The sequence below is a fragment of the Caldimonas sp. genome (assembly GCF_046291045.1).
Taxonomy (GTDB): Bacteria; Pseudomonadota; Gammaproteobacteria; order Burkholderiales; family Burkholderiaceae_C; genus Caldimonas.
Map to the genome: position 1 here is coordinate 57,672 of NZ_JBKBSL010000004.1, position 56,166 is coordinate 113,837.

Sequence of the window (56,166 nt, forward strand, 5' to 3'; positions counted from 1 at the left end):
CTGGTACCGTGCCGTCACGCATGTGATTCGAAGTACTGCGCCCGGCGCGCCCTGGTGCTTTTCGGTGCTGCAGGACTGCACCAGCGAGATCCTCGCGCGCGAGATGGCCGAGCGCTCGGCGGCCGAGCTGGACCACTGGTTCGATCTCTCCCCGGTGGGCATGATGCTCTTCGACGAAGACGGCCTGGTCGTGCGCAGCAATCCGGCGCTGGCCCAGCTCGTGGGCGAGCTGCCGGCTTCGCTGGCCGACGTGCACCACAGCCTGCGCGACCTGTTGGGCTGGTACACCGGCGGCCCCTTGGCGGGGCTGCACCCGGGCAGCCCGCCGCTGCTGCGCCACGGCTGGGTCGAACATCCCGACGGCGACGAGCGCTCGCTGCGCGCCGTGGTGCGCTGCCTCGAAACCCATCAAGGCCGGCGACGCTTCATGTCCGTCGTCGAGGATCGCACGGCCGAGGACGAACTGGACCGCGCGCAGTCGCAGCTCGGCGTCCTCGTCGAAACCGCCCATGCCGGGCTGGCGCTCTTCGACGACCAGCGCGGCCGCTTCCATCCCGCCGGGGCGGCGGCGGCCGGACAGGCGCTGCCGTCTAGCCAGCTCAAAGCCATCAGCCGCGAACTCGTTCGATCCGACTCCCTGGCCGAATTCGATCGCGTGCAGCGCGCGCTGCGCAGCGGCGAGCGTGCCGAGGCCCGCTACGCCATCGTCCATCCCGAGCTGGGTCTGCGCTGGCTGCTCACGCGCGTGGAGCCCCGGGTGCTCGGCTCGGGTAAACGCAGCACCTCGGTGATCACCCTGGATGTCACCGAGCAGCACCAGACCCAGCAGCGCAACGACCGGTTGCTGCGCGAGCTCACCACCATCCTCGACAGCACCTCGGCGGGCATCGCCTACCTGCGCGGCCAGACCCTGCTGCGCTACAACCGCCAATTCGAGCGCCTGCTGGGCTTGGAAGGCAGCACGCTGCTCGAGCCGCGCCTGAGCGAGCTGCTGCGCGATGCCGGCCAGGACCAGGATCTGGCTTATGAGGCCCTGAACACCCTGGCCTCGGCGGGGCAGTACGAGGCCGAAATCGAGATCCGCCTGCCCGGGCGCGAGCTCCGTTGGTGCGCCTTGTCGATGCGCCGCATGGACAGCCCAGGGCCGGAGATCGAGTCCATCGCCGTGCTGTCGGACATCACCCGGCTCAAAACCCAACAGATGGAGCTGCAGGCCGTGGTGCGCGACCGCGAGCTGATGTTCAGCCTGTCCGACGTGGGCATCGTGTTCCTGCGCCAGGGCCGGGTGCAGCGGGCCAACGAAGGCTTCAGCCTGCTCAGCGGCTATCCCCTGGAAGAACTCGAGCAGCGCTTCGAGTCCGAACTTTTCGACCCGCAGTGGGATCCGGACGGCCGCGAACACGCCGAGGCGCGTGCCCTGGCCGAGGTGGGTCATTGGGCCGGCGAGCGCGTGCTATGCCGCAAAGACGGCCGGCTGCAGTGGGTGCAGGTGAGCAAGCGCCTGGTCGAGCCCGGCCGGCCCGAGGGCGGGGTGATTGCCTCCTACGTCAACGTCGATGCCCGCCACCGAGCCGAGCAGGCCCTGGTGACCCAGGCTGAGCGCACGCGCGCCATCCTCGACTCGGTCTTCGTTGGCATCGTCACCGTGGGGCCCCACGGCATCGAGTGGATGAACCGCTCGGCACGCCGCATGTTCGGGGGCGAACTGGCCGACTTCGCCGGACAGCCGATGAGCGTCGTGGCCTCCGACGACCCCTCCCATCCCTTCCGCGACCGGGCGCTGCTGAACCGCTTGGACGAAGGCCAAGTGCACACTTTCGAATGCGAGGTCGCAGCACGCGACGGTCGCCGCTTTTGGGTCGTCGGCAATGCCGTCGTCACCGGCGCGCACGCCCTGGGCGGGCGCGAGCTCACCTTCGCGCTGCTGGACATCGACAGCCGTCGCCAGGCCGAACGCCGCATCGCCCAGGCCCGCGCCTCGCTGCAGCGCATCATCGAGTTGGCGCCCCTGGCCATCACGCTGCGCGACGCCCGCACGCTCAAGATCCTGCAGATCAACCAGACGGCCGCCGACATTGCCGGACGGCCCATCGACCAGCTGGTGGGCACCACCCCCGAGGACATCTACGACCCGCAAGAGGCCGCGCAATTCCGTGCCGACATGCAGGAGGCCCTGCGCAGCGAGGGGGTCACGCACAAGGAGTACCGCGTGCGTGTGAAGGGGCAGCCCACTGTGTGGGATGCACGCTTCATGCCCCTGGCCCAGCCGGGCGAACCCGCGGACCAGCTCCTGCTGGTGGCCACCAACGTGACCGAGCAGCGCGCCGCCGAGGAAGCCCGCCTGGAGGCGGCCATTGCCCAGCGCGAGCTGCTCGTCAAGGAGGTGCACCACCGCATCAAAAACAACCTGCAAGGCGTGGCCGGCCTGCTGCAGCAGATTGCCCAGCGCAAGCCCGAGATGGCCGGCCCGATCAGCGAGGTGGCCGGCCAGGTGCAGGCCATCGCCCATGTCTATGGCCTGCAAGTCGGCGCCAGCGGCCCGCTGCGCTTGCGCAAGGTGGTGCAGGCCATCACCGGCTCGGTACAGCGCACCTTCGATCGCACCATCGTCATGCTGGAGCAGGGTGAAGGAACCGGCGAGTGGGTGCTGCCTGAAGCCGAATCCATCCCGATCGCGCTCAGCCTGAACGAGCTGCTGACCAATGCCGTGAAGCACAGCCCCGGCGGCGAGGTCAGCTGCGTGCTCGACAGCGAGGCCGACGCGGTGAGCATCAGCGTGCGCAACCGCGGCCGGCTGCCCGAGGACTTCTCGCTGGACCAAGTGCCGGCAGGCGTCTCGGGACTGGGGCTGATCCGCGCCCTGCTGCCGCGGCGCAGTGCCCGCTTGTCACTGCAGCCCGACGGCGACGATGGCGTGTGCGCCACGGTCCGGCTCGTGCCGCCCGGCGCCACGCGCCAGCCGACGTGATTCCTTCCTGGCCGAAGTTGGACGACAATACACTTTCATCCCGGCCGGGGCCTCACCCCCGGGTGCGAAGCAGGTGGCGAGGCACAGCGTGACGAACAAGGGCAAGATCCTCGTGGTAGACGACGACCGTCTGGTCCTGGCGACCCTCACCCACGGGCTGTCGCAGGCCGGCTATGAGGTCATCGACGCCGACAACGGTGACGATGCCATCTTGCTGGCCCGCGAGCACCGGCCCGGGTTGGCCCTGCTCGACATCCGCATGGAGGGCAAAAGCGGATTCGACGTGGCCGAGTACCTGCGCACCTCGCTGCGCACCCCCTTCATGTTCCTGTCGGCTTTTTCCGACGACGCCACCCTCGAAAAGGTCAAGGCCCTGGGGGCCGTGGCCTACCTGGTCAAACCGCTGGACATCCGCCAGATCGTGCCGGCGGTGGAAGCCGCCTTCGCGCACCAGCAGTCGCGTCAGGCCGAACCGTTGCGCCCGGCCAACGATCCGGGCGGTCCCGGAGGCGACGAGGCGCTGGAGCAGGTCGTGGCCCTGGCGGTGGGCATCGCCATGCACCGCTTCTCGCTCGATCGGCGGCAGGCGCTGGAGCGGCTGCGCCGCCAGGCTTTGCACGACGGGCTGAGCCTGGACGAGCAGGCGCGCCGCTTCGTCTGCGCCCTGGAAACCCTCAGCGCCCCGGGCTGAGCGCGCCGCCCCGACGGGTCTCGCCCAGCGTGAAGTAAAAGCGCGCGCCGGCGCCGACCTCCGATTCCGCCCAGATCTGCCCGCCATGGCGGCGGATGATGCGCTGCACCGTGGCCAGTCCCACGCCGGTGCCGGGGTAGTCGTTGGCGCTGTGCAGGCGCTGGAACACGCCGAACAGCCGGTCGGCGAAGCGCATGTCGAAGCCCGCCCCGTTGTCCTTGACGTGATAGATCCAGCGGCCGTCCTGCTGCGTCGCCCCGAACTCGATGCGTGCATGCTCGGTGCGCGCCGAATACTTCCAGGCGTTGCCCAGCAGGTTCTCCAGCACCACACGCATCAGCGTGGGATCGCCCTGGATGCTCAGCCCGTCCTGGATGTGCACGTCCACGCGGCGCTGCGGCGCCTGGCGGCGCAGATCCTCGACGATGTAGTGCGCCAGCTGACTCAGGTTCACCGGCTGCGCCACCACAGGCTTGGCCGTCAGCTGCGACAGCGCCAGCAGCGCGTCGATCATGCCGTTCATGCGTGCGGCCGCGCCCAGCACCCGGTCGAGGTGGTCGTGGCCGATACGGTCGAGCGAGCGCGCGTAATCCTCCTTAAGGATTTTCGTGAAGCCCTCGATCACCCGGATGGGGGCACGCAGGTCGTGCGACACCGTGTAGCTGAACGACTCCAGTTCCCGCTCCACCGCCAGGCGCTCGGCCTGGGTGGCCTCGTCCGCCGTGGGCTGGGCTTCGGTGCACACCAGCAGCAGGGCCTTGCGCGGCGAGCCCCCGTGTTCGAAGGCGAAGGCTTCCACCCGCATCTCCCAGCGGCAACCCTCGGGCTGCGCCGGCTCGGCCTGCGGCGCCTGCCCCAGGGCCTGCAGCAAGGGGGCCAGCGGCCAGGTGCGGGCCTCGCGGGCGGCCTCCAGCACGTCGCGCCCGGCCAGCAGGGCAGCCGACTGGCCGATACAGCGCGCGGCCCGCTCGTTGCAATAGCGGATGCGGTAGCCGGCTTGCCCGTCCCCGACCGATTCGGCCAGCACCACCGCGCTGGGCACCGCGTCGAGCAGCTTCAGCCCAATCTGCCGGTCGAACTGCAGCTCCACCCGCGCCGACACATCGCGCGCCGTGCCTTGGTAACCCACGAAGCGCCCCTGGGCATCGAAGCGGGGCCGGCCGCTCAGCAGCCACAGACTGGTGCGTCCGTCGGCCTCGCGGCGGTGGGTGGGCAAATCCTGGAAAGGGCGCAGCCCGTCGAGCATGTGGCGGTGGGCCTGCCACAAGCCCGCGCCACTGCCGAAGTCCTCCCACAGCGGCCGACCCAAGCGATCATCGAAGCGCCAGTCGGTGGCCGGGGCCTGCGGGGGCGGGCGCAGGCGCGTCAGGCAGTGTTGGGCATCCGTTTCCCAGTACCAGAACGGCAGCAGTTCGAGCAGCTCGCGGGCCTGGGTGCGCGCCAGGGCCTCGGCCCGGCGGGCCGCCTCGTCGCGCCGTACGAACCACCACGACAGCCCGCCCAGCAGCCCCAACCCCAGGGTCACGACCAGCAACAGCACGTCGGAGCCCGCCACGGCCTGCCAGCCCTCGGCCCAGGAGGTGCGCATCCAGGCGACGCCCGTCACGCTGAAGGCCAGCCAAACCAGCGTCAGCCCGGCACCCAGTCCCGCAGCCACCAGCAGATGCCCCCCCGGGAACGCCGACGGCGGGCGTGTCGATGGCGGGGCAGGGCAGGGGGCGGGGGCGGCGGGCCTTTCGCTCATGCGGCGCATTGTAAGGACGAGTCTTTGCCAACTCTTTCTCGTTTCTCCCGGTCTCATCGCGCCTGGAACGCGCAGGAGCCCCCAAGATCATGCGCGGTCTGGCCATGCGGCCCGTTGCGGGCTCAAGTTGTCGCGGAGGGCGCCGAAGACCCGACGAGTGCCCCCGCATCGACGTGGTGGGCTGGATGCCTGTGACCCATGATGACGTCAGTCTCCTCCTTGTCTCCCACCGGGCCTGGCGCCGCCGGGCTCGCGCACGACCGGCCCGCACTCGAGCGGGCCGTGGTGGAGGCGGTGCTCGACGCCCCCAGCCTGGGTTCGGCCTTGACAGCCGTAGGACGCTGTCTGGCCGGGCCCTTGCACGCTCACGCCTGGACCGTCTGGCGGGTAGACGATTGGAACGGTCACACCGGTCTGATCTACCCCTGGGAGGAAGATGCCCGCGAAGCCCACCGCCATGTCGATCTCGGTGCCCTGCACACGGTGAGCCATGACGATGGGCGGGCAGGCACGGCGATTGCTCGCCACGCCCCTTGGTGGTCCGAAGGCGGCACCGGGGTGTGGGTGCCGGTGTGGGGCGACGAGGCCCCGGCCGGCCTGCTCGAACTGCAGGGCGCGCGCGTCGGCGATCCCACGGCCGATGGTGACTTGCTGACACTGGCCTGCCGCCAACTCGGGCTGCTGGCCCGGGGCGAAGCCGCTCGCCTGGGGCTGGAGCGCCATGTCGAACACACCCGACGGCTGGCCCTGGTGGCAGCCCATGCCACCACCGGCGTGATCCTGGCCGACGACCAGGGGCGTATCGAATGGGTCAACGAGGCCTTCTCGCGCATCACGGGCATGCCCTCGGGGCTGGCCGTGGGCCGCTCCTGCTGGGATCTGCTGCGGCTTGGGCACTCGCCCGAGGCCATGGTCGAGCGGCTGCGGCGCGCGGTGGCAGGTCGTCGCGGCTTCCGATTCCAGTTCCAGGCCGAGCGGCGCACGCCCGACGGCCGCGTCGAACCCTACTGGACTGAAGTGGAGGCGGCCCATGTGCTGGACGAGCAGCGCGCCGGCTTCATCTATCTGGGCATCCTCACCGACATCACCGAACGCCAGCGCCACACCGAGCAAATCGAACGGGAGCGTCGCTGGCTCGACGACCTGATCGAGCACCTGCCGGTGAGCCTGTTCGTGATGGACCCGGTGGACCTGCGCCTGATCCAGGTGAATCGGCAGGCCGAGCGCGAATTCGGTGTGCGGCGCGAGGAGATCATCGGCCGCCCGCCCGAGGAGGCCTACGGCCGCCAGCTCACGGCGATGCTGCGGCCCTCGGTGCAGCGGGCCCTGGCTGGCGGGGCCTGGATCGAGGACGACGTCGTCTGGTCCCCTCGTCATCGCGGCGAGCGCCATCTCAACGTGCGCTACCTTACGCTGCGGCGCGACGACGGGGCCGCCCATGCCCTGATGATCGTGGCCCGCGATGTGACCGCCAGCCGCCAGGCCGAACAGGCGCGGCTCGAATCCGAGGCCCGCTTCCGTGAGCTCGTGGAAACTCTGGACGATCACGTCTTCATTTCCACACCGGATCGAAGGCACCACGAATACCTCGGGCCGCGGCTGTATCAATTCTGGGGTGTCACGCCCCAAGAGATGGTGCACGATCCCAGCTGCGCTCTGGCGCGCGTTCCCGAGGAGGACCGCCCCCTGCTCGCACGGGGTCGCGAGATGGAGGAACAGCTGCTGCCCACCGATGTGGTGCACCGCGTGCTCCACCCGGAGCGTGGCCTGCGCTGGCTGCGCACCCGCACGCGCAGCCAGCGCCGCCCAGACGGCAGCATCCGCGTCTACGGCATCAGTACCGACATCACTTCCGAGCACGAACGTGAGGTCGAGTTGCAACGCGCCAGGGATCAAGCCGAGGCGGCCAGCCTGGCCAAGAGCCAGTTCATGGCCAACATGAGTCATGAGATCCGCACGCCGATGAACGGCATCTTGGGCATGACCGAGCTGCTGCTGGGCACCGCGCTGACGGACAAGCAGCGCCGCTTCGCCCAGGCGGTCTACCGCTCGGGCGAAAGCCTGCTGGAGATCATCAACGACATCCTCGATTTCTCGCGCATCGAGGCCGGCAAGTTGGAGCTGGACGGCACCGACTTCGTGCTGCGCTCGGTGGTGGAAGACACCCTGGAGCTGCTGGCCCCGCGCGCCCACGAAAAGCGTCTGGAGCTCAGCTTCCGTGAAGCGCCGGGAGTGCCGCCTCTGGTCCATGGCGACCCCCTGCGATTGCGCCAGGTGCTCACCAATCTGGTGGCCAACGCGATCAAGTTCACCGAGTCCGGCGAGGTGGTGGTCGATCTGCGGTGCCACGAGCTGGCCGATCCCCCGTCCGCCGGCACGCCCGACCAACGCCGCGTGATGCTGGAATTCATCGTCCGCGACACCGGCATCGGCATCGAGCCCGAGGTGCTCCCGCGCTTGTTCAGCGCCTTCACCCAAGCCAGCAGCGGCACCACCAAACGCTACGGAGGCACCGGTTTGGGGCTGGCGATTTCGCGCCAACTCGTCGAGCTGATGGGCGGGCGCATCGATGCGCACAGCGAGCCCGGACGCGGCTCCACATTCAGCTTCCAGGTGCCCGTCAGCGTCTCGCCCTTTTCGAACGCGGCGGCCGAACTCGACGCCCTGGACATGCCCGCGCTGCATGTGTTGGTCGTCGAAGACCACGAGACCAACCGCACCGTGCTCGAGAACATGCTCGGTTCCTGGGGGCTGAAGGTCGATGCGGCGGCCGACGGCCTGGCGGCACTCGAGCTCGTCGAGCGCGAGCATCGCGCCGGCCGGCACTTCGACCTTGCGCTGGTGGACATGCAAATGCCCCGCCTCGACGGCGTGCAATTCGCGCGCCTGCTGCGCCAGCACCCGGCCGGCACGGCCACCAAACTCATCTTGCTGTCATCGGTGTCCTCGCCCGACGACGTGCGGGTGGCGCACGAAGCGGGCTTCCAGCGCTACCTGAGCAAACCGGTACGCAAGGTCGAGCTGCGCCAAGCCATCCTTGGCGTGTCGGCCACTCCCGCCCGTGCCAACGCGCCCGAGCCGCGCTATCCGCACCGCGTGCTCGTCGTCGAGGACAACCCCGTCAACCAAGAGGTCATCCAGCAAATGCTGCGCCGCCTGGGCTGCCAAGTCCGGGTGGCGGCCTCCGGGCTGGAAGGCTTGCATGCCTTGTGCGAACATCGCTTCGACCTCGTGCTCATGGACATCCAGATGCCCGGCATGGACGGCGTGGACACCCTGCAATGGTTTCGAAAGGGCCCCGGTGGGCGATTTGCGTTCCTCACGCCGCCGCACACCCCGGTGGTGGCCGTCACCGCCAATGCCTTGGGCGGCGACCAGGAGCGATTCCTGGACCAGGGTTTCAACGACTACCTCTCCAAACCTTTCCGCCAGAATCAGCTCCTGGCCGTGCTGGCGCGCTGGCTGCCCGAGGCCGAGCCGCTGGCCGGCGTCGAACCCGATCACCCGCCCCCGCCCTCGTCTGCCACCGCTGCGGAGACTTCCATGCGAAACCCGGATCCCGACGTCTTCGACCCCCAGGCCGTGCAGCGCCTGCGCGAGCTCGATCCCAAGGGAGACAACCAGCTCTTGGACCGGCTGTTCCGCACCTTCGAGGCCTCGCTGCAGCGCCTCATCCCCCAAATGGTGGAAGCCCATGAAGTGCAGGATCTGGCGACAATCCGGCTGACGGCCCACACGCTGAAATCGTCCTGCGCCAGCGTGGGGGCCCTGAAACTGTCGGCCCAATGCGCCGACATCGAGGCGGTGATCCGTGGCGGTGGAGCGGAACCCTTGGACGACAAGATGGCCGCCGTTCGCGAGGAATCCGACCGTGTCCTCGCCAGCCTGAAGGCCTATCTGCGCGACGCCTGAACCGCACCATGAGCTATTCGCCGTTCGCCGACGACATCGACCTGGAGCAACCCAAGGTGCTCCTGGTCGACGACGACGAGGTCAACCTCCTGCTGACCTCGATCGCCCTGCGCGAGCGCGGCTTTGCCATCACCGAGGCCTCCAGCGGCGAAAAGGCTCTGCGCATGCTGGCCGACTGGTCGCCCGACGTCATCGTGCTCGACGCCATCATGCCTGGCATGGACGGTTTTGAGACCTGCCGGGAACTGCGAGCCACTCCGGGCTTCCATGCCATCCCGGTGCTCATGCTCACCGGGCTGGACGACGACGCCTCCATCACGCGCGCCTACGAGGCCGGTGCCACCGACTTCTTCGTCAAGTCGAACCAATGGAGCCTGCTGGCCGGTCGCCTGCGCTATCTGCTGCGCTCGGCCCGCACGCGCCAGGCCCTGGAGCGCAGCAAGGCCCAGCTCGCCCGTGCTCAAGACCTGGCCCGCATGGGCAGCTTCGACTGGCACGTGGACAAGGGCACCCTGAGCTTCTCGCTCGAAGGGCTGCGGGTGTTTGGCATGGGCCCGGGCGATGCGCTGAGCATGCGCGAGGTGCTGCACATGATCCCGGCCGACGAGCGCAAGGGCTTCATGGCCATCCTGCGCGAGGTGCTGCGCCACAACACCGTGCTGTGCACCGACGTGCCCGTCAACCTTGCCGACGGCCGCCAGCGCATCGTCCACGTCGAGGCCGAACCCGAGTTCGACGACCACGGCAACCTCAGCCTCTACAACGGCATCGTCCAGGACGTCACCGACCGCCGCATCGCCGAGGACAAGATCAAGCACCTGGCCAACTTCGACTCGCTCACCGGCCTGCCCAACCGCCGCCAGATCATCTGGCGGGCCGAACGTGCGATCGAGCATGCCAAGCAGTTGCACCACCAAGTCGGCTTCCTGCTGATCGACCTCGACCGCTTCAAGATCATCAACGACACCCTGGGCCATGCCGCGGGGGACGATCTGCTGGTGGAAGTGGCACGGCGGCTGCGCGCGTGCGTGCGCCATTCCGACCAGGTCATCGACGCCCCGCTGGACGCCCTGGGTTCGCGTGCCCACCGCACGCTGGAGGCGGTGGGCCGCCTGGGTGGCGACGAGTTCGTCGCCCTGCTGCCCGAGGTGGGCAGCCAGAGCGACGCCGAGCGCGTGGCCCATCGCATCCTCGAGGCCTTGCGTGAGCCGGTGCTGGTGGGCGGCCAGGAATGCTTCGTCACGGCCAGCGTGGGTGTGGCGCTGTTCCCGCGCGACGGGACTACGGTGGCCGACCTGCAGCGCAACTCCGACGTGGCCATGTACGCCGCCAAAAACCAGGGGCGCAACGCCTGCAGCGTCTACTCCCCGCAGCTTGCCGGCATGGGCCGGGCCAAGCTCGAACTCGAGTCGGCCTTGCACAAGGCCCTGGAGCGCGGTGAGCTGGTGCTGCATTACCAGCCCAAGGTCGATGTGGCCACCGGCACCCTGATCGGGGCCGAGGCCCTCATGCGCTGGCAGCGCGGCGACCAGCTCATCTCGCCGGCCGACTTCATCCCCCTGGCCGAGGAGACCGGCCTCATCGTGCCCATGAGTTACTGGGCACTGCAGGAAGCCATCCGCCAAGCGCGCCGATGGCAGCACTCGCTCGGCATGGACCTGCCCGTGGCGGTCAACCTGCCCAGCCGCATGTTTTTGCGCACCGACCTCGTCGAGAGCATCCAGACTTCGCTACAGGAGCTCCAGGCCAGCCCCTGCTGCCTGCAACTCGAGATCACCGAGACCGGGCTGATGAAGGATCTGCAAAACGTCATGCCCTGCCTGCGCCGACTCAACCAACTCGGCCTGGAGATCTCCATCGATGACTTCGGCACCGGCTATTCCTCGCTGGCCTACCTCACCACGCTGCCCATCGGCGAACTCAAGATCGACCGCTCTTTCGTGCGTGAGCTGGGCGTGCGCGCCGAAAGCGCTGCGGTGGTCACGGCCATCATTGCGCTGGCCCGCTCGCTGAACCTGCGGGTGATCGCCGAGGGCGTCGAGTCCATGCTACAAATGGAGGTGCTCAGCCGCCTGGGCTGCAGCACCATGCAGGGCTATCTCTTCAGCCGCCCCTTGCCGGCGGCCGAGCTCGAACAGTGGCTGCGCCAGACCGTGCTGCCGCGCCGGGCGGCCTGGATGCCGGCCCCCGAGGCCGCTGTGGCCGCCCCCGGCGCCGCCCGGCCCGGTTCCACCCGGGTGGCCTCCTGAGGCCCCGCTCCCATGAGCTCCTTGCCATCGTCTTCCGATCCGCGCACGGCCGGCAGTGTCACTCAGCCCGCCTCGCTGGGGGCTGCCCAGACCCCGGCCCAGATCGCCAAGGCTGCGCTGCGCCGGCTGGCGCTGGACCGGCTGGAGCCCACACCCGAGAACTACCAGCGTGCCTATCGCGCCGAGGCCGGCGAACCCCCGGGGCCGCCGGGCCTGCCGCCGGCCGTGCAGCGCTTGATCGAACGCCTGGCCCAGCGCCTGCCGGGGGGCGGCGTGCCGCTGGTGCAGGCCCTGTCCCAGGGGCGCATCGAGCAGGCCGAGCGCTGGCTGGCCGAGGCCGGGGAAGGCGACAGCGACGACGCCCAGGCCTGGGCCGGGCTGATCCAGCGCCTGGTCAGGGCGGTCGAACGCGGCGGACGGGTGTGGACCAGCGCGCGCAAAAAGGACAGCTTGCAGCGCGTGCTGGCTTCCAGCCGCGGGGATCCTCAGCGCCTGCGGCAGCGCTTGCACCAACTCGTGACTCACTGGGACAGCGACGGCGCGGGCGAGGCGCCGACCCTGGGCGACGACCCGGTCTTGGCCGAGGCCATGGCGCGTGGCACCGCACCACCCAGCCAGCCCATGCCGCTGAACGCACTGGCCGACACCGACGTGTCGACCGCTGCCGAGGGGCTGGCGCGTTGCTGGTCCGATGTCGTGGCCGAGCTGGCGCAAGCCATCGCCGCGGCCCTGCCCGACGACGACCCCCGCTGCGTGCGCCTGCGCGCCCGACTGGACGACCTGCTGGCCCCGCTGGCCGACCAGCCTGACGAGGAGCTGGCCGACGACTGGCGGGGCTGGGCCGGCGATGCCCGGCGCCTGCTACAACACCGGGCCCACCTCACCGACCAGCTGCGCGGCCTGTGCGATGAACTCAGCGCCAGCCTGGGCGAGCTGGCCGAAGACGGCAGTTGGGTCCAGGGCCAGGCCGGCCTCATGCGCGAGCGGCTGCGCGAGGGGCTCACCGCCCGCACCGTGCGTTCGGTCAGCCACCTGCTGCACGCCACCCGCAGCCGCCAAGGCGAAATCAAGGCCGAGCGCGCCCGCTCGCGCGACATGATCAAGCAGCTCATCAACAGCATGGTCCTGCGCATCGGCGAGCTCGGAGCGCACACTGGGCGCTTCCAGGACCGCATGGACCGTTACGTGCAGGTCATTGAGCAGGCCGACACCCTCGAGAGCCTGGCCGGTGTCGTCAAAGAGCTGGTAGAGGACACCCGCAATGTCCAGACGGCGGTGCATGACACCCACGAGCGCTTGCGCAGCGAACACGCCCAGGCCGAAGCCCTGCAGCAGCGTGTGCGCGAACTCGAGGCCGAATTACAGCGCCTGTCGACCGAAGTTTCCACCGACCCGCTCACCGAGATCGCCAACCGCCGCGGGCTGATCCAGGCCTTCGAGGTCGAGCATGCGCGCTTGCAGCGTCAGGGCGGCGAGCTGGCCGTGGGTCTGCTGGACATCGACAACTTCAAAAAGCTCAACGACACCCTGGGGCACCAAACCGGCGACGAGGCGCTCAAGTTCCTGGCTGGCCACATCAAGCAGGCACTGCGACCGATGGACACCGTGGCGCGCTACGGTGGCGAGGAATTCGTCGTCCTGCTGCCCCAAACCACCGCCGAGGAAGCCCGCGTCGTGCTCACCCGACTGCAGCGCACGCTGTCGGCCAACTTTTTTATGCACGACGAGCGTCAGGTCTTCGTCACCTTCTCGGCCGGCGTCACTGTGTTCCGCCCGGGCGAGCGCCTCGAAGAAACCCTGGACCGAGCCGATGAAGCGCTCTACGAGGCCAAGCGCACGGGCAAGAACCGCACCTGCGTGGCGTGAAAGCGCCAGCGGCCGGCGTCCCGCGCCGGCCGCGGCCTTCACTGGCGGAAGCGGTGAGATTCGAACTCACGAACGGTTGCCCGTTGCCGGTTTTCAAGACCGGTGCAATCGACCACTCTGCCACGCTTCCTATCTTCCGGATTGCCGGTTTTGGTCGGTGTTCACATCGCTACGCGATATGAACACCGCCCCAAGTCCCTACGGGACTTGAGCAAGACCGGTGCAATCGACCACTCTGCCACGCTTCCTATCTTCCGGATTGCCGGTTTTGGTCGGTGTTCACATCGCTACGCGATATGAACACCATTGATCCCGGTCAAGCGCTTGTCACCCCCTTGCGTTGACGATGACGGCAGGTATGAGAGTTTACCTGCCTGGCGGCGCCGGGACGAGGTGGCAGGGGCTTGAAACGGCGGCCAGTGGCCGTCACTTGACGGGGCAGCGGAGAAAAACACCGATGGTGCAGTTCAAAGACTACTATGAAGTGCTCGGCGTTCCGCGCGATGCCACCGCCGACCAGATCAAACAGGCCTATCGGCGCCTGGCGCGCAAGTTCCATCCTGACGTCAGTCGCGAGCAGGATGCGTCGGCGCGCATGAGCGAGATCAACGAGGCTTACGCGGTGTTGTCCGACCCGCAGCGGCGGGCTGCCTACGACGCCGTGGGCGCCGGCCATCGAGCCGGCGAGCCCTTCACCCCGCCGCCGGACTGGGATGCCGGCTTCGAGTTCAGCACCGAAGGCTTCGACGGGGCCGACTTGGGCGACTTCAGCGACTTCTTCGCCGAGCTGTTCGGCAGGATGGGCGCGCGCACCACCCCGCGTGGCGCCCGTCCCTCGGGCGGGCGGGGCGAGGACCACCACGCCCGCATCGTGCTCGATCTGGCCGACGCTTGGCGGGGCGCGCGGCGGGAGATCACCTTGCGCAGCCCGCAGCTCGACGCCGACGGTCGCGTGCGGCTGGCCACCCGCACCTTGCAGGTGCAAATTCCGCGCGGGGTGCGGCCCGGCCAGTTGATCCGCCTGGCTGGGCAGGGGGGCGCGGGCCGCGGGGGGGCACCGGCCGGCGACCTCTACCTCGAAGTGCAGTTCCGACCCGACCCGCACTTCCGACTCGATGGCAGCACCTTGGTCACCGAGTTGCCGGTGGCCCCCTGGGAAGCCGCCCTCGGCGCCGTGGTGCCCCTGTCCCTGCCCGGGGGCCACACCTTGCGCGTGCGGGTGCCGGCCGGGGCACAGAGCGGGCAGCGCCTGACCGTGCGCGGCCAGGGCTTGCCCTCGAACCCCCCCGGCGACTTGGAGCTGGTCGTGCGCGTCGTCCTGCCCAGTGCCCACCATCCCAAGGCACGGCAGCTCTACGAACAGATGGCGGCGGCGCTGCCCGATTTCGATGCGCGTCGGCAGGCCGCGGCCGATGACGGTCTTGGAGGACACCATCCATGAGCCCAGACATCCTTCCTGTCGCCCCCCCCGACGAGGCTTTGCTCGACCTCGAGGCCTTGTGCCGTTGTGCTCCGGTGAGCCGCGAATGGGTGCTCGAACGCGTGCGCTGTGGTTTGATCGCGCTAGCCGGCGGTGACGGCGCCTCGGCCTGGCGCTTCGACGCGGCCACGCTGCGTCGCGTGCGCTGCATGGTGCATCTGGAGCGCCATTTCGATGCCGTGCCCGAACTGGCCGCCCTGGTGGCGGACCTGCACGACGAGATCGACGCCCTGCGCCGCCGGTTGGCGCGCGCCGGGTTGTGAACGGCCTGACCGATCTGGAGGACTGCCATGGCGATGAAGACCCCCGACCCCCGGATTCAATGGAACGTCGGCTACTGGCTGCTGGCCTTGCTGCTCTTGCTGTCCTTGCAAAGCCTGTGGCAAAGCCAACGCATGGTCGAGCCCGTGCCCTATAGCGAATTCGAGCGTGCGTTGGCCGAAGGGCGTGTGGCCGAGGTCGTGGTGAGCGAGACCACGCTGACCGGCAAGCTCAAGAACCCCGAGCCGCGCGGCAAGAGCGTCATCGTGGCCAACCGGGTGGAGCCCGCGCTGGCCGAACGCCTGTCGCAGTACGGCGTGCCCTACACCCGCGTGGTCGAGAGCACCTTCCTGCGCGACCTGCTGTCATGGGTGGTGCCGGCCCTGGTGTTCTTCGGCGTGTGGTTCTTCCTGGTGCGCCGCTTTGCCGAGAAGCAGGGCATGGGCGGTTTCATGAGCATCGGCAAGAGCCGGGCGAAGATCTACGTCGAGAAGGACACCGGCGTGACCTTCGCCGACGTGGCCGGCGTGGACGAAGCCAAGGCCGAGCTGCAGGAGATCGTCGCCTTCCTGAAGGACCCGCAGGGCCAGGGGCGGCTGGGCGCACGCAGCCCCAAAGGGGTGCTGCTCGTGGGCCCGCCCGGCACCGGCAAGACCCTGCTGGCCAAGGCCGTGGCCGGCGAGGCCGGCGTGCCCTTCTTCAGCATCTCCGGCTCGGAGTTCGTCGAGATGTTCGTCGGCGTGGGCGCCGCGCGCGTGCGCGACCTGTTCGAGCAGGCCCGCGCGAAGGCCCCGGCCATCATCTTCATCGACGAGCTCGACGCCCTGGGCCGGGCACGCGCGGCGGCCGGCGGCCTGGGCGGGCATGACGAGCGCGAGCAGACGCTCAACCAGCTCCTGGTCGAACTCGACGGCTTCGACTCCACTTCCGGCCTGGTGCTGCTGGCGGCGACCAACCGGCCCGAGATCCTCGACCCCGCGCTGCTGCGTGCGGGCCGCTTCGACCGCCAGGTGCTGGTGGACCGTCCCGACAAGGCCGGCCGCGTGCAGATCCTGAAGGTGCATGTGAGGAAGATCCGCCTGTCGGCGCAGACCGACTTGGAGCAGGTCGCCGCGCTGACCACCGGCTTTTCCGGTGCCGACCTGGCCAATCTGTGCAACGAGGCGGCCCTGGCGGCCACACGGCGGGGCGCCGCCGAAGTGGAACTGCAGGACTTCACCGTGGCCATCGAGCGCATCGTGGCCGGGCTGGAGAAGAAGAACCGTGTGCTCAACCCGCGCGAGCGCGAAGTCGTCGCCTACCACGAGATGGGCCATGCGCTCGTGGCGCTGTCGCTGCCGGGCACCGACACCGTGCACAAGGTCTCCATCATCCCGCGCGGCATCGGTGCGCTGGGCTACACCATCCAGCGCCCCACCGAGGACCGCTTCCTGATGACGCGCGAGGAGCTCGAACACAAGCTCATGGTGCTCCTGGGCGGGCGGGCGGCCGAGAAACTGGTGTTCGGTCATTGGTCCACCGGCGCGGCGGATGACCTGGCGCGCGTCACCGACATCGCGCGCGACATGGTCACGCGCTACGGCATGGTCGAAGACCTGGGCCACGTGGCCTATGAGGCACAGCCCACACGCTTCCTGGATGGGCCCGGGGCGCTGCAGCCGGCACGCAACATCAGTCCGGACACGCAGCATCGCATCGACGAAGCCGTGCGCGAGATCGTCACGCGCGCCTTCGACCGCACCCTGGCGCTGCTGCGCTCGCATCGCGACCTGCTCGAGCGCGGCGCCCGCGAGCTGCTGGCGCGCGAGACCCTGGACGAGGCGGCCCTGAAGGAACTGACGCGATCGCTGCGCGAGCCGGATCGTGAAGCGCCACAGCCGGCCTCATGAGGCCGGCCCGCCCGGCGCCTGGGCCTGCGCGCACTCGACCTGCACCACCTCGCGGCGGCCACCGTCCACGCGCACTGCGGTCAGTCGCCCACCCCACACGCAGCCCGTGTCGATGGCCAGCAAGTCCTCGCGCATCAGCAGGCCCAGGGTGGACCAGTGGCCGCAGGCGATCGGGGTGCCGGCCGTGCGCCGTCCCGGCACGTCGAACCATGGGAACAAGCCCGGCGGGGCGGCTCGGGCGCCATCCTTGACGCTCAGATCCAGCCGGCCCTGGGCGTCGCAAAAGCGGATGCGCGTGAGCACGTTGACGACGAAGCGCAGACGGTCGGCGCCGACAAGATCCTCGCGCCACTGCGCCGGCTCGTTGCCGTACATCACCTGAAGGAAGGCGCCCAGCTCGTCGCTGCGCAGATGGGCCTCGACCTGCGCCGCCAGCGCCAGGGTCTGGGCCGCATCCCATTGGGGCACCACGCCGGCGTGCACCATCAGCCAGCCATGTGCCTGCACAGCCAGGCGCTGCCGGCGCAGCCAGGCGATCCAGGCCTCGCGCTGCGGCGAATCGAGAATGGGGCCCAGCGTGTCGCTGCGGTGGGGTCGGCGCACGCCATGGGCCACCGCCAGCAGATGCAGGTCGTGATTGCCCAGCAGGCAGGTGGCGGCCTCGCCGAAGGAGGCCAGGCGCTGCAGCACCTGAAGTGAGCACGGGCCCCGGTTGACCAGGTCGCCCAGCACGTACAGGTGGTCGCGCGAAGGGGAAAAGCCGATCTCGGCCAGCAGCCGATCCAGGGCGTCGCAGCAGCCCTGCAGGTCGCCGATGAGGTAGATCATGGCCCCGATTCTGCTACGCTCCCCCGTTCCCGTGACCACTTCCCCGCGGGAGTCGCCTGCGGGGCCCCGTATGGACGTAGCGTTACTGACCTTCCTCATCGTGCTCAACGGCGCCTTTGCCATGTCGGAGATGGCGCTGACCGCGGCGCGCAAAGCTCGGCTGCAGGTGCTGGTGGAAAGCGGAGCGGCCGGAGCCTCGGCCGCCATGGCGTTGCACGAGAACCCCACCAAGTTCCTCTCGACGGTGCAGATCGGCATCACCTCCATCGGCATCCTCAACGGCATCGTCGGCGAGGCGGCTTTTGCGGTGCCGCTGGCCGCGTGGATGACGGAAGATTGGGGGCTGCAAGCCACGGTGGCCAGTGTGGTCTCCACTGGCGTCGTGGTGGTCATCATCACCTTCCTCACCATCATCTTCGGCGAGCTGGTGCCCAAGCGCCTGGGGCAAATGTATCCCGAGACGGTCGCGCGCCTGGTGGCGCGTCCGATGGAATGGCTCTCACTGGCCGCGCGGCCCTTCGTCGTGATGCTGTCCTGGGCCACAGCCACGGTGCTGCGCCTGCTGGGCATCACCGACCAGCCCAACCGCGGCGTCACCGAGGAGGAGATCGCCGCCAGCCTGGAGGAGGGCGTGGATGCCGGCGTGATCGAGGCCCACGAGCACCAGATGGTGCGCAACGTCTTCCGGCTCGACGAGCGCCAGATCAGCTCGATGATGATCCCCCGCGGCGACATCGTCTGGCTCGACGCGCAAGCCCCCGTGGAGCAGGCCCTGGCCACCATCGCCCAGGCCGAGCACTCGCGCTACCCGGTGTGCCGTGGCGGGCTGGACGATGTGCTCGGCGTGGTCACTGCCCGCCAGTTGCTGCAGCAGATGGCCCAGGGCCAGGAGATCCGCCTCACCGAGAACCTGCAGCCCCCCGTCTTCGTGCCCGAAACGCTCACCGGCATGGAGCTGCTCGAGAGCTTCCGCGCCTCGACCATGCAGATGGTCTTCGTGGTCGACGAATACGGTGAGATCCAGGGTGTGATCACGCTGCAGGATGTGCTGGAGGCCATCACGGGCGAGTTCCAGACGGCCGAGCCCGACGGCGCCTGGGCGGTGATGCGCGAGGACGGCTCCTGGTTGATCGACGGCCTCATTCCGGTGCCCGAGCTGAAGGACCGGCTGGGCCTGAAGGAGGTGCCCGAGGAGGACCGCGGCCGCTACAACACCCTGGCCGGCATGGTGATGCTGCTGCTCGGACGCCTACCCCAGGCCACCGACGCGGTGGAATGGGGCGGCTGGCGCTTCGAGGTGGTCGACATGGACGGCAAGCGCATCGACAAGGTACTGGCCACGCGGCTGCCCGAGGATAGGCTGAAGGAAGAGATCTTCGGCACCGAGCCGCGCCGCCAGGGGTAGGCGCCCTGGCCTGCTTGACAGGGAAGCTGGCAGGGCCGGGTTGCGGCGCCAAAAAGACCAGGGGCCCGACGCAAGTCGGGCCCCTGGTCATTGGAAAGGTCTGGTGCCGGTGACCGGATTCGAACTGGTGACCTTCGCATTACGAATGCGCTGCTCTACCAACTGAGCTACACCGGCAGCAAAGAGTGCAATTCTAGCAAGAATCGCAGACTGCCGGTCAAGCGCCGCCGGCTTCGCGATGGTAGGCCGTCACGCGCTCGACTTCGTTCTTCGACCCCAGGATCACACTGACGCGCTCGTGCAGGCGCTCGGGCTGGATGTCCAGGATGCGCTGGTGCCCGTTGGTGGCGGCACCGCCGGCTTGCTCGACGATGAAGCTCATCGGGTTGGCCTCGTACATCAGGCGCAGCTTGCCGGGCTTGTCGGGCTCGCGCTTGTCCCAGGGGTACATGAAGATGCCGCCTCGGGTGAGGATGCGGTGCACGTCGGCCACCATCGACGCCACCCAGCGCATGTTGAAGTCCTTGCCACGCGGGCCTTCCTTGCCGGCCAGGCATTCGTCGATGTAGCGCCTCACTGGCGGGGCCCAGTGGCGCATGTTGCTCATGTTGATCGCAAATTCCTTGGTGTCCTGGGGGATGGTCACGCCGTGCTGCGTGAGCACCCACGAGCCCTGCTCGCGGTCGAGGGTGAACATGGCCACGCCGTCGCCCACGGTGAGCACCAGCGTGGTTTGCGGGCCGTAGATGCAGTAGCCCGCCGCGGCCTGCTTCGAGCCCGGCTGCAGGAAATCCTGTTCACTCACGCCGGCATGGTCGTCGGGTTTCTTCAGCACCGAGAAGATGGTGCCGATGCTCACGTTCACGTCGATGTTGGACGAGCCGTCGAGCGGGTCGAACAGCAGGAGGTACTCGCCCTGGGGGAAGCGGTTGGGCACCAGGTAGATGCCGTCCATCTCCTCCGAGGCCATGGCCGCCAAGTGGCCTCCCCATTCATTGGCTTCGATCAGCACCTCGTTGCAGATCACGTCGAGCTTCTTTTGCACCTCGCCCTGCACGTTCTCGGTGCCGGCGCTGCCCAGCACGTCGCCCAGGGCGCCCTTGTTGACGCTGATGGCGATGCGCTTGCAGGCGCGTGCTACCACCTCGATCAGCAGCCGCAATTGCGCCGGAATATGACCGTGCATGCGCTGCTGTTCGACCAGGTACTGGGTCAGGCTGATTCTCTTGCCCATGTCGTGTTCCTCGGGGTCGTTGGTCTCAGTCGGCGAGTGCCCGGGTGACGATCTCGCGCACGTCGTTGCTCAGCTCGGCGCGGGCCGCCACGCGGGCGATGGCTTCGCGTGCGGCGCTGCGGTAGGGCTCGGCGAGCTGCTTCCAGCGATCCATCGCACGGGCCACGCGGGCGGCCAGTTGCGGGTTGATGGCGTCGAGCTCCAGCACGCGGTCGGCCCAGAACACATAGCCGGCCGCATCCGTGCGATGGAAGGCCGCCGGGTTCATGAAGCACAGCGCGGTGATCAGGCTACGCGCCCGGTTGGGGTTGCGCAGCGAGAAGTCCGGGTGCGAGAGGAGGGCGCGGCAGCGCGCGAAAACACGGCCGTCGTTCTCGCTGGCCGAGGCCTGGAGCGCGAACCACTTGTCGATCACCAGCGCCTCGTCGCGGAACATCGCATGGAAGCGTTCGAGCGCCGGCGCGGCCAGTTCGGCATGGCTGTTGACCAGGGCGCTGAGGGCACCCAGGCGGTCGGTCATGTTCGTGGCGTCCTTGAAACGCTGGTAGGTGCGGCCCGGCCACACCGGGTCGCGGGTCACCGAAGCCCCCAGGCACAGATAAGCCAGCGCCAGGTTGGCCAGGGCTCGCCGGCCGGATGACACCGGGTCGGGGCTGTAGCCGCCGCGCACCTGGTGAGCCTCGAAGGCCCACTCCCAGTCGTGATGCAGCGCTTGCGCCAGTTGCAGCCGGGCGGCCTCGCGCACGGTGTGGATGCGCTGCGGATCGACCTCCTCGAGCTGTTCGGCCAGATAGCCCTCGCTGGGCAGCGTGAGCACCAGCTCCTTGAACGCGGGATCGAGCGTCGGGTGGCGCAGCACGGTGCGCATGGCCTCGACGAAGGGCGCATCCAGGTGCAGGGCTTGGCCGCCCCGAATGGCCCCCAGCAGGCGGTTCAGCGCCAGGCGCTGGCCAGCCTCCCAGCGGTTGAAGGCGTCTGCGTCATGCGTCAGCAGGTGCAGCAGCTCGGCGTCGCTGAGGCCATCCTCCAGCAGCACCGGCGCGGAGAAGCCACGCAGCAGCGAAGGCACCGGCGGGGCGTCCAGGCCGACGAATTCGTAGCGCTGGCGTTCCTCGTGCAGCACCAGCACGCGCTCGGTGCCCACGGGAGCGTCCTCGCCCACGAGCTGCAGCGGCAGGTGCTCGCCCCGGGGGCCGATCAGGCCCATGGCCACCGGGATGACCCAGGGCTGCTTGCTCGGTTGGCCAGGCGAGGGCAGGCCATGCTGCGACAGATCCAATGTGTAGGTGCGCGCATCGGCGTTGTAGTGGCCGCGGGCCGACACGCGAGGGGTGCCGGCCTGGCCGTACCAGCGCTTGAAGGCGTCCAGGTGCGTGGCCAGCGCGCTGCCGGGGTTGGCGTCGGCGATGGCTTGGGCGAAGTCGTCGCAGGTCACGGCCTGGCCGTCATGACGCTGGACGTACAGCGTCATCCCCCGAGCGAAGCCCTCGCGGCCCACCAGGGTCTGCATCATGCGCACCACCTCGGCGCCTTTGTCGTAGACCGTGGCGGTATAGAAGTTGTTGATCTCCACGTAGCTGTCGGGCCGCACCGGGTGGGCCATGGGGCCGGCATCCTCGGGGAACTGGTGCTGGCGCAGCGTGCGCACGTCCTCGATGCGCTTGACGGCCCGGGCGCTGGGGCTTTGCGCCAGATCCTGGCTGAACTCCTGGTCGCGGAAGACGGTGAGGCCTTCCTTGAGCGAGAGCTGGAACCAGTCGCGGCAGGTGATGCGGTTGCCCGTCCAGTTGTGGAAGTACTCGTGGCCCACCACGCTTTCGATGCCGGCGTAGTCCGCATCGGTGGCCGTGGCCGGGTTGGCCAGCACGTACTTGGTGTTGAAGATGTTGAGGCCCTTGTTCTCCATGGCCCCCATGTTGAAGTCGCTCACCGCCACGATCATGAAGCGGTCGAGATCGAGCGACAGGCCGAAGCGGGCCTCGTCCCAGGCCACCGCTGCGATGAGCGAGTTCATCGCGTGCTCGGTCTTGTCGAGGTCGCCGGCGCGCACATACACCTGCAGCAGGTGCTCGCGACCCGAGCGGGCGCGGATCTTCTGCTCGCGGCACACCAGGTTGGCCGCCACCAGGGCGAACAGGTAGCTGGGCTTGGGGTGTGGGTCCACCCACTTCGCGTAGTGCCTGCCGCCCTCGAGGCGGCCTTGCTCGACGAGGTTGCCGTTGGACAGCAACACCGGGTACTTCGTGGCGTCAGCCCGCAGGGTAACGCTGAAGGTGGCCATCACGTCGGGGCGGTCGAGGAAGTAGGTGATGCGGCGAAAGCCCTCGGCCTCGCACTGTGTGAAAAAGCCGCCGCCCGAGGTGTACAGGCCCGAGAGCTGGGTGTTCTTCTCGGGGGCACAGGTGGTGCGCACCTCCAGCGTGAAGGGCGCCTCGGGCAGGTTCTCGAGCACGAGTTGCTGGTGTTCGACACGGAAGGACACCGACTCGCCGTCGACCAGCACACGGGTCAGGTTCAGGTTCTCGCCGTCCAGGCGCAGGGGCTGGCCCGGCGCAGCGGCCGGATTGCGCTCGACCTGCATGCGGTTGACGACGAGGGTCTTGGCCGGATCGAGGTCGAAGCTGAGGTCGACGCTGCGGATCCAGTAGGCCGGCGCGGTGTAGTCCTCGCGGCGGATCAGGGGGGAGCTGCCTTCGCGCATGGTGTTCTTTCTCAGATGCCTTGTTTGAGGCTGGCCTCGATGAACGCGTCCAGGTCGCCATCGAGCACCTTCTGGGTGTTGGAGATCTCGACGTTGGTGCGCAGATCCTTGATGCGACTTTGGTCGAGCACATAGGAGCGGATCTGGTGGCCCCAGCCCACGTCGGTCTTGCTGTCCTCGAGCTTTTGCTGCTCGGCCAAGCGCTTGCGCATCTCGTGTTCGTACAGGCGCGAGCGCAGCACACGCCATGCTTCGTCGCGGTTGCTGTGCTGGCTGCGGCTGCTTTGGCACTGCACGACGATGCCGGTGGGAATGTGCGTGAGGCGCACCGCGGAGTCGGTCTTGTTGATGTGCTGACCGCCCGCGCCGCTGGCGCGGAAGGTGTCGGTGCGCACGTCCGCCGGGTTGATCTCGATCTCGATGGAGTCATCCACCTCGGGGTAGACGAACACGCTGGCGAACGAGGTGTGGCGGCCGCCGGACGAGTCGAAGGGGCTCTTGCGCACCAAGCGGTGCACCCCAGTCTCCGTGCGCAGGTAGCCGAAGGCATAGTCGCCCTCGACCTTGATCGTGGCGCTCTTGATGCCGGCCACGTCGCCCGGGGATTCCTCCAGCACCTCGGCCTTGAAGCCCTTGCGCTCGCAGTAGCGCAGGTACTGTCGCAGCAGCATGCCAGCCCAGTCGCAGGCCTCGGTGCCGCCGGCGCCGGCCTGGATGTCGATGAAGCAGTTGTTGGGGTCCGCCGGATTGCTGAACATGCGCCGGAACTCGAGCTGCTCGACCTCCTGAGCGAGCTGGGCGGTTTCGGCCTCGATGGCCTGTAGACCCTCGTGGTCGTCCTCGGCGCGACTCATTTCGTAGAGCTCGAGGTTGTCGGCCAGCTCCCGCTCCAGCCGGGCGATGGTGTCGACCACGGCTTCGAGGGACTTCTTCTCGCGGCCCAGCTCCTGGGCGCGCTTGGGGTCGTTCCAGACGGCCGGATCCTCTAGCGCGGCGTTGACCTCGCTCAGGCGGATGGACTTCTGATCCCAGTCAAAGATACCTCCGTAGCTCGGCGGTGCGCTGGCGCAGGTCTTCCAGGGTGGAGCCGATGAGGTTGATGCGTTCTGCTTCCATGGTGCTGTCCTTGTTCGTGTGCAGCGGCAATGGCCGTGCTGCGCAGCGCGTGCTGCGAAAACAGGCATTTTCGCATGGGCTCAGCGCAGGAAGGTGTCGAGGTGGGCGGCCAGAGCCTCGGGCTGGTCATGGTGCAGCATGTGGCCGGCCGGCGAGAGCACGCGGCGTTCGAGCTGCCTCACCACCTGCAGCCGCTCCTCGAACTCGGCGCGCGGATAGCGCTCGCCCCACCACTTGGCCACGTCGGTGCGGTCCCCCTCCACCCACAGCACCGGGGCCGTGATGGCGGCCCAGCAGGCCAGCGCTTCCTCAGGCCGGTAGAGCACCGGGTTGCGCCGCTTGTGGGCTGGATCCCCGAGGATCTCCCACAGTCCGTCGTCGCGCCGGCGCGACCAGTGCGGGGCCAGCCAGGCCGCGAACTCAGGGCGCAGCAAGGGGTTGTTCTTGCGCAGACGCTGCACCACGCCCTCGAGGCTGGGGTAGGGGCGCAAGGCCTGCGGTGTCTTCAGCTCGTCCAGCCAGGCGGCATAGTGCTTCGGCGCTCTGGTGGGCCGGCTGGCGGGCAAGCCGAAGCCTTCGAGGTTGACGAGCCGGCGGATGCGCTGGGGCCGGATGCCGGCATAGAGCATGGCCACGTTGCCGCCCATGCTGTGGCCCAGCAGGTCCACGGCTTGATCGGGCAGCAGCTGGTCGAGCAGGCTGTCGAGGTCGCCCAGGTAGTCGGGAAACCAGTAGCTGTCGGCCTGGGGGGCCTGGCTGTGCCCGAAGCCGCGCCAGTCGGGGGCGATCACGTAGCGCTGCGAGGTCATGGCATCGACCACGAACTGGAACGAGGCTCCCACGTCCATCCAGCCGTGCAGCATCACCAGGGCCGGCGTGTCCGGCGTGACCCATTCGGGCGAGCCCCAAAAATGCACGTGATAGCGCAAGCCGCGGATCTGAAGGAAGGCCGGTCGCGACGGTCGACGGGGAACGTAAGGAGAGGGGGAGTCGTCCGTGCCCAAGGGTTCACTCCATGGCTTGTGCACGCACCATGCCGGCATACAGCCCGCCGCGGGCCATCAGATCCTCGTGTCGGCCGGACTCGACCACGCGGCCTTCCGACAGCACGTAGATGCAGTCGGCGTTGCGCACCGTGCTGAGGCGGTGGGCAATCAGCACCAGCGTCTTCTCGCCGTGCCACTGCTCGATGGATTGCTGGACGATGCGTTCGGATTCGCTGTCGAGTGCCGAGGTGGCCTCGTCGAAGACCCAGATGCGTGCATCCTTGTACAGAGCGCGGGCGATCGCCAGGCGTTGGCGCTGGCCGCCCGAAAGCCGGCTGCCGTTGGCACCGATGTTGGCGTCCAAGCCCTCGGGCTGGCTGAGCACGAAGTCCCACAGGTTGGCCGCACGCAGCGCCGCTTCGATGCGTGAGCGGTCTGGGGCCTGCGCGTACGCTACGTTCTCGGCGATCGAGCCGTCAAAGAGCACGATGTCCTGGGAGACCACCGCAAACTGGCGGCGTAGCGAGGCCTTGCGAATGTCCTGGATGTCGATGCCGTCGAGTTCGATGCGGCCGGCCGTTGGGGCGACGAAGCCGAGCATGGCGTTGATGGCGGTCGTCTTGCCCGACCCCGACGGACCGACCAGAGCCACCGTGCGCCCAGCAGGAATGTCCAGAGTGAGTTCTCGCAGGGCGGGAGTTTCGCTGCCAGGGTAGGTGATCCGAACCCGGTCGAAACGGAGGTGTCCCCGGCATCGGTCGGGATCGATCTCCAGCGTCCCCGGATCGGGCTCGGCCGGCGTGTCCATGAGCTCGAAGCAGGCACGCGCACCGATGAGCCCGCCGAGGATCGGTTGCATCACGTCGGTGAGGTGGCGCATCGGAGAGATCGTCATCAGCAAAGCGGCGATGAAGGCCACGAACTCGCCGACGGTGGCTGCTCCGCGGTGGGCTTCCAACAGGGCCAGGGTGAGGATGACGGCCACCCCCAGGCTGGCCACCACCTGAGTCAGCGGCGTCATCGTGGCGGCAGCCGCGACGTTTTTCAGCGTCACGTGGCGCAGCCGCCGCGCCTCGGCCTCGAAGCGACGGCGTTCGAAATCGCCCGCGTCGAAGGTGCGCACGACACGCCAGGCTCGCGCGATGTCGTCGACGATGCGCACCAGGCGGATCTGCGACTCGTAGGCCTGGGTGCCGACCGAGAGCACGCGCCTTTGCACCTTGCGCACCACGAAGGCCAGCAGCGGCATGATCACCAGCGACAGCAGGGTGAGCTTCCAGTTGAGGTAGATCAGGTAGCCCAGCAGCGCGAAGAAGGTGGTGCCGTCGCGCAAGGCCGTCGTCAGGGCGCGTGACAACGAGGCGGTGGCCGCCTGCGGGTCGTTGATGACCTTGGCGGCGGCCACACCGGAGCTCATCCGGTTGTACAGACTGGCGTCGGCGCGCATCAGGGCGCCCATCAGGTCGGAGCGCAAAGCCAGCACGGCGTGCGAGACCGACCAGTTGAACAGGTAGGTGCCGCAGAAGGCCAGCAGTCCGCGCACCGCGAACAGACCGACCACTGCCACGGGAACCAGCCACAGCGGGAACCCCAGCTCGGCCTTGAAGCCGCTGTCGAGCAACAGCTTGAGCAGGGCCGGCACCAGAGGCTCGACGGCAGCCGAGAGGAAAAAGCACACCACGCCCAGGCTCACGCCCGCCTTATGGGGACGTACATAGGACAGCAGGCGCAGGGCAACGGTCTTCAGACTCATGCAGGGGCACTTGTTCTCGTTCTCCGGGGACGCCGGACCGAGCCCCGGATTGTGCCTTGCCGGGGCCACCGGCTGGGACAACCCCGGGGTGCGGGCCGGGGCCGGGCCTGGCACCATCCGCCGGATCGACCCACACACCGAGGAGGGCTCCGTGACCGCCCACCGGCTCTTGCACACCCGACGACCAGACCCCCACGAGCACCTGCATGGCCGATTCCGCTGGGCGGTGCCGCCGCTGTTCAACATCGCCCAGGCCTGCTGTCACCGCTGGGCTCACGAGTCGGGCGGGCGCATCGCCATCGTCTACGAGCACGAATCCGGCCGGCACAGCACGCTGAGCTTCGCCGATTTGCAGGCGCAGGCCAACCGACTGTCGCATGCGCTGGAGCGGCTGGGCGTGCAGCCGGGCGACCGTGTGGCCCTGGTGATGCCGCAGCGCCTGGAGACGGCGATCGCGCACATGGCCGTCTACCAGATGGGGGCGGTGGCGATGCCGCTGTCCATGCTCTTCGGGCCCGAGGCCCTGGCCTATCGGCTCGCGCATAGCGAGGCCGTGGTGGCCATCGTCGATGAGACCTCGATCGCCAACCTGCGCCAGGCGCGCGCGCAGTGCCCGACGCTGCGCCAGGTGGTGGCCGTGGGCGAGGCCAGCGGCCAGGGTGACATCGACTGGGAGGCTGCGCTTGCGCGCGAGTCGGCCCTCTATGTGGCCCGGGCCACCCGCGCTGACGACCCGGCCGTGCTGATCTACACCAGCGGCACCACCGGCCCGCCCAAGGGCGCGCTGATCCCCCACCGGGCGCTGATCGGCAACCTGCCGGGCTTCGTGGCGAGCCAGAACTGGTTCCCCCGCAGCGGTGACGTGTTCTGGTCACCGGCCGACTGGGCCTGGACCGGCGGGCTGATGGATGCGCTGCTGCCCACGCTCTACTTCGGCCGGCCCATCGTGGCCTACCAGGGCCGCTTCAGCCCGGAGAAGGCCTTCGAGCTGATGGAGCGCCACGGCGTGACCAACACCTTCCTGTTCCCCACCGCCCTGAAAGCGATGATGAAGGCCGTGCCCTCGCCGCGCGAGCGCTACCGGCTGAAACTGCGCGCCATCATGAGCGCAGGCGAGGCGGTGGGCGATGCGGTATTCGCCTACGGCCGCGAGCAGCTGGGCGTGACGATCAACGAAATGTTCGGCCAGACCGAGATCAACTATGTCGTGGGCAATTGCGGCGAGTTCGTGGATGCGGCCGGGCGGGTCCACCCCGGCTGGCCGGCCAAGCCGGGCAGCATGGGCCGGCCCTACCCGGGCCACCGCGTGGCGGTGATCGACGACGAAGGCCGGGTGTGCCCGCCGGGCGTGCCGGGCGACGTGGCGGTGCACCGCCGCGACATCCATGGCGACCCCGACCCCATCTTTTTCCTGGGCTACTGGAAGAACGAGGAGGCCACGCGCGCCAAGTTCACCGGCAACCCCGACGATGCCTGGTGCCGCACCGGCGACACCGCGGTGATGGACGAGGACGGCTACCTCTGGTACCAGGGGCGCAGCGACGACGTCTTCAAGGCGGCGGGCTACCGCATCGGGCCCAGTGAGATCGAGAACTGCCTGGTCAAGCACCCGGCGGTGGCCAATGCCGCGGTGGTGCCCAAGCCCGACCCCGAACGCGGTGCTGTGGTCAAAGCCTATGTCGTGCTCGCGCCGGGGCACGTGGGCGATGCCGCTCTGGTCGAGTCGTTGCAGCAGCACGTGCGCGCCCGGCTGGCCCCCTATGAATACCCCAAGGAGATCGAGTTCATCGATGCGCTGCCGATGACCACCACCGGCAAGGTGCAGCGACGGGTGCTGCGCCTGCAGGAGGAGGAGCGCTGGCGCGCCGCGCGACGCTGAGGCTTGGCGTGCGTGCGGGGCCGGGTCAATGCGACATCAGCACTGGCACCGTCATCTGGCCCAGCAGCGATCGCGTGACGCCGCCCAGCACCCATTCGCGCAGGCGGGAATGGCCGTAGCCGCCCATCACGATCAGATCGCTGCCGTGGTCGGCCGCATACGACAGCAGGGCGTTGCCCACGTCGATCACCTGGGGCTGGCGTGCCGCCGTGTGCCGCACGCCGTGGCGCGACAGCCATGCGCCCAGCGCGTCCAGCTGGGCCGCTCGGACGGGGGCGTCCGTTTCTTCAAAGACGACCACGTCCACCTGGGCGGCAGCCTGCAGCAAGGGCATTGCATCGGCCACGGCCCGGGCCGATTCGCGCGTGGGCTTCCAGGCCAACAGGATGCGCTGGCCGCAGGTGGCCGAGGCGCCGATGTAGGGCACCACCAGCACCGGCCGCCCAGACCGCATCAGCGCCTGTTCGGCCAGTGTGTCGCCGCCGGTGGTCAGCAGATCGTCCGGATGGTGCTGCCCCACCACGATGAGATCATGGCATCGGCCGTGCGTCACCACCGCCGATGCGGACTCCTGTTCCTCGATCACGGCTTCGATGCTGCGCAGACCCTGGGCCCGCAGGCGAAAGTGCTCGGCCGCCTCTTCCGCCCGGCGGCGCAGATGTTCCATCGACAACTGTATGTAGTTGGGCGAACCCAGGGCCATGCCCACGTTCACCGGCATCTGGACCCAACCCGTCGGCGCCAGGCCGGTGAGATGGGCGTCGAAGCGTCGGGCCAGCTCGCAGGCCAGGCCCAGCCGGGCCTCGCAGGCCGGGCTGGTGTCCAGATGGACCAGCAGTTGACGGATGCTCATGGGCGGACCCTCCTGACGTGGTGCGATACCCTCCCGAAGCCGGTGCCGCGAACCCATCGGGCGGCCGTACCGGCGGGCACCTCAGCCTTGGGGGCCCGGGTGGGCGATGCGTCCATTGTGCGACGCCCGCGTGGGGCGTCGGCTTGACCCAGCTCAAGCCAAAAAGGGGGGTCAGCCGAAGATGGCCACCACCTGGTAGCCCAGCGCCGCCAGCCGCCCCTGCGGCGACCACAGGCGGGTGCTTTCGCTCACATAGCCGCCGGCGCCGGCGTGCGTGTCCTTGTCCACGCGCCACCAGCCGGTCGCGGCTGAGGCCTCATCGGGCAGGGCATGCGGCTGCAACTCCAGCGACCACGACACCGAGCTGGCCGGGACGGGCGCATCGAAGCGGCTGATGGCCGGTGTGGGCGGCGCATCGGCCAGGAGGACGCAAAGCAGCTCGGGATCCACGCCCCGGGCGTCGTGCAGCCTGAGATGGATGCGCGACAACCAGGTGTCGGTGCCCGACGACGGCCAGCCTCCCTCGGCCCACCGGAAGTCCAGGTGCTGTGTGAAGGCGGGGGCCAGCCCGGGCTCGTAGGGACGTGCCGGCACCTCGTCCGGCCCCCGCGCCACGTCGGGGCGGCGCGGATCCAGCACCGGCAGGCGGGTCTCCCGGCTGGCGCCGAACACGCCCACCAGCACGGCGGCCACCTGGTCGCCCTGAGACACCCGCGCCTGCACCTGGCGCACATGCCGCCCCGACCGCAGCAGCTCCACGGCTACCCGGACCTCGCCGGCGCTCACCGGGGCGACGAAGTTGGTCTGCAGCGCCCGAAGGGGCCAGTGGCTGCCGGCCACGTCGCGCATCGCGACCACACCATACACGGCGATGAGACCGCCGAAGGCGGTGCGGCCCTGCAGCCAGTCCGGCGCGACGGGCAGGACGACGGCATCGCCGTCGCGCCGGCGCCGGTCCAAGAGGTGGGACAGGGGGGCGGGAGCGTCCATGAGAAGCCTTCGGATCGTTGACGGACACCCATTATCGAACGATCGTTCGATTTTGTTCTGCCCGATGTCCCGGCGGAGTTTCTCAGGCGATGTCGTCGGCCACCTGCAAGACGAGCTTGCCGAAGTTCTCGCCGTTGAACAGCTTGAGCAGTGCGCTCGGGAAGTTCTCCAGACCGCGCACCACGTCTTCGCGGGAATGCATGCGCCCCTCACGCAGGTAGCCCGCCATCTCGGCGATGGCTTGCGGGTAGCGGTCGGCATAGTCGAACACGACCATGCCTTCCATGCGGGCGCGGTTCACGAGCAGGGACAGGTAGTTCTTCGGGCCGGCCACTGGCGTGGTGTTGTTGTACTGGCTGATGGCCCCGCAGATGATGATGCGGGCCTTGCGGTTGATGCGGGTGAGCACGGTGTCGAGAATCTCGCCACCCACGTTGTCGAAGTAGATGTCTACGCCCTGGGGGCAGTGCGCTTTCAGACCGGCGCGCACGTCGCTGTTTTTGTAGTCGATGCAGGCGTCGAAGCCCAGTTCGCGCACCACCCATTCGCACTTGGCCGGTCCGCCAGCGATGCCCACCACGCGGCAGCCCTTGATCTTGGCGAGCTGTCCCACCGTCTGGCCCACGGCACCGGCCGCACCCGACACCACCACGGTTTCGCCCGCCTTGGGCTGGCCGATGTCCATCAGTCCGAAGTAGCCCGTCATGCCCGGCATGCCCAGCACGTTGAGCCACTGCGTCCAGCTGCCGGCGCGCAGGTCGATGCGGGCCAGGCCACTGCGGCGGATCTCGTGCTCCGGGATCAGGCAGTACTCTTGCACGCCCAGGCTGCCGGTCACGGGGTCGCCCACGGCGAAGCCCGGGTGGTTGGAGGCCACCACTCGGCCCACGCCGCCGGCACGCATGACCTCCCCGATTTCCACCGGGGGGATATAGGACTTGCCCTCGTTCATCCAGCCGCGCATGGCGGGGTCGAGGGAGAGGTACAAGGTTTTGACCAGCACGCCACCGGGCCCGGGCTGGACGACGGGTTCGCTCGTGAACTGCCAATTGGCGTCGGTGGGCAGCCCCACCGGGCGGGAGGCCAGGCGGACTTGGTGGTTGACAGAGTCAGTCATGGTCAGAGGGTCTCCAATTGGGGGCGAAGCGGCCGGATCAACGGCCACGTCGGAATGACATCACGCTTAGGCGCCTCGCGCCGTCACTTTGGCGACGCCGCCGGCGCCGGTGTCGCGGCCTCGCGGTCGGCGCGCAGCCGCAGCGGCGCGCGCGGCGGCCGGCGGTCGGGGCAGGCCGGATCGTCGAGCTTGCGCATGGCCGTCTGTGCCGCCACCTGCAGGAAGTCCAGCATGATGGGCGCGCTGTCGATCAGGTTGCCCCGGCCGTGATGGAACTCGGGGTGCCATTGCAAGCCGCGCGCATAGCCCTCGCCGGTCCAGCGGATGGCCTCGACCACGCCGTCCAGCGAGGACACGGCTTCCACCACCACCTGCTTGCCCAACTGCGCCACGGCCTGGTGATGGATGCTGGTCACGCGCAGCTGCGTGGCATTCGGGTAGAGCTGAGCAAGTTGCGAGCCCTGCAAGAAGGTGATGTCATGCTCGAACTGGTCGTACAGCTCGGCGTCCACGTGGCGGTGGGTGTTGGGGCACTGCGTTTGCAGATCCTGGTAGAGCGTGCCGCCGAAGGCTACGTTCAGGAGCTGGCAGCCGCGGCACACACCGATGACCGGCTTGCCCTGGTCGAGAAAGGAGCGCAGCAGGGCGAGTTCGTAGCGGTCGCGCACCGGATCGCCGCTCCAGCGCGGGTCGATGGGCTCCTGGCCGTAGGTCTGTGGGGCCACGTCGGCGCCGCCTTGCAGCACCAGGCCGTCGAGTTCGGCCACGTATTCGTCCACCGACAAGTGGCGCGCGGCGCGGCGGCTGTCCTCGGCCACCGCCGGCACCATGAAGGCCATGGCTCCGTGTTCCATGATCCAGTGGGCCAGCGATTGTTCGAGGTACTGCAGGGTCTTGTTGCGAAACCCCAACTCGGGCGGAACTTGGTAGAGCAAACGCGCCGAGATGCCGATGCGCAGGGGCCGCGTCGGGAGAGGCGTGTAGCGAGTCATGCGCGATTGTGATGTCAGCCTTGGAGCTGCGGTCAAGCCGGGGAATTGCAGGAGAAAAAAAACCGCAGCGGCTGCTGCGGTTTCGGTGTCGGGCGCAAACCCGGGGGGGGGGGATTACAGCGGGCGGATGTTGGCCGCCTGCAGGCCCTTCTGACCTTGCTTGACCTCGAACTCGACGCGCTGGTTTTCCTGCAGCGTCTTGAAGCCCGAGCCCTGGATGTCGCGGAAATGGGCGAACAGGTCGGCGCCGCCGCTGTCCTGGGCGATGAAGCCATAGCCCTTGCTTTCGTTGAACCACTTGACGGTGCCGGTTTGGGTGCTCATGGAGCGTTCCTTAAAAAAAGATGGATGGAGAAGGCAGGCGCGCACAGCGTGCACATTGCACCTGCAGGAAACACTCTAGAGACGGAACCCGGGGGATTCGAACGAGGCTTGCGAGGGCGGGCCCTGGCAAGACGGAGAAGACCTCAAAGACCGACGGTCTGGCGTGTACCTAGGGACGTACTGTACACCATTCGCTGCGGTCGTGCAGGTTGCGGCATCATCCCGATCCATGAAACTGTCGCGGCTGTGTCAACCTCGTCAACCGATGTTCTGGCTGATGCTGGCTTTCAGCCTGCTGTCCTCACTGTGTGCCTGGGCTGTGCGGGCCCTGCCACTCACTCCCCTGGGCATGGTACTCGTCGGGACCGTGGGGCTGATCAATGCAGGCTTGAGCCTGTGGTTGACATGGCAGCTCTTGCGCGAGTGAGTCCGGTCTTGTCATGCGCCGGCCTTGTGACCGTCCGATCATCGGTGGCGTGCCAACGAGGAGCCTGCGCATGAGCCAGATCGACCGTCGCGGTTGTTTGAGATTCCTGGGGCTGCTCGGCGCTGCGGCCTGGCTGCCGGCTGGGCCGGTCCAGGGGAACGGGCACGCGCGCCGTCCTGCGTCGGCCGCACCCCTGGTGATCGCCCATCGCGGGGCCAGCGGCGAGCGGCCCGAGCACACGCTTGCGGCCTATGCGCTGGCCATCGAGCAAGGGGCCGATCATGTCGAGCCCGATCTGGTGATCACCAAGGACGGGGTGCTCGTGGCGCGCCACGAGAACGCTCTGGCCATCCTTCACCCCGACGGTTCGGTGCGCGAAGCCACTACTGACGTGGCCGAGCGTCCGGAGTTCGCCGAGCGCCGCACCACCAAGACCATCGACGGACAGCGCATCACCGGCTGGTTCACCGAGGACTTCACGCTGGCCGAGCTCAAGACCTTGCGCGCCCGCGAGCGCATTCCCCAACTGCGTCCGGCCAATACGCGCTTCGATGGCCTGTTCGAGATCCCTACGTTCGAGGAGGTGCTGCAGCTCGTCGACGAGGCCAACGCGCGGCGCCGGCAGCTGGCCCATGACGACGCCCGCGGCCAGGGCCGCCCTGCGCCCTTCAAGCCCGTGGGCGTCTACCCCGAGACCAAGCATCCGAGCTACTTCCGCGGCATCGGCTTGCCGCTGGAGGAACCCTTGGTCACGCTGCTGGACCGCCACGGCTACCGCGACCCCGATTCGCCGGTCTTCATCCAGTCGTTCGAGGTGGGCAACCTGCGCCGCCTGCGCCAGATGACGCGTGTACCGCTGGTGCAACTGCTGGGAGCCACCGGACGGCCCCACGACTTCGTCGCTGCCGGTGATGTCCGCGGCTATCGCGACCTCGCCCAGCCCGCCGGCCTGGCCGAGATCGCCGCCTATGCGCAGGGCATCGGCGTGCACACCAACCTGATCATCCCGCTGGCCGGCGGCCGTCTGGGCACGCCCACCACGCTGGTGCGCGACGCCCATCAGGCCGGCCTGGTGGTGCATGGCTGGACCGTCCGGGCCGAGAACCATTTCCTGCCCCATGACTTTGACGTCGGTGACGACCCGCGTGGCCTGGGCGACATGGCCGGATGGGTCCGCGCCCTGCTGGCCCAGGGCCTGGATGGGTTCTTCACCGACCACCCTGGGGAGGGCCGGCACGCGCGCGATGCCTTCATCGCCGGGCGCTGAACACCTTGTCAGCCTGCACGGTGGCCGGCGCGGCGCTACAGTGAGGGGCCTGTCAGCCTGCCTGCGAACGCTCATGCTCTTGCCCCCGCCCCTGACCCCGCCCACCCTGGTGGGTGATGCCCTGCGTGAGCGGGGCTTTGCCGTGCTCGATGCCGCCGGCCTGGCCGCTTTCAGCGGCGTGGGCGAGGGCGGCTTCGCCGACTTGTCGCCTTTGTGGGACGACCTGCCTGCCGACACCTATCTGCGCGATGGGGGCCGCTACCGCCGGCGCCGGCACGCCTGCCTGGTGGTCGAGGGCGGCCACCACCGCATGGTGCCTCATCGTGCCCACTGGCAACCGGTGGAGTACAACGCCCTGCATGGGGGCCTGGAGCGCTGGTTCGAACCGGTTTCCCAGCAGATGCTGGAGGCGCCGGCCTTCCTTCACCTGGTCTACGCGCTGGCGCGCTGCGCCAGCCGGCTCAAGGGGGAGCAGCCCTGGTACGTGGAGGTGCATCAGTTCCGCATCGACACGACCGACGGCATCGGCCGCCCCACGCCCGAGGGGGCGCACCGCGATGGCGTCGACCTCGTCGCCGTGGTGCTGGTGGCGCGCTCGGGGATCAAGGGCGGCGAGACCCGCGTGTTCGAGGCGCATGGCAGCCACGGCATTCGCTTCACGCTTTCCGAACCCTGGTCGGCCCTGCTGCTCGACGACGAACGCGTGATCCACGAAAGCACACCCATCCAGCCACTGGACGGTCCCGGTCATCGCGACACGCTGGTCGTGACCCTGCGCGCCCGCGGCTTCCAGGGGCCTTGAAAGCTCAGCGCTGCCGTGCAAGCCGTTGCTCGCGGACCCAGGCCTCGAAGGCCGGCTGGGGCAGCGGCAGGGTGATGGCTTCGCCCTGAAGGGCATCGCAGCCCTGTGCCACGAGGAAGCTGCGCTGGACCGCGGTCTCCACTCCCTCGGCGACCACCCCATGGCCCAGGTGGCGGGCCATCTGGATGATCGTGCAGGCGATGGCGGCCGAGTCGGCGGCCTGCGGGAGTTCGCGCACGAAGGAGCGATCGATTTTGACCTTGTCCACCGGCAACTCGCGCAGGTAGCGCAACGAGAAGTAGCCGGTGCCGAAGTCGTCGACCGCGATACTCGCCCCCAGCGCCTTCAGGCGTGACAGCCGCTGTTTGACTTGCGGCACATCGTGCATCAGCAGCCGCTCGCTCAGCTCGAATTCCAGCCAGTGCCCGCTGGCGCCTTCCTCGGCGAGCAGCCGCTCGATCCCTTCGACGAAGCCCGCGGCCTGGAACTGCACCGCCGAAAGATTGAGGGCGATGCGGGCGTCGGTCAGCCCCTGCTCGCGCCAGTGCCGTGCGGTGCGCAGAGCCTGGCGCGCGACCCACTGGCCCATCGGCAGCATCAGTCGCTGCTGCTCGGCCACCGCAAGGAAGTCGCCCGGCATCAGCAGCCGGCCGTCGGGGTGCTGCCACCGCAGCAGGGCCTCCACGCACACCAGCGTACCGTCGAGGGCCTGCACCTGGGGCTGGAAATGCAGGCAGAACTGGTCGTCGGCCAGGGCGCGGGACAACTGGCTCTCCAGCTCGAGCGCCTCGAAGGCGGCGCTGGCCAGCGAAGGGTCGAAGAAGCGGTAAGTGGCCCGCCCGTGGGCCTTGGCCTGGTACATCGCGCTGTCGGCGTTCATGATCAGCTCGCCGGGCGACTGGGCATGCGCGGGAAAGAGCGCGATGCCCACCGACGGAGTGATGCTGAGCCAGCGAGCGTTGACATCGATCGGTCGCTCAATGGCGTCGAGCAGCTTGCGGGCCACGTCTTCCACGTCGGCGCGGGTATGCACGCCGCCCAGCAACACCATGAACTCGTCGCCACCGAAACGGGCCACGCGGTCGCTGCCACGCAGGGTGTCGGTGATGCGCTGGGCGACGGTTTGCAGCAGCCTGTCGCCGACGAGGTGGCCCAGCGAGTCGTTCACCCGTTTGAAGTCGTCCAGGTCGATGAAGAGCAGGGCCAGCGATTCGTCGGCCCGGCGCGCTTGGGCCATGCGATGGTCCAAGTGCTCCATGAAGGACATGCGGTTGAGCAAGCCGGTGAGCGCGTCATGGTGGGCCAGATGGTGGATGCGCGCCTGCGCCGCCTGGCGGTCGCGGATGTCCCGCACGATGGACATGCGCAGCCGCTGGCCATTGCGCACCATGGTGCGACCGATGAACTCCACCGGAATGCGGTGGCCATCGCGGTGAACGATTTCGCTCTCGTAGGTTGCATCCTGAGCCGCAGCCAGCAAAGCGAGCACCTTCGGGTGGTACTCGGGTGGGACGAAGTCCAGCGCATAGCGGCCGATCAGCTCTTCGCGACTCAGGCCGATCAGGTCGCACACGGGCTGGTTGACGTCCTCGATGATGCCGTTGCTATGGAACACCACCCCCTCGGCGCTGGCGTGCATGAAGCGCGCCATGCGCTCCTCGGATTCGCGCAGATCCTGCTCGGCCTGACGCTGCTGCGTCACGTCGGTGATCAGCACCAAAGCCGCCTGCGCCGTGCCCGAGGCGTCCAGATGGGGCATCAGATTCACCTTGATCCACTGCGCCGATCCGTCGGGGCGTACGGCACGGCGCTCGTAGCTGATCGATCGGCGCTCGCTCAACATGGCTTGCACATAAGGCTCGATCTCTCGTGCGGCCGCCTGCCCGATCACTTCGGCGAAGGTGCGTCCAACGATGGAGTGCTCGTCCCAGCCGAAGCCCTGGGCGTAAGTACGGTTGGCGAAGATGCAGCGGAAGTCGTGGGCATCGTAGTACGCCAGTGCCGAGGGCACGTTATCGGCAAGCAGCCGCAACTGCTCGGCCTGTGCGCGCGCCGAGTGCATCAGCGCCGTCACGTCGTGCAGCAGGCACAGGCAGTGCTGATCCTCCGGCTGCCAATGCGCGGCCCATTCGATCCAGTGGTCGCCGCCGTCGCGATCGCGCAGCACGAGCCGCGTGGTGAAGCTGCTGCGCCGATGCAGCAGGTCCAGCAGGGTTGCGCGGGAAGTCGGCTCCAAAGTGGCATCCCAGCCCATCCCACTGGCCGGATCGAGAGCGGTGCCGGTGAGCCCGGCGTAGGCTTCGCTGATGAAAAGCCCCTGCCCTTCGGGCGTGAGCACCACCACCATGCCGGGAATGCGCCGCCACAGTGCCGTGGCATCGACCAGGGCAGTGGCCAGGGAGTGGGGGGCGGGCTGCATCGGAGGCCTGCGTTGCTTTGGGCCGATGATAGGCTGCCCGGGCGGGCGATCCCAGCACCCTGGCCTCCCCCATGGGGGGGACTTTGCGCCCCCCGTGAGGAGGATCAGACCTCGCGCACGTCGGCCACCGGCTGGATGCCGAAGTCTGGGCGGCCCAAATAGTCGAGCAGACGACGTGCGGCGTCCTCGGGCGAGCTGAGCAGCCCTTGGGCCTGCAACTGCACGAAGCGCTCGCGGTCGGGGAAACCGGCCGGGTCGCCCTGGCGAAGCTGTGCCTGCATGTCCGTGTCGATGACCCCGGGGGCGAGCGAAACGATGCGCGCCCCGTGGGGAAGATGGGCCTGCTCCAGCGCGACGCAGCGACTGAAGTGGTCCATCCCGGCCTTGGCCGCGCAGTAGGCGGCGCTCCCGGCCATGGCGCGCCGGCCCAGGCCCGAGGAGACGTTGAGTACCTTGCGGGGAGCCGTCCAGTCCCTCGTGGCTTGCAGAAAGGCGCCGGTCAGCAGCAGTGGCGCCTCCAGGCCCACGCGCAAGGCATGGGCCAGGTCGGCCGGTTGGCTGTCTTCCAGTGGGCCCACGCGTGAGATCACGCCGGCGTTGTTGATGAGCGTCGCACTGGCCACGGCCCGCGGGTCGTGGCCCCTCAACCAGGCGGCCAGGCGCTGGGCTGCAGCGGGGGCCTCGGCCAGATCCTGACACCATTGCTCGCAGGAGGCTCCGGCCGCTCGGGCCTGTTCGGCCAGGGTGTCGTTGACGTGGCGCGACAGGCACAACAGGCGATGCGCGGGGGAGAGCAGTTGACGCGCCAGGGCCAGGCCCATGCCACGCGAGGCGCCGGTGACGATGTACAGGTGGTGCATGGTCGTTTCGGGAAGAGCAGTCAGAACCGGTGAATCAGCCCCGTTTGCTCAGCATTCTGGGGATTCGATCCGGCGGCGATCACGGCTTGCAGGGCCTGATGCACCGGCCAGCCGAGCTGCTTGAGCACGCAGGCGGCCACTGTGCCGGTGCGTCCGATGCCGGCAGCGCAATGCATCAGCACCGATTCACCGCCGGCCAGGGCGGCTGTCACTGCCTGCACCCGCTCGCGCAACCCGATTTCATCCAGGGGCGGGCCGAAGTTGCGCATCACCAGTTGCTCCCAACGGCACGGCAGGGTGCCTTGTCCGATGGCTTGGGCGTAAGACGGGGACAGCGCGGCCACCTCGTCGAGGCTGGTCAGGCACAGCATGCGGTCCAGGCGTCGGCGCGCGGCTTCGGCCAGGAAGTCGTTCCAGGGCTCGAAGCGGCCGGGCATGGCGTGCAGCCATAGCGCGCCGGCCACATCTGTGGGCAGGGCCAAGGGACGGAACATGATGATTCGCAAGGCCTGGTTCGGGACGGGGAGGGCGGCCCCTGGTCCATTGTGCCTGGCCGTTCAGGTCGGCGGGGAGCAAAAAGGCGGCCCGCAAGGGGCCGCCCGGGGCAGGTTCGTCGCCGCTCAGTGCAGGACCGACGGGGCTGTGTTTTGCGTGATTCCCGCAATCGCCCACTCGCGACTGCCGTCCAGCGGCCTGACGAAATGCCACAGCTCGTCGAAGGGTTCGGCCGCCGCATCGGCGGCTTCCCGGATCAGGCCGTGGAAGCGCACGCTCACGACCTGCTGTCCGTCCTCGCGGGCCACGTCGACCACCTGGGCGTCGAGTTGCAACACGTCGGTCTGCTGGGCTGCGCCCTGACGGTCGTGCAGGTCCAGGCGCACCGCGGCGAACAGCTCGGGTGTCGTGAACTTGCGCAGGTCCTCGAGTTCGCCGGCATCATGGGCCGCCTGCATGCGGATGAAAAGCATCTTGGCGATGCGCTCGAATCCCGCGGCGTCGAAGTCCGCCGGCAGCGCTGCGGCGGTGGCCGGCTGGGCATTCTGGGTAGCTCCCGATGAGCCGTGAGCGGTCGCAGGTGTGGCCGGGCTGGCCCAGGAGGAGGTCGAGCCCCCCGAGGCCGAGGCGCCCGCATAATGCAGCCCCCCCTGGGGAGACTGAGGCGCCATGCGGCTCAGGATCCAGCGGATGGCGACGAACGCCACCAGGGCCAGCAGCAGCAGGGTCATGAAGTTGGCCAGGCCCTCGCCGAAGCCGAGGTGGCTGGCCAGGGCCGCCAGGCCCAGGCCAGCCGCCAGACCGGCGATCGGCCCCATCCATGATCGCTGCCCCGCAGCGGCACCGCCGGAGCTTTGGGCGGGGGCGGCCGCGGTGTTGCCGGGTTGTTGCGCCGGACGCGCCGGGGTGGCGTCGGCCGGGCGCGGAGGCGGCGCCTGACGCTGCATGCCCACCGACCCACCGCCACCGAGACGACGCGCTTCGGCATCGATCGGGGCCACGCCCAGGCTCACACCCGCCAAGGCCATCGAAATGGCAACCAGCACTGCTTTCAATCCGCGCTCCTTCCGTGTCGTGATGGGGGGCGGGGTTTGGCTGTTCGCCCCCGCGCCAATGAAATTCGACCAAAAGCCGCGCAGAAGGTTCACGAAATCCCCCGAAATCCCCAGGAAATTCCCGACAGCCTTGACAGGGCTGGCCCCGGGGCGATGAGCGCGGTGCTTCTACCCAAGCCGGCAGGGCCGGAACCCAACAGGCCAAGCGATCGCCGTGTAACCGATGGTGGCGGAGGTGGCATCGTCGCATCCAGCCGGTAAACTCGTCGCCCTTTGCACCGTCCTTTGCATGACCGTCCGCACGACCGACTCGATGGCCGAGACAGCCGGAGCCCTTGCGTCCGCCCCGTTTGAACTGCGCAGCGCGTCGTTGACGCTGGAGGCTGTGTCCTTGCGCACCCGTGACCTGGGTGTCCTGAAGCGGGCGCTGCAGGCGCAGCTCGGCGCCGCCCCCGGCGCCTTCGACGGCGAGCCGGTGCTGGTCGACCTCGGTGTGGCCGCAGAGGATGCTCCTGCACTGGACATCGCCGCACTGGTGGCGCTGCTGCGGGCCCATCGGATGCAGCCGGTGGCCGTGCGCGGCGGCACACCGGCCGACCGCGCAGCGGCCCGCGCGCTGGGGCTCGTCGAGGCGCCGGAATCCTCAGGCGTGCGCGAGCCGCGCACGGTGGTCCAGGAGGTCTTGCGCGAGGTGCGCGTGGAGGTGCCCGTCGAAGTGCCGGTGGAGGTGCCCACGATGGTGATCGACAGGCCGCTGCGCTCGGGCCAGCAGGTCTATGCCAAGGGCGGGGACCTCATCGTGCTGGCGGCGGTGAACTTCGGCGCCGAGGTGATCGCCGACGGTCACGTGCATGTCTACGCCCCGCTGCGCGGCAAGGCCATTGCCGGAGCGCGCGGCAACACCCAGGCCCGCATCTTCAGCACCTGCCTCGAGCCCGAGCTGGTGGCGATCGCCGGCACCTACCGAACCACCGAGACGCCCCTGCCCGCCGAGGTGCTGGGCAGGCCGGCCCAGATCCGGCTGGAAGGCGACCGTCTCGTCTTCCAGCCTGTGTGAACCCCCGTTCAACGACGACCCGTTCTCAGAGACAAGGACTGCCTTCCATGGCCAAAATCATCGTGGTGACCTCCGGCAAGGGTGGCGTGGGCAAGACCACCACCAGCGCCAGCTTCGCCTCGGGCCTCGCGCTGCGGGGCCACAAGACCGCCGTCATCGACTTCGACGTGGGGCTGCGCAACCTCGACCTCATCATGGGTTGCGAGCGCCGCGTGGTCTATGACCTCATCAACGTCATCCACCAGGAAGCCAACCTCCACCAGGCGCTCATCAAGGACAAGCACTGCGAGAACCTCTTCGTGCTGGCGGCCTCGCAGACGCGCGACAAGGAAGCGCTGACGAAGGAGGGCGTCCAGCGCGTGCTGGCCGAGCTGGAGGAGATGGGCTTCGAGTACATCGTCTGCGACTCGCCCGCAGGCATCGAGACCGGTGCGCTGATGGCCATGCATTTCGCCGACGAGGCCCTGGTGGTCACCAATCCCGAGGTGTCCTCGGTGCGTGACTCCGACCGCATCCTGGGCATGCTCAACTCCAAGACCCAGAGGGCGATCGACAAGCGCGAGCCGGTGAAGGAGCACCTGCTCATCACCCGCTACAACCCGCATCGTGTCGAGGGGGGGCAGATGCTCTCTCTGGAGGACATTCACGACATTTTGCGCATCCCGCTGATCGGCGTGATTCCCGAGTCCGAGACCGTGCTCAATGCTTCCAATCAGGGGGTGCCGGCCATCCACATGCAAGGCAGCGACGTGTCCGAGGCCTACAAGGACGTGGTGGCCCGCTTCCTGGGCGAGGACAGGCCCATGCGCTTCGTCGAGGCAGCCAAGCCGGGCTTCTTCAAGCGCCTGTTCGGAGGGAAATGAACCATGGGTTTCCTCTCCTTTTTCCTCGACAAGAAACCCAGTTCGGCCAGCACCGCCAAGGAACGGCTGCAACTCATCCTGGCTCACGAGCGCGGCGGCCGCAGCCGCAGCCCGGACTACCTGCCCGAGCTGCAGCGCGAGTTGATGGCCGTCATCTCGAAGTACGTGGCCGTCAACCCCGAAGACATCAAAGTGCATCTGGAGCGGCAGGACAACCTCGAGGTGCTCGAAGTCAAGATCGAGCTGCCCGAAGCCGCCCGCTGAATCGCCGGTACAGAGGAGGTCTCTGGTCAAGCACGCGCTGGCGCGTGCGCTGCACCGTCGTCGCGCCAGACCTCTTCCAGGGGTGGTCTGGTCATGGCGGCCTCAAGGTTCCGGGCGGCCTGGCTTCGCCGTGAGGACCGCTCAAAAGGCGCGCCCCACCAGGGCGATGAAATAGACGCCGACACCCAGCGTCATGTTGAAGGCCACCAGCCGGCGGATTCCATCGAGCACCGGTGCAGCGGATGTCCAGTCGCTTTGGGCCACCGTGCGCTGCAGGCGAGGATAGGCGGCCCAGCGGATGTATCCGAACACCGCCATCATCACCAGGCCCAGGCCGAACATCGCGTGAACGCTCCAATGGGCTGCGGTGAAGCCTCCGCGCCCAAGGATCAGGGCCAGGCCGGTGAACAGCACCACGATGACGGCCCACAGCACTCCGGCGAAGAAGCGGCCGAGCGCCGCCGTCATGAAGGGCAGGCGCTGCCCAGGTGGCAGCGTCGTCACCGCCGAGGGACGCACCGCGAAATGCATGCAGGCCATGCCCCCCACCCAGAAGGCGGCGGCCAGCAGGTGCAGGGTCAACACAAGTGCATGCAGGATCATGGGCAGGGACGTGAACCGTGTCACAGACATTGTCGTTACGTGTCGGCAATTTTCCGACACCCCGCATGGAGGGACGCTGACCCCGTGCATGGGGGTACAGGCAGTGAAGTCCTCTGCGGCGGCGACTAGATTGATCTTGTCGAACCGATCGCATCGGGGGGTTCATCATGGATGCCGTGCTAGACCGTCAGGCCCCGGTGGCCTGCTTTGAGCTGCGATTCCAGTCGCTCTTCCAGCCCGGACGGGGGCTGTGCTTTCCCTGCGATGCCCAGGGTCGAGTGGACCTCGATGCCCTGAGCGAGCGCGCTCGCGAGAACTACCTGTATGCCCGCGCTGTTGTGGGCCGGGAGTACGCCGTGCCGATGGTGGTGTGCCGCGCAGCATGACGTGAACCCGTCGGGACGCCACCGTTCGTTCGTGATCGAGGGGGCGGTTCCGCCCAGGCGGGGTCTTGAAACGGTCATGCCGGCCCCCAATTCATGCACGGGACAGCGTTTGCCACTCAGCCATGAACGACACGACCATCCAGGTGCCGGCCCGCCTGCTGGGCCTCGTGATGATGGCGCGACTGCTGCAGCGGCTGGACACGAGCCGTGAGCCCGTGGACGCCCACCAATACCGTGACGTGGTGCGGCGGCTGCAGGATCTACTGCGCACGACGCCGGTCGACGACGCCCTGAAGGCCGTGCTGATCGCCTACCCGGCCGCGGCCGAGGTCTACGAGAACCTGCGCTACGAACACGCCGGCCTGTGCCTGCAGCCGCTGGAGCGCTCCCTTGGCACCGAACTGCAGGCCCGGGAGGCGCTGCGCCGGGCGGCCCGGGCGTGAAGGGCCTCACTTCCCCCAGCCGTCCTTCAGCCCGGCGATCCGGTTGAACACCGGCCGACCGGCCGCGTGATCCTTGCGGTCCGTGCCGAAGTAGCCGTGCCGCTCGAACTGGAAGCGCTCCTCGGCCTGGACCTCGGCCAGGGATGGTTCGACGTAGGCCGTCACGACACTCAGGCTTGCGGGATTCAGTGCGGCCTTGAAGTCCTTGCCGCCGGCATCGGGCTGAGGGTCGGTGAAGAGGCGGTCGTACAGGCGCACCTCGGCCGGCACGGCGTCGTGCACGCCCACCCAGGTGATCGTGCCCTTGACCTTGACCGCATCGGCTCCTGGCGTGCCGCTCTTGGTGTCGGGCACCACCGTCGCGAGCACGGCGGTCACGTGGCCCGCATCGTCTTTTTCGCAGCCTGTGCACTCGATCACATAGCCGTACTTGAGCCGCACCTTGTTGCCGGGGAAGAGACGGAAGAAGCCCTTGGGCGGGATGTCTGTGAAGTCCTCGCGCTCGATCCAGAGTTCGGGGCCGAGGCTGAAGCGGCGCTGACCCAGCTCGGGGCGCTGCGGGTGAGCGGGGGCGCTGCAGGGTTCGCGGTGGCTGTCGCTGCCGAACACCTCGGCCCAATTGGTGAGCTTGAGCCGCACCGGGTTCAGCACGGCCATGGCCCGGGGCGCCTTGCCTTCCAGGTCGTCGCGCAGGGCGATCTCGAGGTTGCCGTAGTCGATCCAACCGCCGGCCTTGCTGACGCCGGTGCGCTCGCAGAACAAGCGGATGGCCTCGGGCGTGTAGCCACGCCGGCGCAGGCCCGCGAGGGTGGGCATGCGCGGGTCGTCCCAGCCGCTGACGATGCCTTCGTCCACCAAGGCCTTCAGCTTGCGCTTGCTGGTGACCACGTAGGTGAGGTTCAGCCGCGCGAACTCGTACTGATGAGGCAGGTTGAAGGGCTCGATCTGATGCGCTTCCAGGGCCGAGGCCAGCAGCGGGGTGAACTGGTGTGCCTGGGTCTTCAGCAGCGCGAAGAACTCGGGCAGGTCGCGCAGCACGGCCTCGCGGTCATGCTCCCAGCGGGTGAACAGCTCGCGCATGTGCCGCTCCGGCCCGGTGTTCAGTCCGAGCTTGTGCGCGTGGTTGTGGCAGTGCAGTGCGAATTCCTTGCCCGCCTCCAGCCCCTGCTGCTCGATGCGCTCGATCAGTTGCTTGGCACGCTCGAACTGCGGGGCGCGCAGCACCGGCACGATGCGTTCGAGCAGCCAGTCGTAGAAGGGGCGCTGGTCCTCGAATTCGAGCGTGCAGATGCTGTGGGTGATGTTCTCCAGCGCGTCCTCGATGGGGTGCGCGAAGGTGTACATGGGATAGATGCACCAGGCGTCGCCGGTGTTGTGGTGCGTGGCGTGCTTGATACGGTAGATGGCCGGGTCGCGCAGGTTGATGTTGGGCGAGGCCATGTCGATCTTGGCCCGCAGCACCATGGCCCCGTCGGGAAACCGGCCGGCGCGCATCTCGCGGAAGCGCTCGAGGCTTTCCTGGGCGGGGCGGTCGCGGAAGGGGCTGTCGATGCCGGGCTCGGTGAGCGTGCCGCGGTTGGCACGCATCTGCTCGGGCGTTTGTTCGTCCACGTAGGCGTGGCCGGTCTCGATCAGGTACTCGGCCGCGCGGTACATGAAGTCGAAGTAGTTGCTGGCGTAGTAAAGGTGGCTGGTGCCGTGGGCCTCCCAGCTCCAGCCGAGCCAACGCACCGCATCGACGATGGCATCGACGTACTCCTGTTCCTCCTTCTCGGGGTTGGTGTCGTCGAAGCGCATATGGCACACGCCGCCGTACTCCTGCGCCAGGCTGAAGTTCAGCCAGATGCTCTTGGCATGGCCCACGTGCAGGTAGCCGTTGGGCTCGGGCGGGAAGCGCATGCGCACCCGCGCCGGATCGACCCCGCCGCGCTCCTGGTGGGTGCCGTCGCCAGGGCCGCCGGCCCAGCGGCGGCCGTGGTAGCGGCCCTGGAGCAGGTCGCGCTCGATCACCTGGCGCAGGAAGTTGCTGACTTTGGCTTCGTCTTTCGGGGCAGGGGCCGACATGGGGCTGGGGTGTGACTCGGTGTGACTGAACGGTCATTCTATCGAGCGGCTTCCCCCTTCAGAGGGAGGCCGTTTCCCCCTTTGGGCCGAGGCGCAGCCGTCGGCGGCGGCCTAGAGTTCCCGTGTGGACACACGACAGGGGTGCGCCATGGATGAGCAGGACTTCGACGAGCAGCTCGCGGACACCCGCGGCGAGGTGTTTGCCCTGTGGGCCGGGGCGGTGGGCCTGGTGCTGGTGGCCGTCCTGGGGCTGGTGCTGATCGGCCTTCAGACCTTAGGGTGAGTGTGCACTCGCGCTCCCAGCGTGCGTCTGGGCCGCCGCCAGGAGTCCGTTGCTTGCGCTTGCAATTGCTTGCAAGGTAAAGAAAAGCGAATTCGGCCCACCAAAACGCGGGATGGTGCGTTAATCCGACCAAGGCCCACCCGGAAGAAGGGCCGAAGGAGAAACGCTATGAACCGACGCACCGTCTTTGCCAGCCTGGCCCTTGTGGCGACCGCCCTAGGCGCCGCCGCTCCGGCCCATGCCGACAAGGTCTACTGGTCCATCGGCATCAGCTCCCCCGGCGTGACGACCACCGTGTCCAACGCCCGCCCGATCTACCATGTCCCGCCGCCGGCCGTGGTCTATCCGCCGGTGGTCTACCAGGCCCCCACCGTGGTCTATCCGGCACCCGCGGTGGTCTACCGCCCGGCTCCGTTGGTCGTGCACCCTGCCCCGGTGGTGGTCTATCCCCATCCGCACGCCCATTGGAAGGAACACAAGCACTGGCGCCGCCACCATCGCGAATGGGGTTGGGCATCACGCTGAAGTGGCGCTTGGTCCGGCACGAGCGCCGCCGGCTGTGCTAGCGCTCGCGCAGGGCCGCGATGTGGGCCCAGTGAACCCCGAGGTCGCGCCGGCCCTGAAGCGAGGCCGAGGACGCGGCGCAGCCAGCGTATCGGCTCAACGACGGCGACCCCCCAGCAGCCCGCCCAGCACGCCGCGGATGATCTCGCGGCCCACGCTGCTACCGATGGAGCGGGCGGCCGACTTGGCCAAGGCATCCACGACGCCCTCGCGCCGGCCGCCGCGCGGGCCTGTGGAGCCGAACAGCACGTCACCCAGGCTGCCGAGCACGCCACCGCCGGCGCCCTGCGGCGACTGGGCCGCATCGGACCGGGCACGCTCGGCCCCGGCCTGGGCGCGGGCTTTGAGGTGCTCGTAGGCCGACACGCGGTCTTCGACCTTCTCGTACACACCGGCCACCAGCGAACGCTGGATGAGGGTGCGCCGCTGCTCGGGGCTGATGGGCCCGATCTGGCTGCCTGGCGGCAGCACGAAGACGCGCTCGGTCATGCTCGGGCGTCCCTTCTCGTCGAGGAAGCTGACCAGGGCCTCGCCCACGGCCAGTTCGGTGATCGCGGTCTCGAGGTCGAGCGCGGGGTTGGCGCGCATCGTGCTGGCAGCGGCCTTCACGGCTTTTTGGTCGCGAGGGGTGAAGGCGCGCAGCGCATGCTGCACCCGGTTGCCGAGCTGGGCCAGCACGGTGTCGGGCACGTCCAGCGGGTTCTGAGTGACGAAATACACCCCCACCCCCTTGGATCGCACCAGGCGTACCACCAGCTCGATGCGCTCGATCAGGGCCTTGGGCGCATCCTTGAAGAGCAGGTGGGCCTCGTCGAAGAAGAACACCAGTTTGGGCTTGTCCAGGTCGCCCACCTCGGGCAGCGTGTCGAAGAGTTCCGACAGCATCCACAGCAGGAAGGTGGCGTACAGCCGCGGCGCATTCATCAGCCGGTCGGCGGCCAGGATGTTGATGACGCCCTGGCCACCCTCGGTCTGCATGAAGTCGCCGATGTCGAGCATGGGTTCGCCGAAGAACCGGTCGCCGCCCTGTTCCTCAATGCGCAGCAGGCCGCGCTGGATCGCGCCCACACTGGCAGCGCTGATGTTGCCGTACTCGGTGGTGAACTGCTTGGCGTTGTCGCCCACGAACTGCAGCATGGACCGCAGATCCTTCAGGTCCAGCAGCAGCAGCTGGTTGTCGTCGGCGATCTTGAACACCAGCGTGAGCACGCCTTGCTGGGTTTCGTTCAGTTCCAGCATGCGGCCCAGCAGCAGCGGGCCCATGTCGCTGACGGTGGTGCGCACCGGGTGGCCCTGTTCACCGAACACGTCCCACAGCGTGGTGGGGCACATCCAGGGTTCGGGTGCGGGCAGGCCGCGCTCGGCCAGGATCTTTGCCACCTTCTCGGGCAGGCTGCCGCGCTGCGAGATGCCGGTAAGGTCGCCCTTGACATCGGCCATGAAGACCGGCACCCCGATCTTCGAGAAGTTTTCGGCCAAGGTCTGCAAGGTGATGGTCTTGCCGGTGCCGGTGGCCCCGGTGATCAGGCCATGGCGGTTGGCCAGGGCGGGCAGCAGGTGGCATCGGGTGTCGCCGCGCTGAGCGACAAGGAGGGGGTCGGCCATGGCAGCAGGGGGGGGAGGGTGGCACCAGTAAAATCGCAGTCTATCCAACAAATCGACATTCCAGGCGCTGTGCCGGCAGTCTTGCTCGCCGGTGCCGCCTTGCAGGAGCATCCCGACCATGGCCGGACATTCCAAATGGGCCAACATCCAACACCGCAAGGGCCGTCAGGACGAAAAGCGCGGCAAGATCTGGACCCGCGTCATCCGCGAAATCATGGTGGCCGCCCGTCAGGGCGGTGGTGACCTCAGCGCCAATCCTCGGCTGCGCCTGGCCGTCGAGAAGGCCAAGGCGGCAAACATGCCGGCCGACACGATCAAGCGCAACATCGACAAGGCCACCGGCAATCTCGAGGGCGTGCAATACGAGGAGGTCCGCTACGAGGGCTACGGTATCGGTGGCGCGGCGGTCATCGTCGATTGCATGACCGACAACCGCGTGCGTACGGTGGCCGAGGTGCGGCATGCCTTCAGCAAGCATGGCGGCAACCTGGGCACCGAAGGGTCGGTGGCTTTCCAGTTCAAGCATTGCGGTCAGTTCGTGTTCGCCCCCGGCACCAACGAAGACAAGGTGATGGAAGTGGCCCTGGAAGCCGGCGCCGAGGACGTTCTCACCGATGAGGACGGGAGCATCGAGGTGCTGTGCGCACCGGCCGACTTCGAGGCCGTTCAGCACGCGCTGCAGGCCGCCGGGCTCAAAGCCGAGGTCGCCGAGGTCACGATGCGGGCCGAGAACACCGTCGCTCTGGAAGGCGAAGACGCCGCGCGCATGCGCAAGCTGCTGGACGTGCTCGAGGATCTCGACGACGTCCAGGAGGTCTACCACAACGCCGAGATCAACGACTGATCCCGGCCCCTACGGACACCCCCAATGAAAGTTCTCGTCATCGGCTCCGGCGGCCGCGAGCATGCCTTGGCCTGGAAGCTGGCCCAGTCGGCGCGCGTGCAGACCGTCTATGTGGCCCCGGGCAATGGCGGCACGGCGCTGGACAAGCGCTTGCGCAATGTGCCGATCACCGACATGGCCGCGCTGGCCGACTTTGCCCAGTCCGAGAAGATCGCGCTGACGGTGGTCGGCCCTGAGGCCCCGCTGGCGGCCGGGGTGGTCGATGTCTTCCGCGCCCGCGGCCTGCGCATCTTCGGCCCCACGCAGGCGGCTGCCCAGCTCGAAAGCTCCAAGGCCTTCGCCAAGGACTTCATGAAGCGCCACGGCATCCCCACGGCGGCGTATGAGACCTTCGGCGATGCGCCCGCAGCCCACGCCTACGTGGACCGCCTGGGGGCCCCCATCGTGATCAAGGCCGACGGTCTGGCCGCTGGCAAGGGGGTGGTGGTGGCCATGACCCTGGCCGAGGCCCACGAGGCGGTGGACTGGATGCTGCTCGACAACAAGCTCGGCGTGCAGCACAACGCCGGTGGGGCCCGCGTCGTGATCGAGGAGTTCCTGCAGGGCGAGGAAGCCAGCTTCATCGTGCTGTGCGATGGCAAGAACGTGCTGCCCCTGGCCACCAGCCAGGACCACAAGCGCCTGCTCGACGCCGATGCCGGCCCCAACACCGGCGGCATGGGGGCGTACTCGCCTGCCCCGGTGGTCACGCCCAACGTGCATGCCCGGGTGATGCAGGAGATCATCGGGCCCACCGTTGCCGGCATGGCCAGGGACGGTATCCCCTTCACCGGCTTCCTGTACGCCGGGCTGATGATCGACGCCGAGGGGCGCGCCAGGACGCTGGAATTCAACTGCCGCATGGGCGACCCCGAGACCCAACCCATCATGATGCGCCTGCGCAGCGACCTGCTGGAAGTGCTGCTGGCGGCCACCGACGGCACGCTCGACAAGGTCGAACTCGATTGGGACCGGCGCGTGGCCCTGGGCGTGGTGATGGCCGCCCACGGCTATCCGCTGAACCCGCGCAAGGGCGATCCCATCGAGGGAGTGCCGCCCGAAGCCCCCGACGCCGTGGTCTTCCATGCTGGCACCACGGTGGATGCCGACGGCCGGTTGCGGACTTCCGGCGGCCGGGTGCTGTGCGTCACTGCGTTGGGCGATTCCGTCAAGGCGGCCCAGCAGCGGGCCTACGAGGCCCTGCGGGGCATCCGCTTCGACGGGATGCAATACCGCAGCGACATTGGCTTTCGGGCCATCCGGCGCTGACCCTGCATCGTGGGAGGGTCGGGCCAGGAGGGGCCGCGTGTCGTGACGCCGCGGCCGGTGCAGTTCAAGGGCAGCTGGCTGGCGCGCAGCCTGTTGCGGGCCTTCGGATGGCAGGTGCGGTTCCGGGGGTTGCCCGCCGACCAGGGCGTGATCGTGGTCTACCCGCACACCTCCAACTGGGACTTCGTCGTGGGGGTGCTGGCCAAGTGGGCCATCGGCATCCCCCTGTGCTTCTGGGGCAAAGACAGCCTGTTCCGTGTGCCGCTGCTGGGCCCTTGGCTGCGCTGGCTCGGCGGGATCCCGGTGGATCGCCAGTCCCCGCGCGGCATCGTGGGCGAGATGGCGCAGAACCTCAAGCGCGCCCGCGAGGACGGGCGCCATCTGTGGCTGGCCTTGGCGCCCGAAGGCACGCGGCGCTACGTGCCGCAATGGCGTTCGGGCTTCTATCGGGTGGCCTTGGAGGCCGGCGTGCCGCTGTGTCTGGCCTACATCGACTACCGAGAGCGCGTGGTGGGCGCCGAGCATTTCCTTCAACTGAGCGGCGATGCCACCAATGACAAGGCGGCCGTGCAGCGCTATCTTGGGCATCGCCGCGGCCGGCGCGCCGCCCAGGCCGGGCCGATCGACTGGAAGACATGAACACCGAAGACGTCCGACACTACCTGCTGGGGTTGCAGGACCGCATCATCCAGGCACTGGAGGCGGCCGATGGCCACGCCTTCGTGCGCGACGCCTGGACGCGCCCTGCCGGCGAGCGTTTGCAAGGTGACGGCTTGACGCGCCTGGTGGAGGAGGGGGGGCTCTTCGAACGCGGGGGCTGCAACTTCTCGCACGTGCGCGGCCCCCGGTTGCCACCGTCGGCGACGCAGCACCGGCCCGAGCTCGCCGGTGCTCCGTTCGAGGCGCTGGGCGTGTCCTTGGTGCTGCACCCGCGCAACCCCTATGTGCCGACCGTGCACATGAACGTGCGCATGCTCGCCGCCCTGCCCGAAGGGGCCGAGCCCGTCACCTGGTTCGGCGGCGGCATGGATCTGACGCCCTACTACGGCTTCGAGGAGGATGCGGTACATTTCCACCGCGCCTGCCGTGATGCCTTGGCCCCTTTTGGCGAGGACAAGTACCCGCGCTTCAAGCGCTGGTGTGACGATTACTTCTTCCTGAAACACCGCAACGAGCCGCGCGGCATCGGCGGCATCTTCTACGACGACTTCAACGAAGGTGGTTTCGAGGCCGGCTTTGCGATGACGCGCGCCGTGGGCGACGCCTTTCTGGGCGCCTACCTGCCCATCGTCGAGAGACGCCGGGGCCAGCCCTACGGCCAGAGGGAGCGTGACTTCCAGGCCTATCGCCGCGGCCGCTATGTCGAGTTCAACCTGGTCTGGGACCGGGGCACCCACTTCGGCCTGCAGTCTGGCGGACGCACCGAGTCCATCCTGATGTCGATGCCGCCGCTGGCGCAATGGCGCTACCGCTGGACGCCCGAGCCGGGCACGCCCGAGGCGCGCCTGTACAGCGATTTCCTCGTGCCGCGCGACTGGGCCTGAACACCATGGATGCCCGGCGCGTGGGGCTCTTCGGCGGCAGCTTCGATCCCGTGCACAACGGTCACGTGGCGCTGGCCCGCCTGGCGCTCGCCCACCTGGCCTTGGACCGGGTGGTGTGGATCCCCGCGGGCCATCCCTGGCAGAAGGCCCGCCGGCTCGCACCAGCCGATCACCGCCTGGCCATGGTGCGCGCGGCGGTGGCCGACGAGCCGCGCTTCTCGGTGGACGACTGCGAGATCCGCCGCCCGGGCCCGAGCTACACCCTGGATACCGTGCGCGAGCTGCGCGCGCGCTGGCCCCGGGTGCCGGAGTGGTTCCTCCTCCTGGGGGAGGACCAGTACGCCGGCCTGCCCACCTGGCATGGCTGGCAGGACCTGGTGCAATGCGTCACGCTGGCCGTGGCGGCACGCGCTGCCCGCACCCCGGTGCCTGCCGGGGCGCTGCGTGCGGTGCCCCACCGCCTCGAGGTGCTGCCCCTGCCGGCCTGGCCCGTCTCCTCGACCCTGGTGCGCCAACGCCTGGCGGCAGGCCAGGACGTGGACGACCTGGTCCCGCCCGCGGTGGCACGCTATATTGCTTGCCATCGCCTCTATCTCACCGACTGACACGCCCAACCGCCCCTCAATGGACATCCGCAAACTGCAACGCGCCATCGTCGATGGCCTGGAAGACGTCAAGGCCCAGGACATCGTGGTCTTCAACACTGAGCATCTCTCGCCGCTCTTCGAGCGGGTGATCGTGGCCTCGGGCACCTCCAACCGCCAGACCAAGGCCCTGGCGGCCAGCGTGCGCGATGAGGTCAAGAAGCAGGGGTTTCCCGTGATGCGCACCGAGGGCGAGGACAACGGGGAGTGGATCATCGTCGACTGCGGGGCGGCCGTGGCTCACATCATGCAACCGGCGATCCGCCAGTACTACAACCTCGAGGAGATCTGGGGCGACAAACCCGTGAGACTCAAGCTCGGCCAGACCAAGGCCCTGCCCAAGGCCAGCGAACCCGAGGGGCAGGCGCCGGCCAGGAAGGCGGCTGCGGCCAAGAAGACCCCCCCGGCGAAGAAGGCGCCGGCTGCGAAGAAGGCACCTGCCAAGAAGGTCGCCGCGAAGACGGCGGCCCAGACGGTGGCGAAGGCTCCGGCAGCCAAGACGGCGGCTGGCAAGACGACGCGCACCGGTGGCACCGTCTCGCGTAGCACGCCGGCACGTTCCGGCGCGGGCCGACCGGCCTCTCCCCGGTTGGCGGCCAAGACGGTGGTCGTCACCAAGCCCGCGGCGCCCAAGGCGTCTGCGAAAAAGGCGCCTGTGAAAAAGGCGCCTGTGAAGACAGCGCCTGCGAAGAAGGCGGCTCCTCGCAGGAAGGCATGAAGCTCGTCGTCGTCGCGGTCGGCCAGCGGATGCCGGGCTGGGCCGAGACGGCGTATGAGGACTACGCCCGGCGCTTCCCGCCCGAGCTGCGTCTGGAGCTCAAGGCCGTCAAGACCGAACCCCGCGGCTCCAGGAAGGTCGAGACCCTGCTGGCCGCCGAGCGATCGCGCATCGAGGCGGCCTGCCCCAAGGGGGCGCGCATCGTGGCACTGGACGAGCGCGGCGACCGGCTCACCACCCAGCAACTGTGCGCACGCCTGAAGGCGTGGATGCACGACGGCCGCGACGTGGCTTTGCTCATTGGCGGGCCCGACGGCCTGGACCCGGCCCTGCGCGATGCGGCCGACGAGCGCGTCCGGCTGTCCGACCTGACCTTGCCGCATGCCATGGTGCGCGTGCTGCTGGCCGAGCAGCTCTACCGCGCCTGGTCGCTGATGGTGGGGCACCCGTACCACCGGGAATGAGGATCGCCCCCGCATGAGTGCCGACTTCATCTACTTGGCGTCCCAGAGTCCCCGCCGCCGCCAGTTGCTCGACCAGATCGGCGTGCCCCACGAACTCCTGCTGCCCGATGCCGACGAGGATGCCGAGGCCCTCGAGGCCGTGAGTCCGGGGGAGTCGGCGCTGGACTACGTGCAGCGCGTGACCCGTGCCAAGCTCGAGGCCGCACTCGCGCGCTTGGCGCGCCGTGCCCTGCCTGCCGCGCCGGTGCTGTGCGCCGACACCACGGTGGCCCTGGGGCGGCGCATCCTGGGCAAGCCGGCCGACGCCGCGCAGGCGCGCGAGATGCTGACGGCGCTGTCCGGGCACGAGCACCGGGTGCTGACAGCCGTGGCCGTGGGGTTGGGACGCCGGCGCGAACTGATGCTCAATGTCTCGCGCGTGCGCTTCATGCCCCTGGCACCCGAGCAGATCGACCATTACGTGGCCAGCGGCGAGCCCGTGGGCAAGGCCGGCGCCTACGCCATCCAGAGCCGCGCCGCCTTGTGGATCGACCGCATCGTCGGCAGCTACTCCAGTATCATGGGACTGCCCCTGCACGAGACCGGCCTGCTGCTGCAGCGCTTCGGCGTGCGTTTCTGACGTGAACGGCTCGAGCGCTGCATGCAAGACATCCTGATCAACTGGTCGCCCCAGGAAACCCGTGTGGCCATCGTCGAGAACGGGGCCGTGCAGGAGCTGCACATCGAACGCACGCTCGAGCGCGGCCTGGTGGGCAACATCTATACCGGCAAGGTCGCCCGCGTGCTGCCGGGCATGCAGTCAGCCTTCATCGACATTGGCCTGGAGCGCGCCGCGTTTTTGCACGTGGGGGACCTCGTCCAGCGCAACGGCAACGGTGACGGGGCGCCGGCCACACCGATCGAGAAGCTGATCTACGAAGGCCAGAGCCTCACGGTGCAGGTGATCAAGGACCCGATCGGTACCAAGGGAGCGCGCCTGTCGGCGCAGATCAGCATTGCAGGCCGGCTTCTGGTGTACCTACCCCACGACGACCACATCGGCATCTCGCAGAAGATCGGCTCACCGGAGCTGCGCGAGCAGTTGCGTGCGCGCATGGCCCGGCTGGTCGGCCAGCCCCAGGAGGGCGGCGGGGGATTCATCTTGCGTACCAACGCGGAAGATGCCACCGACGAGGAGCTGGCAGCCGACATCGCCTACCTGCGCAAGACCTGGGCTGGCGTGCGGGAGCGCTCGTTCAAGAGCCCGCCCGGAACCTTGCTCTACGAGGATCTCAACCTGGCGCAACGGGTGCTGCGTGATCTCGCCGGCGAGGACACCCAGGCCATCCGCATCGACTCGCGCATGCAGTTCGAGGCCCTGCAGGCCTTCGGCCGAGAGTTCACACCCGGGGCGGTGCACAAGCTCGAACACTATCCCGGCGAGAGACCCATCTTCGACCTCTACAACATCGACCAGGAGATCGAGCGCGCGCTGGCGCGGCGTGTGGATCTCAAGTCTGGGGGGTATCTCATCATCGACCAGACCGAGGCCTTGACGACCATCGACGTCAACACCGGCGGCTATGTCGGCGCGCGCAATTTCGATGACACCATCTTCAAGACCAATCTCGAGGCGGCCCAGGCCATCGCGCGCCAGCTGCGCCTGCGCAATCTGGGCGGCATCATCATCATCGACTTCATCGACATGGTGCGCGAGGAACACCAGGAGGCGGTGCTTGCCGAACTGCGGCGCCAGCTCGCGCGCGACCGCGTGAAGATGACCGTGAGCGGCTTCACGCAACTGGGTCTGGTCGAGATGACGCGCAAACGCACCCGCGAATCGCTGGCCCACATGCTGTGCGAGCCCTGCCCCACCTGCCAGGGCAAGGGGTCGGTCAAGACGCCGCGCAGCGTGTGCTATGACATCCTGCGCGAGATCCTGCGCGAGGCGCGCCAGTTCAACCCCAAGG

48 protein-coding genes and 2 tRNA genes (2 of these 50 running past the window's edge) are annotated in these 56,166 nt (G+C 68.5%); 29 read left to right on the forward strand and 21 right to left on the reverse strand.

The features are described from left to right. A protein-coding gene (locus ACK4ZD_RS02495; RefSeq protein ID WP_409658323.1) for a PAS domain S-box protein crosses the window boundary here: on the forward strand, window positions 1-2,968 show its 3' portion. The gene continues 677 nt to the left of window position 1, outside the view; 2,968 of the gene's 3,645 nt are visible here — the last part of the coding sequence; the start codon falls outside the window, past its left edge; the stop codon is at window positions 2,966-2,968. A gap of 88 nt (window positions 2,969-3,056) precedes the next feature. Beyond that, complete coding sequence (locus ACK4ZD_RS02500; RefSeq protein ID WP_409658326.1) at window positions 3,057-3,659, forward strand: response regulator; 603 nt, start codon at window positions 3,057-3,059, stop codon at window positions 3,657-3,659. Here the strand turns inward: ACK4ZD_RS02500 and ACK4ZD_RS02505 are convergent. Continuing rightward, a complete protein-coding gene (locus tag ACK4ZD_RS02505) occupies window positions 3,643-5,403 on the reverse strand; it encodes a sensor histidine kinase (RefSeq protein WP_409658328.1) in 1,761 nt (586 codons plus the stop codon). The two genes, ACK4ZD_RS02500 and ACK4ZD_RS02505, sit on opposite strands and share 17 nt — an antisense overlap. A gap of 198 nt (window positions 5,404-5,601) precedes the next feature. On the opposite strand from ACK4ZD_RS02505, the gene ACK4ZD_RS02510 reads away from it, so the two are divergent. The 3 genes from ACK4ZD_RS02510 to ACK4ZD_RS02520 are packed head-to-tail and all read left to right on the forward strand — an operon-like array spanning window position 5,602 to window position 13,430. Next, window positions 5,602-9,315, forward strand: a complete 3,714-nt coding sequence (locus ACK4ZD_RS02510) for a response regulator (RefSeq protein WP_409658331.1) — start codon at window positions 5,602-5,604, stop codon at window positions 9,313-9,315. An 8-nt stretch (window positions 9,316-9,323) separates the two neighbouring features. Next, a complete protein-coding gene (locus ACK4ZD_RS02515) occupies window positions 9,324-11,564 on the forward strand; it encodes a putative bifunctional diguanylate cyclase/phosphodiesterase (RefSeq protein ID WP_409658334.1) in 2,241 nt (746 codons plus the stop codon). 12 nt (window positions 11,565-11,576) lie between these two features. Continuing rightward, complete coding sequence (locus ACK4ZD_RS02520) at window positions 11,577-13,430, forward strand: diguanylate cyclase domain-containing protein (protein ID WP_409658337.1); 1,854 nt, start codon at window positions 11,577-11,579, stop codon at window positions 13,428-13,430. Window positions 13,431-13,472: 42 nt separating this feature from the next. On the opposite strand, the gene ACK4ZD_RS02525 is transcribed toward ACK4ZD_RS02520, so the two are convergent. Continuing rightward, a tRNA-Ser gene (locus ACK4ZD_RS02525) sits at window positions 13,473-13,560 on the reverse strand. A gap of 330 nt (window positions 13,561-13,890) precedes the next feature. On the opposite strand from ACK4ZD_RS02525, the gene ACK4ZD_RS02530 reads away from it, so the two are divergent. From ACK4ZD_RS02530 to ftsH, 3 genes are read left to right on the forward strand one after another with little or no spacing between them, the layout of a single operon-like run. Further along, on the forward strand, window positions 13,891-14,871 hold the full coding sequence (locus tag ACK4ZD_RS02530; protein ID WP_409658458.1) for a DnaJ C-terminal domain-containing protein: 981 nt from the start codon (window positions 13,891-13,893) through the stop codon (window positions 14,869-14,871). After that, the gene (locus ACK4ZD_RS02535) at window positions 14,868-15,173 is read left to right on the forward strand and encodes a chaperone modulator CbpM (protein WP_409658340.1); all 306 of its coding nucleotides are present in this window, start codon (window positions 14,868-14,870) and stop codon (window positions 15,171-15,173) included. Before ACK4ZD_RS02530 ends, ACK4ZD_RS02535 begins: the two co-directional genes overlap by 4 nt. A gap of 27 nt (window positions 15,174-15,200) precedes the next feature. Next, the gene (ftsH, locus tag ACK4ZD_RS02540; RefSeq protein WP_409658343.1) at window positions 15,201-17,060 is read left to right on the forward strand and encodes an ATP-dependent zinc metalloprotease FtsH; all 1,860 of its coding nucleotides are present in this window, start codon (window positions 15,201-15,203) and stop codon (window positions 17,058-17,060) included. Here ftsH and ACK4ZD_RS02545 read toward each other — a convergent pair. Beyond that, window positions 17,055-17,888 carry a symmetrical bis(5'-nucleosyl)-tetraphosphatase gene (locus ACK4ZD_RS02545; protein WP_409658345.1) on the reverse strand — a complete coding sequence of 278 codons (834 nt, stop codon included), beginning with the start codon at window positions 17,886-17,888 and terminating at the stop codon, window positions 17,055-17,057. The genes ftsH and ACK4ZD_RS02545 overlap by 6 nt on opposite strands. A 70-nt stretch (window positions 17,889-17,958) precedes the next feature. Here ACK4ZD_RS02545 and ACK4ZD_RS02550 point away from each other — a divergent pair, with 70 nt between their 5' ends. After that, on the forward strand, window positions 17,959-19,293 hold the full coding sequence (locus tag ACK4ZD_RS02550; protein ID WP_409658348.1) for a hemolysin family protein: 1,335 nt from the start codon (window positions 17,959-17,961) through the stop codon (window positions 19,291-19,293). 101 nt (window positions 19,294-19,394) lie between these two features. On the opposite strand, the gene ACK4ZD_RS02555 is transcribed toward ACK4ZD_RS02550, so the two are convergent. From ACK4ZD_RS02555 to ACK4ZD_RS02580, 6 genes are all read right to left on the reverse strand, one after another. Further along, window positions 19,395-19,470, reverse strand: a tRNA-Thr gene (locus tag ACK4ZD_RS02555). A gap of 40 nt (window positions 19,471-19,510) precedes the next feature. Further along, on the reverse strand, window positions 19,511-20,527 hold the full coding sequence (locus tag ACK4ZD_RS02560) for a class 1 fructose-bisphosphatase (protein ID WP_409658351.1): 1,017 nt from the start codon (window positions 20,525-20,527) through the stop codon (window positions 19,511-19,513). Between the two features lie 25 nt (window positions 20,528-20,552). Then, window positions 20,553-23,228, reverse strand: coding sequence for an aminopeptidase N (gene pepN / locus ACK4ZD_RS02565; protein ID WP_409658353.1), 2,676 nt, complete (start codon window positions 23,226-23,228; stop codon window positions 20,553-20,555). 11 nt (window positions 23,229-23,239) lie between these two features. Continuing rightward, window positions 23,240-24,344, reverse strand: a protein-coding gene (gene prfB, locus ACK4ZD_RS02570) for a peptide chain release factor 2 (protein ID WP_409658356.1) whose coding sequence is annotated in 2 segments (ribosomal slippage) — window positions 23,240-24,262 and window positions 24,264-24,344 — 1,104 coding nt in all. Because the reading frame shifts where the segments join, the coding sequence is not laid out codon by codon here. A gap of 80 nt (window positions 24,345-24,424) precedes the next feature. Then, complete coding sequence (locus tag ACK4ZD_RS02575; protein WP_409658359.1) at window positions 24,425-25,273, reverse strand: alpha/beta fold hydrolase; 849 nt, start codon at window positions 25,271-25,273, stop codon at window positions 24,425-24,427. 79 nt (window positions 25,274-25,352) lie between these two features. Further along, window positions 25,353-27,083, reverse strand: coding sequence for an ABC transporter ATP-binding protein (locus ACK4ZD_RS02580; RefSeq protein WP_409658362.1), 1,731 nt, complete (start codon window positions 27,081-27,083; stop codon window positions 25,353-25,355). Window positions 27,084-27,234: 151 nt separating this feature from the next. On the opposite strand from ACK4ZD_RS02580, the gene ACK4ZD_RS02585 reads away from it, so the two are divergent. Next, window positions 27,235-28,962 carry an acyl-CoA synthetase gene (locus ACK4ZD_RS02585; protein ID WP_409658364.1) on the forward strand — a complete coding sequence of 576 codons (1,728 nt, stop codon included), beginning with the start codon at window positions 27,235-27,237 and terminating at the stop codon, window positions 28,960-28,962. A gap of 25 nt (window positions 28,963-28,987) precedes the next feature. On the opposite strand, the gene ACK4ZD_RS02590 is transcribed toward ACK4ZD_RS02585, so the two are convergent. The 5 genes from ACK4ZD_RS02590 to ACK4ZD_RS02610 form a co-directional block, all read right to left on the reverse strand. Then, complete coding sequence (locus tag ACK4ZD_RS02590; RefSeq protein ID WP_409658366.1) at window positions 28,988-29,815, reverse strand: universal stress protein; 828 nt, start codon at window positions 29,813-29,815, stop codon at window positions 28,988-28,990. Between the two features lie 171 nt (window positions 29,816-29,986). Beyond that, the gene (locus tag ACK4ZD_RS02595) at window positions 29,987-30,805 is read right to left on the reverse strand and encodes an acyl-CoA thioesterase (protein ID WP_409658369.1); all 819 of its coding nucleotides are present in this window, start codon (window positions 30,803-30,805) and stop codon (window positions 29,987-29,989) included. Between the two features lie 82 nt (window positions 30,806-30,887). Continuing rightward, on the reverse strand, window positions 30,888-31,922 hold the full coding sequence (locus ACK4ZD_RS02600; protein ID WP_409658372.1) for an NADP-dependent oxidoreductase: 1,035 nt from the start codon (window positions 31,920-31,922) through the stop codon (window positions 30,888-30,890). 83 nt (window positions 31,923-32,005) lie between these two features. After that, window positions 32,006-32,914 carry a gamma-glutamyl-gamma-aminobutyrate hydrolase family protein gene (locus ACK4ZD_RS02605; RefSeq protein ID WP_409658375.1) on the reverse strand — a complete coding sequence of 303 codons (909 nt, stop codon included), beginning with the start codon at window positions 32,912-32,914 and terminating at the stop codon, window positions 32,006-32,008. A gap of 114 nt (window positions 32,915-33,028) precedes the next feature. Further along, window positions 33,029-33,238, reverse strand: coding sequence for a cold-shock protein (locus ACK4ZD_RS02610; protein WP_409658378.1), 210 nt, complete (start codon window positions 33,236-33,238; stop codon window positions 33,029-33,031). Window positions 33,239-33,467: 229 nt separating this feature from the next. Here ACK4ZD_RS02610 and ACK4ZD_RS02615 point away from each other — a divergent pair, with 229 nt between their 5' ends. The 3 genes from ACK4ZD_RS02615 (at window position 33,468) to ACK4ZD_RS02625 (ending at window position 35,734) form a co-directional block, all read left to right on the forward strand. Beyond that, window positions 33,468-33,665 (forward strand): hypothetical protein, encoded by a 198-nt coding sequence (locus ACK4ZD_RS02615; RefSeq protein WP_409658381.1) that lies wholly within the window; start codon window positions 33,468-33,470, stop codon window positions 33,663-33,665. A gap of 70 nt (window positions 33,666-33,735) precedes the next feature. Then, the gene (locus ACK4ZD_RS02620; protein WP_409658384.1) at window positions 33,736-34,932 is read left to right on the forward strand and encodes a glycerophosphodiester phosphodiesterase; all 1,197 of its coding nucleotides are present in this window, start codon (window positions 33,736-33,738) and stop codon (window positions 34,930-34,932) included. A 73-nt stretch (window positions 34,933-35,005) separates the two neighbouring features. Next, the gene (locus tag ACK4ZD_RS02625; protein ID WP_409658387.1) at window positions 35,006-35,734 is read left to right on the forward strand and encodes a 2OG-Fe dioxygenase family protein; all 729 of its coding nucleotides are present in this window, start codon (window positions 35,006-35,008) and stop codon (window positions 35,732-35,734) included. A 4-nt stretch (window positions 35,735-35,738) separates the two neighbouring features. On the opposite strand, the gene ACK4ZD_RS02630 is transcribed toward ACK4ZD_RS02625, so the two are convergent. The 4 genes from ACK4ZD_RS02630 to ACK4ZD_RS02645 all read right to left on the reverse strand — a co-directional run bounded on the left by ACK4ZD_RS02630 (window position 35,739) and on the right by ACK4ZD_RS02645 (window position 40,554). Beyond that, window positions 35,739-38,153 (reverse strand): EAL domain-containing protein, encoded by a 2,415-nt coding sequence (locus tag ACK4ZD_RS02630; RefSeq protein ID WP_409658390.1) that lies wholly within the window; start codon window positions 38,151-38,153, stop codon window positions 35,739-35,741. A 104-nt stretch (window positions 38,154-38,257) separates the two neighbouring features. Then, complete coding sequence (locus tag ACK4ZD_RS02635; RefSeq protein WP_409658393.1) at window positions 38,258-39,013, reverse strand: SDR family NAD(P)-dependent oxidoreductase; 756 nt, start codon at window positions 39,011-39,013, stop codon at window positions 38,258-38,260. Between the two features lie 20 nt (window positions 39,014-39,033). After that, window positions 39,034-39,507 carry a tyrosine-protein phosphatase gene (locus ACK4ZD_RS02640; protein WP_409658396.1) on the reverse strand — a complete coding sequence of 158 codons (474 nt, stop codon included), beginning with the start codon at window positions 39,505-39,507 and terminating at the stop codon, window positions 39,034-39,036. A gap of 126 nt (window positions 39,508-39,633) precedes the next feature. After that, the gene (locus tag ACK4ZD_RS02645) at window positions 39,634-40,554 is read right to left on the reverse strand and encodes a Tim44 domain-containing protein (RefSeq protein ID WP_409658461.1); all 921 of its coding nucleotides are present in this window, start codon (window positions 40,552-40,554) and stop codon (window positions 39,634-39,636) included. A gap of 322 nt (window positions 40,555-40,876) precedes the next feature. Between ACK4ZD_RS02645 and minC the strand changes: the two genes are divergently transcribed. Genes minC through minE form a run of 3 tightly spaced genes read left to right on the forward strand, consistent with a single transcriptional unit; the run spans window position 40,877 to window position 42,747 of the window. Then, window positions 40,877-41,620 (forward strand): septum site-determining protein MinC, encoded by a 744-nt coding sequence (gene minC / locus ACK4ZD_RS02650; protein WP_409658464.1) that lies wholly within the window; start codon window positions 40,877-40,879, stop codon window positions 41,618-41,620. Window positions 41,621-41,667: 47 nt separating this feature from the next. Beyond that, entirely contained in the window at window positions 41,668-42,483 is an 816-nt protein-coding gene (gene minD, locus ACK4ZD_RS02655) for a septum site-determining protein MinD (protein ID WP_409658399.1), read from the forward strand. 3 nt (window positions 42,484-42,486) lie between these two features. Continuing rightward, window positions 42,487-42,747, forward strand: coding sequence for a cell division topological specificity factor MinE (minE, locus tag ACK4ZD_RS02660; RefSeq protein WP_409658402.1), 261 nt, complete (start codon window positions 42,487-42,489; stop codon window positions 42,745-42,747). A 141-nt stretch (window positions 42,748-42,888) separates the two neighbouring features. On the opposite strand, the gene ACK4ZD_RS02665 is transcribed toward minE, so the two are convergent. Beyond that, the gene (locus ACK4ZD_RS02665) at window positions 42,889-43,350 is read right to left on the reverse strand and encodes a CopD family protein (protein ID WP_409658405.1); all 462 of its coding nucleotides are present in this window, start codon (window positions 43,348-43,350) and stop codon (window positions 42,889-42,891) included. A 167-nt stretch (window positions 43,351-43,517) separates the two neighbouring features. On the opposite strand from ACK4ZD_RS02665, the gene ACK4ZD_RS02670 reads away from it, so the two are divergent. Next, window positions 43,518-43,736 carry a hypothetical protein gene (locus ACK4ZD_RS02670; RefSeq protein ID WP_409658408.1) on the forward strand — a complete coding sequence of 73 codons (219 nt, stop codon included), beginning with the start codon at window positions 43,518-43,520 and terminating at the stop codon, window positions 43,734-43,736. A 122-nt stretch (window positions 43,737-43,858) separates the two neighbouring features. Beyond that, window positions 43,859-44,179, forward strand: a complete 321-nt coding sequence (locus ACK4ZD_RS02675; protein WP_409658410.1) for a hypothetical protein — start codon at window positions 43,859-43,861, stop codon at window positions 44,177-44,179. A gap of 6 nt (window positions 44,180-44,185) precedes the next feature. Here the strand turns inward: ACK4ZD_RS02675 and ACK4ZD_RS02680 are convergent, their stop codons facing one another. Next, window positions 44,186-46,243 carry a glutamine--tRNA ligase gene (locus ACK4ZD_RS02680; RefSeq protein ID WP_409658413.1) on the reverse strand — a complete coding sequence of 686 codons (2,058 nt, stop codon included), beginning with the start codon at window positions 46,241-46,243 and terminating at the stop codon, window positions 44,186-44,188. 148 nt (window positions 46,244-46,391) lie between these two features. On the opposite strand from ACK4ZD_RS02680, the gene ACK4ZD_RS02685 reads away from it, so the two are divergent. Both ACK4ZD_RS02685 and ACK4ZD_RS02690 read left to right on the forward strand, forming a co-directional pair. Next, entirely contained in the window at window positions 46,392-46,526 is a 135-nt protein-coding gene (locus ACK4ZD_RS02685) for a hypothetical protein (protein WP_409658416.1), read from the forward strand. Window positions 46,527-46,694: 168 nt separating this feature from the next. Then, window positions 46,695-47,051, forward strand: a complete 357-nt coding sequence (locus ACK4ZD_RS02690) for a hypothetical protein (RefSeq protein ID WP_409658419.1) — start codon at window positions 46,695-46,697, stop codon at window positions 47,049-47,051. Window positions 47,052-47,186: 135 nt separating this feature from the next. Here ACK4ZD_RS02690 and ACK4ZD_RS02695 read toward each other — a convergent pair whose 3' ends face one another. Next, complete coding sequence (locus tag ACK4ZD_RS02695) at window positions 47,187-48,695, reverse strand: helicase HerA-like domain-containing protein (RefSeq protein ID WP_409658422.1); 1,509 nt, start codon at window positions 48,693-48,695, stop codon at window positions 47,187-47,189. Window positions 48,696-48,813: 118 nt separating this feature from the next. On the opposite strand from ACK4ZD_RS02695, the gene ACK4ZD_RS02700 reads away from it, so the two are divergent. The 9 genes in view from ACK4ZD_RS02700 to rng are tightly spaced (at most 42 nt apart) and all read left to right on the forward strand, a layout consistent with a single transcriptional unit that may run on beyond the window. Next, window positions 48,814-49,539, forward strand: a complete 726-nt coding sequence (locus tag ACK4ZD_RS02700; RefSeq protein WP_409658425.1) for a YebC/PmpR family DNA-binding transcriptional regulator — start codon at window positions 48,814-48,816, stop codon at window positions 49,537-49,539. Window positions 49,540-49,563: 24 nt separating this feature from the next. Beyond that, window positions 49,564-50,847, forward strand: a complete 1,284-nt coding sequence (gene purD / locus ACK4ZD_RS02705) for a phosphoribosylamine--glycine ligase (protein WP_409658428.1) — start codon at window positions 49,564-49,566, stop codon at window positions 50,845-50,847. Between the two features lie 42 nt (window positions 50,848-50,889). After that, a complete protein-coding gene (locus ACK4ZD_RS02710; protein ID WP_409658431.1) occupies window positions 50,890-51,486 on the forward strand; it encodes a 1-acyl-sn-glycerol-3-phosphate acyltransferase in 597 nt (198 codons plus the stop codon). Beyond that, window positions 51,483-52,391: an oxygen-dependent coproporphyrinogen oxidase gene (gene hemF, locus ACK4ZD_RS02715; RefSeq protein WP_409658434.1), complete on the forward strand. Its 909-nt coding sequence runs from the start codon at window positions 51,483-51,485 to the stop codon at window positions 52,389-52,391. The genes ACK4ZD_RS02710 and hemF overlap by 4 nt, the downstream gene beginning before the upstream one ends. A gap of 5 nt (window positions 52,392-52,396) precedes the next feature. Beyond that, a complete protein-coding gene (gene nadD / locus ACK4ZD_RS02720) occupies window positions 52,397-52,996 on the forward strand; it encodes a nicotinate-nucleotide adenylyltransferase (protein WP_409658437.1) in 600 nt (199 codons plus the stop codon). A gap of 19 nt (window positions 52,997-53,015) precedes the next feature. Continuing rightward, window positions 53,016-53,753: a ribosome silencing factor gene (gene rsfS, locus ACK4ZD_RS02725; protein ID WP_409658440.1), complete on the forward strand. Its 738-nt coding sequence runs from the start codon at window positions 53,016-53,018 to the stop codon at window positions 53,751-53,753. Continuing rightward, window positions 53,750-54,217, forward strand: coding sequence for a 23S rRNA (pseudouridine(1915)-N(3))-methyltransferase RlmH (rlmH, locus tag ACK4ZD_RS02730; protein ID WP_409658443.1), 468 nt, complete (start codon window positions 53,750-53,752; stop codon window positions 54,215-54,217). The genes rsfS and rlmH overlap by 4 nt, the downstream gene beginning before the upstream one ends. A 13-nt stretch (window positions 54,218-54,230) precedes the next feature. Then, entirely contained in the window at window positions 54,231-54,836 is a 606-nt protein-coding gene (locus tag ACK4ZD_RS02735; protein ID WP_409658446.1) for a Maf family protein, read from the forward strand. Window positions 54,837-54,857: 21 nt separating this feature from the next. Beyond that, a protein-coding gene (gene rng, locus ACK4ZD_RS02740) for a ribonuclease G (protein WP_409658449.1) crosses the window boundary here: on the forward strand, window positions 54,858-56,166 show its 5' portion. 155 nt of this gene lie beyond the right edge of the window; the window shows 1,309 of its 1,464 coding nt (coding positions 1-1,309); it begins with the start codon at window positions 54,858-54,860; its stop codon lies off the right edge, out of view.

What these genes read in the sequence shown, in the direction of transcription:
- ACK4ZD_RS02505 (WP_409658328.1), bottom strand. Translation starts at nt 5,403, where the DNA reads ATGAGCGAAAGGCCCGCCGCCCCCGCCCCCTGCCCTGCCCCGCCATCG.
- ACK4ZD_RS02510 (WP_409658331.1), top strand. Translation starts at nt 5,602, where the DNA reads ATGATGACGTCAGTCTCCTCCTTGTCTCCCACCGGGCCTGGCGCCGCC.
- ACK4ZD_RS02515 (WP_409658334.1), top strand. Translation starts at nt 9,324, where the DNA reads ATGAGCTATTCGCCGTTCGCCGACGACATCGACCTGGAGCAACCCAAG.
- ACK4ZD_RS02520 (WP_409658337.1), top strand. Translation starts at nt 11,577, where the DNA reads ATGAGCTCCTTGCCATCGTCTTCCGATCCGCGCACGGCCGGCAGTGTC.
- ACK4ZD_RS02535 (WP_409658340.1), top strand. Translation starts at nt 14,868, where the DNA reads ATGAGCCCAGACATCCTTCCTGTCGCCCCCCCCGACGAGGCTTTGCTC.
- ftsH (WP_409658343.1), top strand. Translation starts at nt 15,201, where the DNA reads ATGGCGATGAAGACCCCCGACCCCCGGATTCAATGGAACGTCGGCTAC.
- ACK4ZD_RS02545 (WP_409658345.1), bottom strand. Translation starts at nt 17,888, where the DNA reads ATGATCTACCTCATCGGCGACCTGCAGGGCTGCTGCGACGCCCTGGAT.
- ACK4ZD_RS02550 (WP_409658348.1), top strand. Translation starts at nt 17,959, where the DNA reads ATGGACGTAGCGTTACTGACCTTCCTCATCGTGCTCAACGGCGCCTTT.
- ACK4ZD_RS02560 (WP_409658351.1), bottom strand. Translation starts at nt 20,527, where the DNA reads ATGGGCAAGAGAATCAGCCTGACCCAGTACCTGGTCGAACAGCAGCGC.
- pepN (WP_409658353.1), bottom strand. Translation starts at nt 23,228, where the DNA reads ATGCGCGAAGGCAGCTCCCCCCTGATCCGCCGCGAGGACTACACCGCG.
- ACK4ZD_RS02580 (WP_409658362.1), bottom strand. Translation starts at nt 27,083, where the DNA reads ATGAGTCTGAAGACCGTTGCCCTGCGCCTGCTGTCCTATGTACGTCCC.
- ACK4ZD_RS02590 (WP_409658366.1), bottom strand. Translation starts at nt 29,815, where the DNA reads ATGAGCATCCGTCAACTGCTGGTCCATCTGGACACCAGCCCGGCCTGC.
- ACK4ZD_RS02595 (WP_409658369.1), bottom strand. Translation starts at nt 30,805, where the DNA reads ATGGACGCTCCCGCCCCCCTGTCCCACCTCTTGGACCGGCGCCGGCGC.
- ACK4ZD_RS02600 (WP_409658372.1), bottom strand. Translation starts at nt 31,922, where the DNA reads ATGACTGACTCTGTCAACCACCAAGTCCGCCTGGCCTCCCGCCCGGTG.
- ACK4ZD_RS02605 (WP_409658375.1), bottom strand. Translation starts at nt 32,914, where the DNA reads ATGACTCGCTACACGCCTCTCCCGACGCGGCCCCTGCGCATCGGCATC.
- ACK4ZD_RS02610 (WP_409658378.1), bottom strand. Translation starts at nt 33,238, where the DNA reads ATGAGCACCCAAACCGGCACCGTCAAGTGGTTCAACGAAAGCAAGGGC.
- ACK4ZD_RS02615 (WP_409658381.1), top strand. Translation starts at nt 33,468, where the DNA reads ATGAAACTGTCGCGGCTGTGTCAACCTCGTCAACCGATGTTCTGGCTG.
- ACK4ZD_RS02620 (WP_409658384.1), top strand. Translation starts at nt 33,736, where the DNA reads ATGAGCCAGATCGACCGTCGCGGTTGTTTGAGATTCCTGGGGCTGCTC.
- ACK4ZD_RS02625 (WP_409658387.1), top strand. Translation starts at nt 35,006, where the DNA reads ATGCTCTTGCCCCCGCCCCTGACCCCGCCCACCCTGGTGGGTGATGCC.
- ACK4ZD_RS02630 (WP_409658390.1), bottom strand. Translation starts at nt 38,153, where the DNA reads ATGCAGCCCGCCCCCCACTCCCTGGCCACTGCCCTGGTCGATGCCACG.
- ACK4ZD_RS02635 (WP_409658393.1), bottom strand. Translation starts at nt 39,013, where the DNA reads ATGCACCACCTGTACATCGTCACCGGCGCCTCGCGTGGCATGGGCCTG.
- ACK4ZD_RS02640 (WP_409658396.1), bottom strand. Translation starts at nt 39,507, where the DNA reads ATGTTCCGTCCCTTGGCCCTGCCCACAGATGTGGCCGGCGCGCTATGG.
- minC (WP_409658464.1), top strand. Translation starts at nt 40,877, where the DNA reads ATGGCCGAGACAGCCGGAGCCCTTGCGTCCGCCCCGTTTGAACTGCGC.
- minD (WP_409658399.1), top strand. Translation starts at nt 41,668, where the DNA reads ATGGCCAAAATCATCGTGGTGACCTCCGGCAAGGGTGGCGTGGGCAAG.
- minE (WP_409658402.1), top strand. Translation starts at nt 42,487, where the DNA reads ATGGGTTTCCTCTCCTTTTTCCTCGACAAGAAACCCAGTTCGGCCAGC.
- ACK4ZD_RS02665 (WP_409658405.1), bottom strand. Translation starts at nt 43,350, where the DNA reads ATGATCCTGCATGCACTTGTGTTGACCCTGCACCTGCTGGCCGCCGCC.
- ACK4ZD_RS02670 (WP_409658408.1), top strand. Translation starts at nt 43,518, where the DNA reads ATGGATGCCGTGCTAGACCGTCAGGCCCCGGTGGCCTGCTTTGAGCTG.
- ACK4ZD_RS02675 (WP_409658410.1), top strand. Translation starts at nt 43,859, where the DNA reads ATGAACGACACGACCATCCAGGTGCCGGCCCGCCTGCTGGGCCTCGTG.
- ACK4ZD_RS02680 (WP_409658413.1), bottom strand. Translation starts at nt 46,243, where the DNA reads ATGTCGGCCCCTGCCCCGAAAGACGAAGCCAAAGTCAGCAACTTCCTG.
- ACK4ZD_RS02685 (WP_409658416.1), top strand. Translation starts at nt 46,392, where the DNA reads ATGGATGAGCAGGACTTCGACGAGCAGCTCGCGGACACCCGCGGCGAG.
- ACK4ZD_RS02690 (WP_409658419.1), top strand. Translation starts at nt 46,695, where the DNA reads ATGAACCGACGCACCGTCTTTGCCAGCCTGGCCCTTGTGGCGACCGCC.
- ACK4ZD_RS02695 (WP_409658422.1), bottom strand. Translation starts at nt 48,695, where the DNA reads ATGGCCGACCCCCTCCTTGTCGCTCAGCGCGGCGACACCCGATGCCAC.
- ACK4ZD_RS02700 (WP_409658425.1), top strand. Translation starts at nt 48,814, where the DNA reads ATGGCCGGACATTCCAAATGGGCCAACATCCAACACCGCAAGGGCCGT.
- purD (WP_409658428.1), top strand. Translation starts at nt 49,564, where the DNA reads ATGAAAGTTCTCGTCATCGGCTCCGGCGGCCGCGAGCATGCCTTGGCC.
- hemF (WP_409658434.1), top strand. Translation starts at nt 51,483, where the DNA reads ATGAACACCGAAGACGTCCGACACTACCTGCTGGGGTTGCAGGACCGC.
- nadD (WP_409658437.1), top strand. Translation starts at nt 52,397, where the DNA reads ATGGATGCCCGGCGCGTGGGGCTCTTCGGCGGCAGCTTCGATCCCGTG.
- rsfS (WP_409658440.1), top strand. Translation starts at nt 53,016, where the DNA reads ATGGACATCCGCAAACTGCAACGCGCCATCGTCGATGGCCTGGAAGAC.
- rlmH (WP_409658443.1), top strand. Translation starts at nt 53,750, where the DNA reads ATGAAGCTCGTCGTCGTCGCGGTCGGCCAGCGGATGCCGGGCTGGGCC.
- ACK4ZD_RS02735 (WP_409658446.1), top strand. Translation starts at nt 54,231, where the DNA reads ATGAGTGCCGACTTCATCTACTTGGCGTCCCAGAGTCCCCGCCGCCGC.